The sequence below is a fragment of the Collinsella aerofaciens genome (assembly GCF_015670745.1).
GTDB lineage: Bacteria > Actinomycetota > Coriobacteriia > Coriobacteriales > Coriobacteriaceae > Collinsella > Collinsella aerofaciens_T.
Map to the genome: position 1 here is coordinate 40,549 of NZ_JADPCH010000003.1, position 57,671 is coordinate 98,219.

49 protein-coding genes, 2 tRNA genes and 1 pseudogene are annotated in these 57,671 nt (G+C 56.9%); 41 read left to right on the forward strand and 11 right to left on the reverse strand.

What is annotated here, in order from left to right; all coding sequences use genetic code 11:
- The 14 genes and pseudogenes from I4W07_RS01960 to I4W07_RS02025 all read left to right on the forward strand — a co-directional run.
- A pseudogene (locus I4W07_RS01960) lies at positions 1-1,614 on the forward strand (Ig domain-containing protein); the annotation flags it as partial.
- A gap of 177 nt (positions 1,615-1,791) precedes the next feature.
- Positions 1,792-3,027 carry a hypothetical protein gene (locus I4W07_RS01965; protein ID WP_196025444.1) on the forward strand — a complete coding sequence of 412 codons (1,236 nt, stop codon included), beginning with the start codon at positions 1,792-1,794 and terminating at the stop codon, positions 3,025-3,027.
- Between the two features lie 73 nt (positions 3,028-3,100).
- The gene (locus tag I4W07_RS01970; protein WP_196025445.1) at positions 3,101-4,828 is read left to right on the forward strand and encodes a L,D-transpeptidase family protein; all 1,728 of its coding nucleotides are present in this window, start codon (positions 3,101-3,103) and stop codon (positions 4,826-4,828) included.
- A 184-nt stretch (positions 4,829-5,012) separates the two neighbouring features.
- Positions 5,013-8,177 carry a hypothetical protein gene (locus I4W07_RS01975; protein ID WP_196025446.1) on the forward strand — a complete coding sequence of 1,055 codons (3,165 nt, stop codon included), beginning with the start codon at positions 5,013-5,015 and terminating at the stop codon, positions 8,175-8,177.
- A 142-nt stretch (positions 8,178-8,319) separates the two neighbouring features.
- Positions 8,320-9,945, forward strand: a complete 1,626-nt coding sequence (locus I4W07_RS01980; protein ID WP_196025447.1) for a hypothetical protein — start codon at positions 8,320-8,322, stop codon at positions 9,943-9,945.
- A gap of 20 nt (positions 9,946-9,965) precedes the next feature.
- Positions 9,966-10,358 carry a GtrA family protein gene (locus I4W07_RS09345; RefSeq protein WP_118406019.1) on the forward strand — a complete coding sequence of 131 codons (393 nt, stop codon included), beginning with the start codon at positions 9,966-9,968 and terminating at the stop codon, positions 10,356-10,358.
- Positions 10,359-10,369: 11 nt separating this feature from the next.
- Positions 10,370-11,350: a glycosyltransferase family 2 protein gene (locus tag I4W07_RS01990; RefSeq protein ID WP_230317426.1), complete on the forward strand. Its 981-nt coding sequence runs from the start codon at positions 10,370-10,372 to the stop codon at positions 11,348-11,350.
- Positions 11,343-12,158, forward strand: coding sequence for a glycosyltransferase (locus I4W07_RS01995; RefSeq protein ID WP_196025448.1), 816 nt, complete (start codon positions 11,343-11,345; stop codon positions 12,156-12,158). The genes I4W07_RS01990 and I4W07_RS01995 overlap by 8 nt, the downstream gene beginning before the upstream one ends.
- A 16-nt stretch (positions 12,159-12,174) precedes the next feature.
- Positions 12,175-13,074 carry a glucose-1-phosphate thymidylyltransferase RfbA gene (rfbA, locus tag I4W07_RS02000; protein ID WP_196025449.1) on the forward strand — a complete coding sequence of 300 codons (900 nt, stop codon included), beginning with the start codon at positions 12,175-12,177 and terminating at the stop codon, positions 13,072-13,074.
- Positions 13,075-13,092: 18 nt separating this feature from the next.
- Positions 13,093-14,115, forward strand: a complete 1,023-nt coding sequence (rfbB, locus tag I4W07_RS02005) for a dTDP-glucose 4,6-dehydratase (RefSeq protein WP_196025450.1) — start codon at positions 13,093-13,095, stop codon at positions 14,113-14,115.
- Positions 14,116-14,129: 14 nt separating this feature from the next.
- Entirely contained in the window at positions 14,130-15,578 is a 1,449-nt protein-coding gene (locus I4W07_RS02010) for a sugar nucleotide-binding protein (RefSeq protein WP_196025451.1), read from the forward strand.
- A 111-nt stretch (positions 15,579-15,689) separates the two neighbouring features.
- Positions 15,690-17,570: a glycosyltransferase gene (locus tag I4W07_RS02015; protein ID WP_196025452.1), complete on the forward strand. Its 1,881-nt coding sequence runs from the start codon at positions 15,690-15,692 to the stop codon at positions 17,568-17,570.
- 99 nt (positions 17,571-17,669) lie between these two features.
- Positions 17,670-18,857 (forward strand): LicD family protein, encoded by a 1,188-nt coding sequence (locus I4W07_RS02020; RefSeq protein ID WP_196025453.1) that lies wholly within the window; start codon positions 17,670-17,672, stop codon positions 18,855-18,857.
- Positions 18,858-18,889: 32 nt separating this feature from the next.
- Positions 18,890-20,731: a glycosyltransferase gene (locus tag I4W07_RS02025; protein ID WP_196025454.1), complete on the forward strand. Its 1,842-nt coding sequence runs from the start codon at positions 18,890-18,892 to the stop codon at positions 20,729-20,731.
- A gap of 31 nt (positions 20,732-20,762) precedes the next feature.
- On the opposite strand, the gene I4W07_RS02030 is transcribed toward I4W07_RS02025, so the two are convergent.
- Entirely contained in the window at positions 20,763-21,692 is a 930-nt protein-coding gene (locus I4W07_RS02030; RefSeq protein WP_196025455.1) for a glycosyltransferase family 2 protein, read from the reverse strand.
- 161 nt (positions 21,693-21,853) lie between these two features.
- Here I4W07_RS02030 and I4W07_RS02035 point away from each other — a divergent pair, with 161 nt between their 5' ends.
- The 3 genes from I4W07_RS02035 (at position 21,854) to I4W07_RS02045 (ending at position 23,609) form a co-directional block, all read left to right on the forward strand.
- Complete coding sequence (locus I4W07_RS02035; protein ID WP_271739730.1) at positions 21,854-22,699, forward strand: ABC transporter permease; 846 nt, start codon at positions 21,854-21,856, stop codon at positions 22,697-22,699.
- Between the two features lie 12 nt (positions 22,700-22,711).
- The gene (locus I4W07_RS02040; RefSeq protein WP_117776189.1) at positions 22,712-23,479 is read left to right on the forward strand and encodes an ABC transporter ATP-binding protein; all 768 of its coding nucleotides are present in this window, start codon (positions 22,712-22,714) and stop codon (positions 23,477-23,479) included.
- 53 nt (positions 23,480-23,532) lie between these two features.
- Positions 23,533-23,609, forward strand: a tRNA-Arg gene (locus tag I4W07_RS02045).
- A gap of 155 nt (positions 23,610-23,764) precedes the next feature.
- Here I4W07_RS02045 and glf read toward each other — a convergent pair.
- The 9 genes from glf to aroF all read right to left on the reverse strand — a co-directional run bounded on the left by glf (position 23,765) and on the right by aroF (position 33,531).
- The gene (gene glf, locus I4W07_RS02050; protein WP_196025456.1) at positions 23,765-24,889 is read right to left on the reverse strand and encodes a UDP-galactopyranose mutase; all 1,125 of its coding nucleotides are present in this window, start codon (positions 24,887-24,889) and stop codon (positions 23,765-23,767) included.
- Positions 24,890-24,967: 78 nt separating this feature from the next.
- Positions 24,968-25,405 (reverse strand): type II 3-dehydroquinate dehydratase, encoded by a 438-nt coding sequence (aroQ, locus tag I4W07_RS02055; RefSeq protein ID WP_196025457.1) that lies wholly within the window; start codon positions 25,403-25,405, stop codon positions 24,968-24,970.
- Between the two features lie 64 nt (positions 25,406-25,469).
- Positions 25,470-26,720 carry a shikimate kinase gene (locus I4W07_RS02060; RefSeq protein ID WP_196025458.1) on the reverse strand — a complete coding sequence of 417 codons (1,251 nt, stop codon included), beginning with the start codon at positions 26,718-26,720 and terminating at the stop codon, positions 25,470-25,472.
- Entirely contained in the window at positions 26,721-27,866 is a 1,146-nt protein-coding gene (gene pheA / locus I4W07_RS02065) for a prephenate dehydratase (RefSeq protein WP_196025459.1), read from the reverse strand.
- 169 nt (positions 27,867-28,035) lie between these two features.
- Positions 28,036-29,133: a chorismate synthase gene (aroC, locus tag I4W07_RS02070; protein WP_196025460.1), complete on the reverse strand. Its 1,098-nt coding sequence runs from the start codon at positions 29,131-29,133 to the stop codon at positions 28,036-28,038.
- Position 29,134: 1 nt separating this feature from the next.
- Positions 29,135-30,454, reverse strand: a complete 1,320-nt coding sequence (gene aroA / locus I4W07_RS02075; protein WP_196025461.1) for a 3-phosphoshikimate 1-carboxyvinyltransferase — start codon at positions 30,452-30,454, stop codon at positions 29,135-29,137.
- Positions 30,448-31,554 carry a 3-dehydroquinate synthase gene (gene aroB / locus I4W07_RS02080; RefSeq protein WP_196025462.1) on the reverse strand — a complete coding sequence of 369 codons (1,107 nt, stop codon included), beginning with the start codon at positions 31,552-31,554 and terminating at the stop codon, positions 30,448-30,450. The genes aroA and aroB overlap by 7 nt, the downstream gene beginning before the upstream one ends.
- 36 nt (positions 31,555-31,590) lie before the next feature.
- Positions 31,591-32,505: a prephenate dehydrogenase gene (locus tag I4W07_RS02085; protein ID WP_196025463.1), complete on the reverse strand. Its 915-nt coding sequence runs from the start codon at positions 32,503-32,505 to the stop codon at positions 31,591-31,593.
- A 3-nt stretch (positions 32,506-32,508) separates the two neighbouring features.
- Positions 32,509-33,531 (reverse strand): 3-deoxy-7-phosphoheptulonate synthase, encoded by a 1,023-nt coding sequence (aroF, locus tag I4W07_RS02090; RefSeq protein WP_195503099.1) that lies wholly within the window; start codon positions 33,529-33,531, stop codon positions 32,509-32,511.
- Between the two features lie 203 nt (positions 33,532-33,734).
- Here aroF and I4W07_RS02095 point away from each other — a divergent pair.
- From I4W07_RS02095 to rsfS, 19 genes are all read left to right on the forward strand, one after another.
- Positions 33,735-33,811, forward strand: a tRNA-Arg gene (locus I4W07_RS02095).
- A gap of 75 nt (positions 33,812-33,886) precedes the next feature.
- Positions 33,887-36,610: an HAD-IC family P-type ATPase gene (locus tag I4W07_RS02100; RefSeq protein WP_196025464.1), complete on the forward strand. Its 2,724-nt coding sequence runs from the start codon at positions 33,887-33,889 to the stop codon at positions 36,608-36,610.
- Between the two features lie 103 nt (positions 36,611-36,713).
- Positions 36,714-37,856: a zinc ribbon domain-containing protein gene (locus tag I4W07_RS02105; RefSeq protein WP_196025465.1), complete on the forward strand. Its 1,143-nt coding sequence runs from the start codon at positions 36,714-36,716 to the stop codon at positions 37,854-37,856.
- A gap of 107 nt (positions 37,857-37,963) precedes the next feature.
- Positions 37,964-38,506 (forward strand): peptidylprolyl isomerase, encoded by a 543-nt coding sequence (locus I4W07_RS02110; RefSeq protein ID WP_006236059.1) that lies wholly within the window; start codon positions 37,964-37,966, stop codon positions 38,504-38,506.
- Positions 38,507-38,517: 11 nt separating this feature from the next.
- Positions 38,518-39,822 carry a tetratricopeptide repeat protein gene (locus tag I4W07_RS02115; protein WP_230317428.1) on the forward strand — a complete coding sequence of 435 codons (1,305 nt, stop codon included), beginning with the start codon at positions 38,518-38,520 and terminating at the stop codon, positions 39,820-39,822.
- A 127-nt stretch (positions 39,823-39,949) separates the two neighbouring features.
- On the forward strand, positions 39,950-40,981 hold the full coding sequence (gene mreB / locus I4W07_RS02120; RefSeq protein ID WP_006236061.1) for a rod shape-determining protein: 1,032 nt from the start codon (positions 39,950-39,952) through the stop codon (positions 40,979-40,981).
- Between the two features lie 78 nt (positions 40,982-41,059).
- On the forward strand, positions 41,060-42,001 hold the full coding sequence (mreC, locus tag I4W07_RS02125; protein ID WP_117770377.1) for a rod shape-determining protein MreC: 942 nt from the start codon (positions 41,060-41,062) through the stop codon (positions 41,999-42,001).
- A gap of 11 nt (positions 42,002-42,012) precedes the next feature.
- Positions 42,013-42,579 (forward strand): rod shape-determining protein MreD, encoded by a 567-nt coding sequence (locus I4W07_RS02130; protein WP_138112715.1) that lies wholly within the window; start codon positions 42,013-42,015, stop codon positions 42,577-42,579.
- A gap of 13 nt (positions 42,580-42,592) precedes the next feature.
- Positions 42,593-44,662 carry a penicillin-binding protein 2 gene (mrdA, locus tag I4W07_RS02135; protein ID WP_196025466.1) on the forward strand — a complete coding sequence of 690 codons (2,070 nt, stop codon included), beginning with the start codon at positions 42,593-42,595 and terminating at the stop codon, positions 44,660-44,662.
- A gap of 9 nt (positions 44,663-44,671) precedes the next feature.
- On the forward strand, positions 44,672-45,898 hold the full coding sequence (locus tag I4W07_RS02140) for an FtsW/RodA/SpoVE family cell cycle protein (RefSeq protein WP_022094759.1): 1,227 nt from the start codon (positions 44,672-44,674) through the stop codon (positions 45,896-45,898).
- Positions 45,899-45,916: 18 nt separating this feature from the next.
- Positions 45,917-46,846 carry a YcjF family protein gene (locus I4W07_RS02145; RefSeq protein WP_006236071.1) on the forward strand — a complete coding sequence of 310 codons (930 nt, stop codon included), beginning with the start codon at positions 45,917-45,919 and terminating at the stop codon, positions 46,844-46,846.
- Between the two features lie 10 nt (positions 46,847-46,856).
- Positions 46,857-48,734 carry a TIGR03960 family B12-binding radical SAM protein gene (locus I4W07_RS02150; RefSeq protein WP_196025467.1) on the forward strand — a complete coding sequence of 626 codons (1,878 nt, stop codon included), beginning with the start codon at positions 46,857-46,859 and terminating at the stop codon, positions 48,732-48,734.
- Entirely contained in the window at positions 48,731-49,543 is an 813-nt protein-coding gene (locus tag I4W07_RS02155; protein ID WP_196025468.1) for a TIGR03936 family radical SAM-associated protein, read from the forward strand. Before I4W07_RS02150 ends, I4W07_RS02155 begins: the two co-directional genes overlap by 4 nt.
- 67 nt (positions 49,544-49,610) lie before the next feature.
- Positions 49,611-49,985 carry a 50S ribosomal protein L21 gene (gene rplU / locus I4W07_RS02160; RefSeq protein WP_035138585.1) on the forward strand — a complete coding sequence of 125 codons (375 nt, stop codon included), beginning with the start codon at positions 49,611-49,613 and terminating at the stop codon, positions 49,983-49,985.
- Between the two features lie 33 nt (positions 49,986-50,018).
- Positions 50,019-50,276, forward strand: a complete 258-nt coding sequence (gene rpmA / locus I4W07_RS02165) for a 50S ribosomal protein L27 (RefSeq protein ID WP_006236075.1) — start codon at positions 50,019-50,021, stop codon at positions 50,274-50,276.
- 85 nt (positions 50,277-50,361) lie between these two features.
- Complete coding sequence (gene obgE, locus I4W07_RS02170) at positions 50,362-51,828, forward strand: GTPase ObgE (protein ID WP_196025469.1); 1,467 nt, start codon at positions 50,362-50,364, stop codon at positions 51,826-51,828.
- A gap of 3 nt (positions 51,829-51,831) precedes the next feature.
- Positions 51,832-52,509 carry a nicotinate-nucleotide adenylyltransferase gene (gene nadD / locus I4W07_RS02175; RefSeq protein WP_055285119.1) on the forward strand — a complete coding sequence of 226 codons (678 nt, stop codon included), beginning with the start codon at positions 51,832-51,834 and terminating at the stop codon, positions 52,507-52,509.
- A gap of 87 nt (positions 52,510-52,596) precedes the next feature.
- On the forward strand, positions 52,597-53,130 hold the full coding sequence (gene yqeK / locus I4W07_RS02180; protein ID WP_196025487.1) for a bis(5'-nucleosyl)-tetraphosphatase (symmetrical) YqeK: 534 nt from the start codon (positions 52,597-52,599) through the stop codon (positions 53,128-53,130).
- A 27-nt stretch (positions 53,131-53,157) separates the two neighbouring features.
- Positions 53,158-53,613 carry a ribosome silencing factor gene (gene rsfS / locus I4W07_RS02185; RefSeq protein WP_035138582.1) on the forward strand — a complete coding sequence of 152 codons (456 nt, stop codon included), beginning with the start codon at positions 53,158-53,160 and terminating at the stop codon, positions 53,611-53,613.
- Between the two features lie 95 nt (positions 53,614-53,708).
- Here the strand turns inward: rsfS and dinB are convergent, their stop codons facing one another.
- Positions 53,709-54,962 carry a DNA polymerase IV gene (gene dinB / locus I4W07_RS02190; RefSeq protein WP_196025470.1) on the reverse strand — a complete coding sequence of 418 codons (1,254 nt, stop codon included), beginning with the start codon at positions 54,960-54,962 and terminating at the stop codon, positions 53,709-53,711.
- A gap of 201 nt (positions 54,963-55,163) precedes the next feature.
- Between dinB and rpsP the strand changes: the two genes are divergently transcribed.
- Genes rpsP through lepB form a run of 5 tightly spaced genes read left to right on the forward strand, consistent with a single transcriptional unit; the run spans position 55,164 to position 57,654 of the window.
- A complete protein-coding gene (gene rpsP, locus I4W07_RS02195; protein ID WP_022094749.1) occupies positions 55,164-55,505 on the forward strand; it encodes a 30S ribosomal protein S16 in 342 nt (113 codons plus the stop codon).
- 42 nt (positions 55,506-55,547) lie between these two features.
- Complete coding sequence (locus I4W07_RS02200) at positions 55,548-55,793, forward strand: KH domain-containing protein (protein WP_171021534.1); 246 nt, start codon at positions 55,548-55,550, stop codon at positions 55,791-55,793.
- A 34-nt stretch (positions 55,794-55,827) separates the two neighbouring features.
- Complete coding sequence (gene rimM, locus I4W07_RS02205; RefSeq protein WP_233546451.1) at positions 55,828-56,319, forward strand: ribosome maturation factor RimM; 492 nt, start codon at positions 55,828-55,830, stop codon at positions 56,317-56,319.
- A gap of 10 nt (positions 56,320-56,329) precedes the next feature.
- Positions 56,330-57,088, forward strand: coding sequence for a tRNA (guanosine(37)-N1)-methyltransferase TrmD (trmD, locus tag I4W07_RS02210; protein WP_196025471.1), 759 nt, complete (start codon positions 56,330-56,332; stop codon positions 57,086-57,088).
- A gap of 2 nt (positions 57,089-57,090) precedes the next feature.
- Positions 57,091-57,654, forward strand: coding sequence for a signal peptidase I (gene lepB / locus I4W07_RS02215; RefSeq protein ID WP_055309866.1), 564 nt, complete (start codon positions 57,091-57,093; stop codon positions 57,652-57,654).
- The last annotated feature ends 17 nt before the right edge of the window (positions 57,655-57,671 follow it).

A 57,671-nucleotide genomic window follows, 5' to 3' on the forward strand; every position in this document is an offset into this window, starting at 1 on the left:
AGTGGCATCGGCTGGCAGGGCTGGGACACCCCCTCGGCCTCCGAGGGCGGAACCACCGGCCAGGGGCGCGCCGTCGAGGCCGTGCGCCTGAGGCTCACGGGCTCCCTCGCGAAGGACTACGACGTCTACTACCGCGTCCACGCCTCCAACATCGGCTGGATGGCCTGGGCCAAGGACGGCGGGGAGGCCGGCACCACGGGCTTCGGCAGGAGCGTCGAGGCCGTCCAGGTCAGGCTCGTCAAGAAGGGCGACGCCGCCCCCTCGTCCGACGGCGCCAACGTCGACTACGCCTTCAAGAAGAAGCCCATGTCCCTGACCTACCGCGCCCACGTCTCCAACGTGGGCTGGCAGGGGGCCGTGTCCGACGGCGCGACCGCCGGCACCACCGGCCGCGGCCTCGCCCTCGAGGACCTCAAGCTCTCGCTCGACAGCTCCGACTACTCGGACGGCTCTTCCGTTCAGATCGACGCCCACGTCTCGGGCATCGGCTGGCAGGGCTGGGACACCCCCTCGGCCTCCGAGGGCGGAACCACCGGCCAGGGGCGCGCCGTCGAGGCCGTGCGCCTGAGGCTCACGGGCTCCCTCGCGAAGGACTACGACGTCTACTACCGCGTCCACGCCTCCAACATCGGCTGGATGGCCTGGGCCAAGGACGGCGAGGAGGCCGGCACCACCGGTATGTCGTGTTCCCTCGAAGCTATTCAGATTAAGCTCATTAAGAAGGGCGCCTCCCATCCTGATACATCGGGGTATTCCCATCTTGAATTACCTACGGTGACGTATTCCTCTCAGGTGAAAGGTACTTGGCAGAATTCTGTCCCCGCTGGAGAGGTGTCCGGTACAACCGGTCAGGGAATTCCCATCACCGGGTTTTCAGCTAAAACTACTTCATCTGTTGCCGGCGGGATTAATTATCAACTGCATCTTTCGAATGTGGGCTGGACGTCTGGTAAGTCAAACGGAGTGCAGCTTTCGTCTACCGCTGAATCCAATTCGGTTGAGGCTATTAAAATTTCTCTTTCTGGTGACTTGGCAACCTATTTTGATGTTTGGTACAGGGTCCATGTCGATAACGTCGGCTGGCTTGGTTGGACTAAAAATGGCTCCGTTGCCGGTAGTACTGGCTATGGGGCCCATGTCCAAGCTATCCAAGTTCGACTTACGAGGAAGGGCGCCAATGCCCCCGGGAGCACCGTTTCGCCGTGTTTGCTTGGGGAACCAACCGCGTTTGCAAATCCCATGCAGAAGAAAATTGTAGATCTTGCCCGACAGGTGCCGTCTCCTGGCCCTGGTTTGTGCTCTGAGTGGATTGCAGACATTTATGAGCGTGCCGGATTTAGGAATGTCCATACAGATGCCTGCGATTACTACTGGGATTACTGTAAATATACCGATTATTCTCATTTGAAAGTCGGAATGGTCATTGCCGTTCCTTCGCATACGCATACACGCATGGGCAGCATTTACGGTCACGTTTGTCTCTACATCGGTAATAACCAGGTTATGGATAATGTCGGTCTGATCAGGACGCTCGATATGGCGTACTGGTTGAATTATTATTCCACCTCATATAAGCCAAAATGGGGTTGGTATGACAACGTGCCGCTTGCATAGTTGATCGAAGGTCATGTCTTCACACAGGTTCTGGCAGATACTCTGATTAAAACGAACGGATCGTTTTGCAACGGTCCGTTCGTTTCTATTTGAGTGCCATTCGCGTTTTCGGTATTTAAGCAATTGCCGAAACGATAAATAATGATGCTAAAGATGGTCGATTGATGGGGGAGTCGAATGAAAAAGACGCAACGACTGCTAGCAACGGCAATGACGCCATTACTGATCCTTCAGTGTCTTCTGACGCCCCTTTCCGCCTGGGCTGATTCTTTACCTGTGCAACCGGAATCCACTGATTATATCGATAGTTCTGCCAGCAGCTTGGAAGACGAGAGCTTTGTCTTAAATGACGAACAGCAGGGGGTTGAAGTCGAGCAGCCGACTGTGTCAGACAACGATTCTCCCTCATCCGTTTCTAGCGAGCCTGCCTCCAATGCAACTGATTCGGCGAAACCCGAAAATGATGCATCCACTGTGTTTGGCTCTGTTTCATACCAGACTCATGTACAGGATATTGGCTGGCAAGCTCTCGTTTCAAATGGAATGACGGCGGGCACTACAGGCCGTGCTAAGCGCGTCGAAGCCCTCAAGATTAATTTGCTTTCACAGGATGGCACCCCGCTGGGGAATGATAGCATTTCGGTCCAATCTCACATTTCCGGGATCGGCTGGGAGTCTCAGCCGGTGGGTAACGGGCAGACATCTGGAACAGTTGGACAGTCGCGAGCCATCGAGGCGATCAAGCTATCTTTGTCGGGCGGTCTTTCTGATTCGTATGACATTTGGTATCGCGTTCATTCTGCAAATGTTGGTTGGCTTGGCTGGGCCTCAAATGGTGAGCCTGCTGGAACGCAGGGCTATGCTTGTCAGATCGAAGCTATTCAGATTAAGGTGCTTCCAAAAAATGCTCAAGATGCGCCAACGCGAGGCGATGCCTTTAGGGATTATTCTCAGGAACCGCCTACCGTTTCCTATCGATCTCATGTCTCTAATGTTGGATGGATGGGCGCTGTCGCGGACGGAAAGACATCGGGGGTTATTGACTCAAGAAATGCAATTGAGGCGCTGTCGCTTAGCGTTAATTGGTATGGCCGCGGAGGCTCCATTTCCTCTCGCGCACATGTGTCTGGTGTCGGTTGGCAAAGCTGGTCTTCAGGTGCTGTTGGCACGACCGGGCAGTCTCGGTCCATTGAGGCCGTTCAGTTTAAGCTGAACGGCGAGATATCTGCAACTTATGGCATTTGGTACCGTGTGTATGCTTCCAAATTGGGCGGATGGCTGGGCTGGACGTCTAACGGGTCTCCTGCGGGCTCGGTGGGGAAGGGTGCCGCCATTCAGGGTGTTCAGATTTTATTGGTCGAAAAAAAGCGGCTCTGCTCCCGGCGATACGTTGAACCATTTCATTGGAGCTAAGGATGTTCTAAGCGGGAGCTCGCTTGGTCTTAACGGTAAAAGCCTGGGCTCCGTACAAGGCAAATCAATCCTATTGGGCTCCGAGAACGGCTCTGAACCTTTAACCTCGCTCTCCATTTCGTTTGATAATCAAGAGATTTTAGGCTCAATTGACTATTCCGGCTTTTTTGAATTTGGCGGATGGAGCGGTGCTGTTTCTGACGGTGCTGCGCTTAACTCTAAAAACGATGGGCGTGTTCTAAAGGCGGTGAGATTGGCTCTTACTGGAGATTTGTCTAATGCCTATGACATTTGGTATCGCTGCTTTGACTCCAAAAAAGGATGGCTTGGTTGGGCATGCAATGGCGCGGATGCAGGGGCAACGATATCGGGTTCATTCCTTAAGACTGTCGAAGTAAGGATTGTCAGTAAAGGCGGCGGCGCTCCCGGAATAACGGACGGAGCATTTGTTTCCGATACTTCCGCCGATTGCGCTCACGTTGTATATCAGGCTCATTCGGCTAACCGTGGGTGGTCTCCTTCTGTATTTGATGGGCAGGTAACCGGTACAACGGGACAATCGCTTTCTCTTCAAGCTTTGAATGTGTCGTTGTCCGGTGTGGATGACGATTCTCAAATTGAGGCAAGAGCACATGTTGCCAATATTGGTTGGCAGGAATGGCGATCTTCCGGTTATATTGGGACCGTTGGACAAGGATTGGCCATTCAGGCTCTTGAGCTGCGCTTAAATGGTTCCCTCGCGAATCAGTATGACATTTACTATCGAGTTCATTCGGCGGGCTATGGTTGGTTGGGTTGGGCAAAAAACGGCGATTCCGCTGGAACTACCGATCTTAATATCCAGATAGAAGCTGTCCAAATTGAACTTGTTGCGAAAGGCGGGGATCCAGGCGCGTCGTCTGCGCCCGCGTTTATCACGGCACCAGCCCTAACGCTCCAGGCGCATGTCGCCACGCTTGGTTGGATGAATCCGGTTGGCAACGGCGATGTTGCGGGCACGACCGGTAGGGCACTTGCGATTGAGGCTCTGAAGCTAAATGTCTCCAGTAGCGTATCGGGCGGTATAGAGTACTCCGCCCATGTGCAGGATGTCGGTTGGCAAAGCTGGACTTCCAACGGGGATATCGCTGGAACGGTAAGCCGCGCAAAGCGTATCGAGGCTATTAAGATTAGGCTGACCGGTGGCTTATCGAACTACTTTGATGTCTGGTATCGGGCATATTGCCAAGACTTTGGATGGCTCGATTGGACTTCTAATGGGCAACCTGCGGGCACATCCAAGATTGGATATAGGATCGAGTCGGTTCAAGTGACGATTGTGCCTAAGGGTGCTGGAGCTCCCGGTTCAACTGGGCGTCCGTATACCGATCAGCCTTTGCTGCCTGCCGACATGATGGCCATGCTTAATCGGGCTAATAGATATTCGAGCAATACAAACTGGCTCATTATGGTTGACAGGCAAGCATGCCGCCTTGGAGTTTTTCGTGGACAGCGCGGGTCGTGGAGTTATGCTCAATACTGGACTTGCTCTGCCGGCGCCCCTAGTACTCCAACGCCTACGGGTGAGTATACCGTCACCGGCAAGGGCTACTCGTTTGGACATGGGTATACTTGCTACTACTATACGCAGTTTTACGGGGACTACCTGTTCCATTCAATACCGTATTACCAGGGAACTTTTAATCCCATGGACAGCCGGATGGGAATGCATATTTCACAAGGCTGCGTGCGTTTGCCCATCGATCGCGCTAAATGGATTTGGGATAACGTGCCTCTTGCTACCAAGGTGGTAATCTACTAGTTATTCCTGTAAACGCCGAGAGTTTGTTAGGGGGCCCTTTCCTGTTGCCGTTGACTTGGCAACGGAAAGGGCCCTTGCCTTTGGATAGGGCTTCTATTTCTCCGTTCACCTAATTGGTGGCCTTAATGAAGCTAACTCATTATAGTAGGGTTATTGACGGCTGTCTATCTAGGAGGCGATTCTCTTGAAAAGGCAATTTAGAGCATTTGTTGTTCTGATTTCCTGCTTCATGTCGATGCTGCTTTTGAGCCCTTTGGCTTGTTGGGCGGATCAAAATATTGGTGCCAACGAATATGAATCCGTTCCAGAGACACAATCCGACTCCTCGGATCAAACTGCTGCTGCAGCCGATGAAACGGCGCCTTCGATTGATGTTGCCGTGGAGCCCAAAGAGGCGGCCCCGGACGTCAGCTATAAATCTCACATTTCAGGCATTGGCTGGGAGTCGACGTTTACATCGAATGGTTCGACCTCTGGCACAACGGGCCAGTCTCGTAGGCTTGAGGCGCTCAGGGTTACTCTCCCTAATTCAGAAGACCTTGGTATCGAATACCGCTCTCATGTTCAAAATGAAGGCTGGCAGGATTGGGTTTCTAATGGAGCCGTCTCCGGCACAACGGGAAAGGGCCTTCAGATTGAAGCCGTCGAGCTCAAGCTGACGGGTGAAAGAGCAACTTCTTATGACCTGTATTATCGCGTTCATGCTTCTAATTTCGGTTGGCTTGGATGGGCCTCAAATGGGTCGACTGCGGGAACCACCGGTTGGTCTTATGCCGTTGAAGCAATACAGATCGTCATTGTAAAGAAGGGCGAAGCGGCGCCCGGCGATACTGCTGGAGCCTATGTCCCGTATGTCTTTAATTGCTCTCTTTCTCAGGTTGGGGAGACGACTAAAGTAACCCTGAATATTCCGCAGGTCGAGGATATAAAACGACTCGGTATTGCCGATTCGGTAAAGGTGTCTGGCTTCATGTCGTATGGAGGGAAGGTTACCCGATCTGTTTCCAGCACGATTGCATTCGGAGACCTGGGCTCTAGCTCCAGTGAAATTGACTTTAGCGATTATGGTCCGTTTGACGTTACGTTGCAGTATTTGAAGAACGGAAACATCGTTCATGAGGACCATCAGTCAATTGGCATTTCTGCGAGCGAGTACAACCTTGCCCCTTTGAGTGCTTCTTTCCCCGTTGTTCTCTATTCGCTATCTTTCTGGGATATCAGCACCTCTTCTGCTGGAACGACCATTCCGTCGATCGTAATGCTCGATCGTCCAGGTGCCTATAACTGGAACTCGCTTCCATCCGGGATGTATGGTCTTCCGTATCTGACTCATGAGGAAAATGCTTCTAGTTCGAGCTATCAGGCGTTCGCGGATTATGTCGCTGCTCTCTATAAAATCAACCCCAAGGCAAAGTTCAATCTGTATATCAATGACATCACCTGTTCGTTGATTCATAGGATGATTTACGCCAATAAGATTCCCACTGGCCAATACTCCATTCGGCTGTTGTCGGATGGATCTGCCACGTATGTTTTTACCAACGAGGCTTTCGATGTTAAGGATCCAGATTCTAAGCAAGCGGAGCTGATTGCTTTATGGAACGCTGCTAAGAATAAGGAATACGAAACCGGTGAAGTCTCAATGTCGTATAGCGATTATCACGATCACTGGGATTCTATGTATGCCGTGCTGAGTATTGAGCCCGGCACTCAGTGGTGGATGACTCGAACGAATCTGTTTACGAGCGGTGACGATAATGCCTTTGCGAATAAGATCGCATCCGATCCTAACGTTAAGAAGATGAACGTTTCGAGCATGCTTACGAGCCTGCAGAATAGGGGAGAGTACACGGTCCAAGCGTTTAAGGCTCTGTACAACTTTAACGATGGTTATTTTGATGCGGCTACTCAGCAGGGCAAAAAGGTAATGATGCTGCTTGGAACGTATGTTACTTACGAGCAGAATTTTGACGACTATGCCAACTTGACCGAGGTTATCTATGGCGATGACTATTTGTATTATTACAAGGGGCATCCAAACACGCCGACGGGCATGTATCCCCAAAAGCAGGAACAGCTTGACCGTCTGAGCATTACCGATGTCGATTCTTCCGTTGCTGCAGAGCTGATTCTCTTCTTTAATCCGGAGATCGGTCTGTCTGGATATGGGTCTAGTACGTATAACTCGGCCAGCGCCGATGCTGCTGGTGGACTTTGGAATTCAACGAAGGCCGAGGCCTTGAAGCCGGGTGCCGTTATCGATTATTCGATTATGGATTGGTTTGCTTCTCCGGTTACCGAAGACACGGATGCTGCAATCAGATCCCTTTGCAAGCAGGGTGACTCTTGCTATCTCGTAGAATTTTCGGATTCCATCCTTGCTTCGGCAAATTACGACTTTGCTATTTATTCGCACAATAGCGGCGCTCTGACTTATTTCAAGAAGGACGAGTCGGGCTACGACGTCGTCAAGGTGTCACGAGGCTCGCTTGATGTTTTGGCAACTTCGCATGTTTCGAATGACGGTTGGCAGTCGGCTTCCAAGGGCGGAAATGTTTCTGGCACCGTTGGTCAGTCCAAAGCTGTCGAGGCTATAACTCTCAATCTGCAGAATGCTCCCTACGATGGCAGCTTGGAGTACAGGACGCATGTTTCCGATTACGGTTGGCAAGACTATGTGAAAGAGGGAGAAGTCTCCGGTACTACTGGTCAGAGCAAGTCTGTCCAGGCTATCCAAATTCGACTTACTGGTGAGATGGCCAATCGTTATGACGTTTACTATCGCGCTCATGTTCAGGACAAGGGGTGGCTTGGCTGGGCCTGCAATGATCAAGTTGCCGGAACGACTGGGTTTGGCTTGAGGCTCGAGGCATACCAGGTCGTTTTGGTTGAAAAGGGTTCGCCTGCACCAGGGGATACGAGTCAGCCCTCTATTCAGAAAACTTTTTCAATAAAGGCTCATGTTTCAAACCTTGGTTGGCAGGAACCTGTTTATGAGGGCATGACGGCGGGCACAACTGGTCGAAATCTTGCTGTTGAGGCGTTGGCTATTAGCAAGCCCGAACTCGGGTATTCCGGTAACATCGAATATCGAGCTCATGTTCAGAATATCGGCTGGCAAAAGTGGGTCAAGAACGGCAAGCTGGCCGGCACCACGGGTAAGTCTCTTTCTATTGAAGCTGTAGAAATTAAGCTTACGGGTGATCTCGCCAAGCATTATGACGTTGTCTATAGGGCGCATGTGCAGGGTAAGGGTTGGCTCGATTGGGTTAAATCGGGCGAGTGCGCAGGTACAACTGGAGAGGCCCTACATATGGAAGCGATTGAGGTTAAGTTGGTTGATAAATAGTAAGTGATGCAAGTCTATCATCTATCCGCTATTGCAGTAATTCAGTGGTTTAGTCCAACTGTATTAGTTTAATCTTGAAGGAGTTTATGATTTTTCGTAAACTCCTTTAGTTTAGCTACTAATTAATTATAGGGACTCGTTTATGAATTCATGTGCAAAACGATGCAAGTTTTATGGCGTTTTATTTGCTGTAATATTTGTGGCTGCGTTATTAGTCGCAATTTATTATTGCAATTTGAAAACAGGGTTTCATGTTGACGAGCTGTGGACTTTCGGTCTCTCGAATAGTTTTTATTTTCCACATATTTTTTGGGAAAACAATATGGATGCCAACTGGATGGATCCTACGTTCATTCAGTCTTATTTGACAGTTGATACAGGGCATGTGTTTCGGTTTGATTCGGTTTTATATAATCTGAGTAATGACGCACATCCTCCTCTCTATTTTTTCATTATTCATACCGTTTGCTCACTGTTTCCGAATGAATTTAGCAAATGGTTTGGCTTGGTTCCTAATCTATGTTTCTATTCACTCAGCTTAGTATTTTTATTTAAGCTTTCTTACAAAGTGTTTCAGAGTAAGCCAGTCGCCCTAATTTTAATGGCTCTTTGGGCTTTCTGTCCCATAGCGTTAAATCTAGTGACCTACATTCGAATGTATCTGTTATTGGTGACACTTGCCCTAGCATTTCTTGATGCGTTATTCGATATGTTTAATGCTTCCTTCGCCAATCGATCGGTTTATTTCCGCCTATTTGTTATTTCTTTATTGGGGTTTTTAACTCATTTCTATTTCTATATTTATCTCTTTTTTGTTTCCTGTTTTTTTACTATTTATTTTTGGGCAAGAAAAGGGTGGAGGTTCTCCTTTAAATATGGAGTCACGATTGTCTTATCGGTTTGTCTGTCATTTATCATATTTCCTCCAGCATTAAGCAACATGTTTGGGAATCACTATGTCGAATCGGCCTCATCGCAATCAGGGGTAATGGTATTACTTAGACGAATTTGGCAATTTCTAGGGTCGTCGTCCGTTGATTTGTTCTTCGGATCAAGGCTTCTTTTGATTGCCTGCTTCTGTTTGTCAATTGCCCTTTGTTTCTACTTGCTATGGAATAAAAAAATTAATCGTGAGCATCCTGAGTCGATTTATATAGTTTTATTATTTAATTCATCCCTTGTTTTTTACGTCACAGCTTGCTATGTATCTCCTTTTACTTCGTCAAGATACATATGCTTGGCATATCCAGGATTACTGTTATTTGGATTTGGAATGTTCTTGTATCTATTTAGATATTTGCAAATTCGCTATAGAAATAATACTGATTTCAATTTTCGGGGCACTATTTTAGTTTCTGTTGTATTTGTTTGCGCAATTATTGCTGCAGATTCTGTTTTCTTTTCTTCCAATGCTTTGTATTTATATCCGAAATCTGCTGACAATGAAGCCGCAGTAGAGAAGTACGCGGGTTCAACGGGGCTCTTTGTCTCTTATGATTACTATCAGCTCACTGCGAAGCTACTAGAAGTTGCCAAATTGTCTCGCATTCATGCGCTGATTCCTGATCAGAAAGCTATTAGCAGTTTTTGCGATAGAAATTATATTGATTCTGATGATCTGGTTGTTTACATGAATAATCACGACTGCGAAGAAGAGGTTCTTTCTCAACTGAAAGATGAACTAGGATATAGTGGTTTTAAAAAACTGCCCGGATATACTCAAATCGATGATGGAACCTCTTGTTTTGTTTATGTCCTTTATAGATAACAGTAGGAAAAGGGTCTTTAATGAAACGAGATTCGGTGATTCAATTTCTGAAGTTTTCGATTGTTGGACTTTCAAATACAATCGTTTCTTACTTAGTTTACGCGGCACTCCTTTTTATTGGAGTGAACTATATTGTCGCCAATATAGTTTCATATTTTGCTGGTGTCATCAATTCCTTCTATTGGAACAATAAATATGTTTTTGATAATGAGAGATCGGATTTGAGTTCACTTATTTCAAGTTTTTCCAAGCTACTTGCTTCGAGTGCTTTTACTGGATTGATTATCAACAACATCCTTTTGTACTTTTGGGTTAGTGTGCTTGGAATTTCTTCTATTCTTGGTCCACTGCTTAACTTGTTTGTAACTTATCCTCTTAATTATATTTTAAGTAAGTATTGGGCATTTAAGTGATAGGTGCTTGCATGACAAAGATGGACATATTGCCGATTCTCTATCTCGTGGTTCCTTGTTATAACGAGGAGAGCGTTTTGCGGGAAACCTCTAAAAGGCTTTTTGAGAAGTTTTCCACTTTAATAAAATTGTCTCAGATTAATGCGAACAGTAAGGTTTTGTTAGTTGACGATGGGTCATCCGATAAGACTTGGGAGATCATCGAAAGTCTTCATCAGTCTAATTCCTTATTCTGTGGACTTAAGCTCTCTAGGAATTGTGGCCATCAGAAGGCTTTACTTTCTGGGTTACACAAGGCAGCGGAGTTTGCTGATTTAATAGCATCGATGGACGCTGATCTACAAGATGATATCAATGCGCTTGATGAAATGGTTTCAAGAGCTCGCGAAGGATATGAAGTTGTATATGGTGTACGAAATGATCGTTCTAGCGATTCCTTTCTAAAACGTTTTACCGCACAGTCTTTTTATCGCTTACAGTCTTCGTTGGGTGTCGATGCTGTTTATAACCATGCTGACTATAGATTGATGTCCAAGCGTGCTGTTCTTGCATTGTCTCAATTCCGTGAGGTTAATCTATTTCTTCGTGGTTTGGTTCCTTTAGTTGGTTTCAAATCTTGCTGCGTGTATTATTCGCGAGGGAAACGGTTTGCCGGCGAATCTAAATATACGCTCGGTAAAATGCTGTCATTTGCTTTTGAAGGTATAACGTCTTTTAGTACTAAACCGATTAGGATAATTACTCTCACCGGTTTAATCATTTCTATTTTTAGTTTATTTGCACTTGTATATCTTTTAATTGGTCATTTTATTGGCGATGTACAAGTTGGCTGGACAAGCATTATTATGTCAATTTGGTGTCTTGGCGGACTTCAACTTTTGGCTTTGGGTGTCATCGGCGAGTACGTTGGAAAGACTTATATGGAGACGAAGCATCGTCCTCGCTATTTTATTGAGGAATTTTTGTCCGATAAGGAGGACAAGGATGCCTAAAGTTAGTGTGTTGATGCCTTGTTTTAATGGTGCTAAGTACATTTTGAAGGCAATTGATTCGGTGTTAAGCCAGTCTTTCCGCGATTTCGAATTATTAATTTTCGATGATCAGTCAACTGATGGAACATTTGAGATTGTTTCCAAGCTAACGGATTCTCGAATTAAGGTATTTAGAAACGCCAGTAATCTCGGCCTTGTTGGAAACTGGAATAATGCCATTGAGAAATCTTCTGGCGAGTATATTCATTTCCTCTTTCAGGATGATATTTTGTTACCCGGGGCTCTTGAGTCTGAGGTTGCAGCACTGGATGCTAATCCAAAGTGCTCCCTCTGCTTCAGCGCTTCATGTGTTATTGACTCGAATGGTGCCATTACAATGAAGAGGAGACCTTTTAAGCGGAATATGGTTTTAAAAGGCTCTGATTTTGCCCGCAAGACATTTCGAACTCATAATATCTATGGAGAGCCTTCTAATGTCATGTTTCGTAGAGATTGCTGGCAAAAGATTGGACCCTTTAATGATTCTTTGTGTTACTCCCCTGATTGGGAGTATTGGATTCGTCTATCACTTAATAGTGATGTCTGCTATCTAGACTCAATTTATTCCTATTTTAGAGTGTGCAACGAATCTACTACGAACTCACTTTTTAAGGATAAAAAAGAGCAATTGAAACGCGATGAGTTTGATTTTGTGCGAGCAATCTGTTCACTCGATGGTATCAATATATCGTCGGTTGATTTAACCGCTCGTAAATTGTCGCTCTCAATCAGGAACATTGCTAAACGGATTTATTTTTCCGTTCACTGACTTTGGAAGTGATTGAATGAAAGGCATCATCCTCGCCGGCGGGTCCGGCACGCGCCTGTACCCGCTCACGCTCGTGACCTCCAAGCAGCTGCTGCCGGTCTACGACAAGCCCATGATCTACTACCCGCTCAGCACACTCATGCTGGCGGGCATCCGCGACATCCTGGTCATCTCCACGCCGACGGACCTCCCCAACTTCGAGCGCCTGCTCGGGGACGGCTCGTGCTACGGCGTGAACCTCTCCTACGCCGAGCAGCCGAGCCCCGACGGCCTGGCGCAGGCCTTCACCATCGGCGAGGAGTTCATCGCCGGCGAGCCGTGCGCGCTGGTGCTCGGCGACAACATCTTCTACGGCAACGGCCTGTCGCGCCACCTGACGCGCGCCGTCCAGAACGCCGAGTCGGGCCGCGCCACGGTCTTCGGCTACCACGTGGACGACCCCGAGCGCTTCGGCGTCGTGGAGTTCGACGGCGAGGGCAGGGCCGTCTCCATCGAGGAGAAGCCCGCCGAGCCCAAGAGCTCCTACGCCGTCACCGGCCTGTACTTCTACCCGGGCGACGTGGCCGCCAAGGCCCATAGGGTCGAGCCCTCGGCCCGCGGCGAGCTGGAGATCACCGACCTCAACCGGATGTACCTGGAGGAGGGGACGCTGTCCGTCGTGACCCTCGGCCGCGGCTACGCCTGGCTGGACACCGGCACCATGGAGAGCCTGCACGAGGCCGCCGAGTTCGTCCGCGCCGTGGAGCACTCCCAGGACCTGCCCGTGTCCGTCCCCGAGGAGATCGCCTGGGAGAACGGCTGGATCGCCACCGAGGGGCTCAAGCAGGCCGCCGAGGCCTACGGCAAGTCGGTCTACGGCCAGCACCTGAAGAAGGTCGCCGCCGGCGAGATCGTCAACAGCCCGCGCGAGTACTAGGAACAAGGAGATTCGAACATGGCAGAGGAGACCTTCTCCCCCAAGAACATCATCGTCACGGGCGGCTGCGGCTTCATCGGCAGCAACTTCGTGCACTACGTGGTCAACAACCACCCGGACGTCCACGTGACCGTCCTGGACAAGCTGACCTACGCCGGCAACCCCGAGAACATCGCCGGCCTGCCCTCCGACCGCGTGGAGCTCGTCGTGGGCGACATCTGCGACGCCGAGCTGCTGGACCGCATCGTCCCGGGCCACGACGCCATCGTGCACTACGCCGCCGAGAGCCACAACGACAACTCCATCGCGGACCCGGAGCCGTTCCTGCGCACCAACGTCGAGGGCACCTTCCGACTTCTGGAGGCCGTGAGGAAATACGGCGTCCGCTACCACCACGTCTCCACCGACGAGGTCTACGGCGACCTGGCGCTCGACGACCCGGCCAAGTTCACCGAGGAGACGCCCTACAAGCCGTCCTCTCCCTATAGCTCGACCAAGGCGTCCTCCGACATGCTGGTCCGCGCCTGGACCCGCACCTACGGCCTGCGCGCCACGATCTCCAACTGCTCCAACAACTACGGCCCCTACCAGCACGTGGAGAAGTTCATCCCCAGGCAGATCACCAACATCATCGACGGCGTGCGCCCCAAGCTCTACGGCCGCGGCGAGAACGTCCGAGACTGGATCCACACCGAGGACCACTCCTCGGCCGTCTGGGACATCCTCACCAAGGGCCGCACGGGGGAGACCTACCTCATCGGCGCCGACGGCGAGAGGAACAACATCACGGTCCTGCGCATGATCCTCGAGGCCATGGGCCGCGACCCCGAGGACTTCGACTGGGTCGCCGACCGCCCCGGCCACGACCGCCGCTACGCCATCGACAGCACGAAGCTCCAGCGCGAGCTCGGCTGGAGGCCGGCCCACACCGACTTCGCCGAGGGCCTGAAGCAGACGATCGACTGGTACGTCGAGAACGAGTCCTGGTGGCGCCCGGCCAAGGAGGCCACCGAGGCGCGCTACCGCGCACAGGGCCAGTAGGAGGGGAGAGACAGATGGCAGACATCGCATTCGAGAAGGACCTGACCGTCGCCGAGACCGGCATCGGGGGCCTCAAGGTCGTCGACCTCGCCGTCCACGGCGACTCGCGCGGCTGGTTCAAGGAGAACTGGCAGCGCGCCAAGATGTGCGCCCTGGGCATCCCGGACCTAAAGGTCGTCCAGAACAACGTCTCCTACAACGAGAAGAGGGGCGTCACCCGCGGCATCCACGCCGAGCCCTGGGACAAGTTCATCTCCGTGGCCCGCGGCTCGGTCTTCGGCGCCTGGGTCGACCTGCGCGAGGGCAGCGCCACCTACGGCAAGGTCTACACGACCGTGCTGGACCCCTCCAAGGCCATCTACGTCCCGCGCGGCGTGGGCAACTCCTTCCAGGCCCTGGAGGACGGCACCGCCTACACCTACCTGGTGGACGCCCACTGGTCGCTGGAGCTCAAGAGGACCTACACCTTCGTTAACCTCGCCGACCCCGAGCTCGCCATCCAGTGGCCCATCCCGCTGGAGGAGGCCACCGTCTCCGAGGCCGACCTCAACCACCCGATGCTCAGGGACGTCGTCCCCATGGCGCCCAAGAGGACGCTCGTCACCGGCTGCAACGGCCAGCTGGGCCGCGCGGTGCGCGCGCTCGCCGGGGAGCGCGGCGTGGCCAAGGACTTCGACTTCTGTGACATCGACACCTTCGACATGTCCGACCCGGACGCCTACTCCAAGTACGACTGGTCGCTCTACGGCACCGTGATCAACTGCGGCGCCTACACGGCCGTGGATAGGGCGGAGACCCCCGAGGGCCGCGCGACCGCCTGGAAGGCCAACGCGACCGGCCCGGCCCTGCTCGCCCGCACATGCTCTGATCACGGGATCACCCTCGTCCACGTGTCCTCCGACTACGTCTTCGACGGCACGGCCGAGGTCCATACCGAGGTCGAGCCCCTCAGCCCGCTTTCCGTCTACGGCCAGACCAAGGCCGCCGGCGACATCGCCGTGGCCGGGTGCCCGCGCCACTACATCATGCGCTCCAGCTGGGTCATCGGCGAGGGCCACAACTTCGTCAAGACCATGAAGGGGCTGTCCGACCGCGTCGCCGACCCCGACGACAAACTCACGCAGGTCACGGTCGTCGACGACCAGCTGGGCCGCCTGACCTTCACGCGCGACATGGCCGCCGCCATCTTCCACGTGCTGGGGACGCACGCCCCCTACGGCACCTATAACTGCACCGGCTCCGGTGCGGTCAAGTCCTGGGCGGACATCGCCCGCGCCGTCTTCGAGGCAGCCAACGGCAACGGGGAGAAGGTCGTGCCGGTCAGCACTGCCGACTACTACGCCGGCGCCGTCGGCCCCATCGCCCCGCGCCCGGTCCACTCTGCGCTCGACCTTTCCAGGCTCGAGTCGGTCGGGTTCCACATGCCCGACTGGGAGGAAGAGCTAAAACTTCATTTTGATTAGATGCCTTTAGTACATTGTTTGCATTCTTAAAATCAGTGAGAATGCAAACAATGCCATGGGCATTTATGCCATTTTGCCAAGTTGCACCAGGAATTTTTTGGATGGTTTTCAATGCATTTTAAACTTGCAAATTTGATTTTTAACGGATCTGATGCGATGTTGCAGTATCCATTGCTTTGCTATAGGGCAACGGAGGGTCTTGTTATTCCAACTTCGAATGGCGCTATTGAAATCATGAAATCGACCAATGTTGATTTCACAACATATTTTAATGCGCTATCCATTTATAAGTGGCGAAAATACACTACTGCAAAGGCGTTTTATCTTCATATCGAGTATTGCGGCTCCGCCTTAACGCTTCAGCAGACGTATGCAAATAATTATTCTTGGATTCCTTCTACAATTGATGGCTCTGCGGTTAGTTTGCAACGATCCGATGAATGGAGTACGGCTGAAATCGAACTCTCCCTTTGTGAGGGAGAGATTCTGCACGCTTTTAATATCAGTACTGAAGGCCCTGTTAATATTCGGAATGCGTATTATTATTGCGATTGTGAAGAACTGGATATTCATCCAGTTGAGCTAGCGCTTGCAACTACTACGTTTAAAAAAGAAGACTATATTGTCCGTAACGTATCTCTTTTACAAAAGAACATTATTGATTCTGATGAAGAGATTGCTGATCATTTCCACGTACACATTATTGATAATGGCCGTTCGCTGAATAGTGCAAACCTGGATTCATCGCGTGTTACTGTTCATCCAAATCCTAATGTCGGCGGGTCTGGTGGTTTTGCTCGGGGGATGATTGAGTCACTTGAGCAGAATCCTAAAGCGACTCATGTTCTCCTGATGGACGATGATGTCGAGGTTCTTCCCGAGAGTTTTATCCGCACTTTCAACCTGCTCTCTCTTCTCAAAGAAGAATATGCTGAGGCCTTTTTATCGGGTGCCATGATGAGCTTGGAAGAGCCCAATTTGCGTACCGAGGATTTAGGGTTCTTTACTGCTAAGGGAACTTTTTCTCCCCTTAAGCCTGCAGGCTATATGACCTCACTTCATGATGTCGTTGAGACCGAGATATATAAGGCCCCGACTGGCCTTTATGAGGACACTGCCCAACAGTATGCTGGCTGGTGGTATTGCGTTATACCTACCGCAACGATTGAACGTGAGGGGTTGCCCTTGCCCTTATTTGTTCGTTCTGATGATGCTGAGTATGCGCTTCGTTGCAAACCCAAGTTCATGTCCATGAATGGTATTTGCGTTTGGCATAATTCCTTTAAGTTTAAGTATAGTGCTGCCGTGGAGCGTTATCAGGTAAGCCGAAATACGCTAATCAGTCAGGCGACAACTGGCGCTGCGCCTCTCTCTGATTTTCTTTATGAGATTCGTCGTGAAGTTGAGCTCGACTTGAAGAAATTTAATTACGATGAAGCTGCTCTTGCCGTAAAAGGTCTTGAAGATTTTTTGAGAGGTCCGGAGTGGATTTCTCATCCTGTCGCTGAATCCCGTTTTATGGCGGCAAATCGTGAAAGGGAACAATTGATTCCCATCGAGCAGCTCATCCCTCAGGCACAAGAATTGGGTGTCGACTTGACGCAACTGACTTTTGGCAATTTGAGCCTTGGGGGCGACAGGTCTAGGCTGCAGGCATTTAAGGATTATCTGACCATTAATGGCCACCGTTTTGTTAACGACTCCGCTAAACGTAACGGTAGGGTTGCTGTTATTGATGCTGCGGGATGGGTTTATCCCGCAGGTAAAATCAGGGATGTTGACACGCTTATTGTGGTAGATATGCCTAATAAAAAGGGTGCCATTAGACATATGGATAAGAAGCGATTCAAAGAGGTTTGGAGTCGTTTTCGTAAAGCCGAGAAGGAATTCAAGCGAAACAAAGATAAGATTTATACCGAATACGCTTCGTATAGAGATGTCTTTACTTCGATCGATTTCTGGAAACAGTATTTGAAAGAGGCGTCGGAGTAGTCTTCATGTGAGTGGGTTTCAAGGTGGGACCCACTCATTCTTTTGTATCATATGAGTAATTGTGCTTCGTTCATTGTTTGTTGTTGCGAAGGTTAAGCCATGTCCTTGCTTTCTACTATTAAAAAGATCCTCCCTGGCTCATCCCGATCGTTGCATGCTATGCATGAGGATATGGACCGTCGTTTTGACGAGGTTTTCGCCCGTATTGAGCAGGCCGATAACGGTATCAATATGAATATCAATTACAAATTCGATACTCGGCTATTTCCAGAAATTGAATTGCTCAAGCAACGCCAACAAAGTCTGTCAGAACAAATGAGGCTTCGCTTTGAATTGTTAGCGCGACGTGCGTACCCCGATCTCACCCCTTTTGAGCTCCGTTGCAAAATCTTTGATGCATTGCCCGACGCCGAGGGTGATATTCGATTGATGCAGCAGGCAAACGCGGCGTTGATGAGTAAGCTAGACGCGATTTGTGCTGCCAATAATATTCAATACTGGCTTTCTTATGGTTCTCTTGTTGGCACCTTGTCTCGATCGGGTTTTAGTCCTTGGGACGACGATATTGATATCTGCATGCTTAGGTCCGATGTGGATAAGCTCACTGCCGCTTTAAAAGACGACCCTGAATATCAAATCACTCTTGTATATGACTGGTTTGTAAAGTGCCGTCAAGTTCGCTTCTGTTCAACTAATTCGCTTATACCTTGTTTTGTGGACATTTCGATTTACGACCGTGCGGCCGAGAATTCCAAGCGCGCGAACGATCGACTTAGGCAACTCAGAATTGAGCTTATGGATTTCTTTGACAAAAATGAACATGAGTTTAGTTTTTGGAAAGATAATCCTTGGATGTTTCATCCCGACAGTGGTCTTAGCGTGCAGTGCGGGGATGTTGACTTGGAAGCTCAGAGAACAGTTGTTTCTTCTGCGGAGATTGATCTTGTCCAGAGCGTATTCGATTCGTTTAACGAAAAGGCTTATGCACTTGGTTTGTTGACCGATGAGCCTCATGGCGATTTTGCATACGCGATCGATAACGTTTTTGATGCCCCTAAGCGAAAAATAATTTGGGATCGCAACGATATTCTTCCCGTAAGAAAGCATCCGTTTGGCGGTTTCTCTTTTTCGGTTCCTGCGAAAGCGGAAAAGGTCGCTGACGCCTGTTATCCTGGATGGCCTTACATGCCTATGGACATCTGCGGGCATGATCATTTTGCAAAGGATGTTTTGTCTGATCCTGATGTTCGCTCCGCGATGGCAAAGTTTGTCGTCGAATGTAATTAGTAGTTACAACGGCTTTGATTAAGGTATTTGAAATGCAGTTTAAACTTGCGAATGTTGTACTTAAAGTTGAAAAGCATGCAAAGGATTTTCCCGAACTCTACTATCGCGTGCTCTCTGGTGATGCTTCGTATGATGACGACATTCATTCACTTCATATCAATGGAAACGTTGACTTTTTGACGTATGTGAATGGCTTATCTGCTGGCAAATGGCATCAATATGCGTCTGTTGGCGGCGTCGTCTTGCATATGGCTTTATTTGGCAGGGGCCGGGTTGTCGTTCATGGAGTGAGATCTTGCGAACTGAATCCCGTCGAGCTTAAATCTTATCCTTTTGATGGCGATAAAGTTGATCCTTGCGTTCTCGATATCGATATCGATACAACCGGCTACGACTTGATCGGTTTTAGGATTGAGAGTGATGAGAGCTATTCCGTAGACCTCTTGAACGCCTCTTATCTGACTGATGTTCCTGAGGACTCAATTAACCAGATCAATCTTGCTCTTTCTACTACTACATTTAAGAATGAGCAGTACATTCTTCCGAATATTGAACTCGTTAAAGCAGGCATCTCCAAAGAGGACGGTCCGATTCGCGACCACTTCCACATGTTTGTCGTCGACAATGGCCAGACGCTCGATTCTGCATTACTTTCCGATGAGCTAGTCACTGTTCTCCCGAATCCCAACACGGGGGGTTCGGGAGGTTTTGCGCGCGGAATGATGGCGGCCACTGAAATTCCTGATCAGTTCACCCATATCATCTTGATGGATGACGATGTCTCTATCATGCCCGAGAGTTTGATTCGTACGTACAATCTCCTCTCTCTCGCTAAGGGCAAATATAAGGATGCCTTTATTAACGGCGCCATGCTCTCAATGGAGGACCCTACTCGTCAGTTTGAGGATGTCTCGTATGTGGCGACTACCGGTGCTTATCGTCGCGTAAAAGATGATCTGAATGTCGGCAAGCTGGCTGACATCCTCGAAAATGAACGCACAAATGTTGAAGTTGATCAGGCCTATGGAGCTTGGTGGTATAGCTGTATTCCGGTGAAAGCTATCGAAAAGAACGGCCTTCCCATGCCTTTCTTTATCCGCTGCGACGACGTTGAGTTTGGCATACGCAATAAGCCTGTCTATATGACCATGAATTGTATTTGCGTGTGGCATGCAAGCTTTGAGGGCCGTTTCCGCGCTTCGGTAGATTGTTACCAGTACTTCCGGAACTTCTTTGCCATGATTGCTCTCGATGATTGTGCTGATGAGAAGATGTTTGTCCTTCGTATTCAGCGAGGGGTACGTCAGAACTTGCGCGATATGGATTATCAGGCTGCTGAGTTTATCCTTGACGGCTTTGAGGACTATCTGCGCGGCCCTGAGTATCTCCAGAAGCTTGATGGCGCCGCGACGATGATCGGCAAGGGTAAGTTAAACGAAAAGCTGATTCCTGTTTCCGAAATGGATCCAGAGCTTCTTCGCAAGGCTGGGGTTACGGAACAAGTGCTCGCTAATGTTAATCTGGAATTCCATCCTTCGAAATTAATGAAGTACTGGAGATCTATTCCTTACGACAAGCACTATCTTCCCGATGCACTGTTGCGCGGAAAGTCCGGCTATGTGGTCAAGAACGGCAGCTGTACGCTTGAGGGCAACTCGACGCGTTGCATGACGTTGGTCTTTCTGGATCCGACTCGCGAGAAGGGGTCGGTCCGTACGATGGATCGGGCGCGGTTCAAGAGTATTCGCCGCCGAGAGCACGAACTGATGACGCGATATCGTAAAGAAGGCAAGAGCGTCAGGGGGGCGTGGAAAGATGCCATGCCGTACATGACTTCGCGAGAGTTCTGGGAACAGTATTTAGGTCTGAAATAAGAAGAGGTCCGGATTAAGTCCGGACCTCTTCTTATTTTGAATAGGTTTTATAGGCTTGTAGCTCCCATTGTTTTCTTTCGACCTTCGCAACCGAGTCGAGGATTAGTCCCGTTGCTAGGCTCAACCCACACAGGAACATGAATGAGGCCGCAAGTATGGCCGTGGGGAAGCGGGGGACTAAGCCGGTTTGGAAGTACTCCGCAACAATTGGAATTCCGAGGGCAAGGCCTATGATGGCGAAGATGAGCGCTATAAGGGTAAAGAACTTGAGCGGACGATAGTCTTTAAAGAGCGTTCCAATCATTGCGATGACCTTGATGCCGTCGCTAACGGTGTTGAGCTTGGACTCGGAGCCTGCGGGCCGATCGCGATACTCCACCGGCACGTCTTTAATTCGCCAGCGGTGATCGACAGCGTGGATGGAGAGCTCGGTCTCAATCTGGAAGCCCTCGCTCAAAACGGGGAAGGTCTTGACGAAGGGTCTGCTCATGGCTCGGTAGCCGGTCATCACGTCGTCAAAGCTGTAGCCGTAAATCCACTTGATCATGGCGCGAACAAGATTGTTGCCAAAGCCGTGGAAGGCCCTCTTGTTCTCTTCGGCATAGGTGCCGTTTGACAGGCGATCGCCAACGGTCATATCGGCTTCGCCGTTAAGGATGGGCTCGCAAAGCGCCTTTGCCGCCTCGGCGGGGTAAGTGTCGTCTCCATCAACCATTAGATAGCATTCGGCGTCGACATCACGGAACATTTGGCGGCACACGTTGCCTTTGCCCTGTCTGGGCTCGTGGCGCACCGTGGCACCGTGCTGCTTGGCGATTTGCGAAGTGCCATCAGACGAGTTGTTGTCATATACAAAGACGGTTGCACCGGGTAACTCTCGATGAAAATCGTCGACAACTTTGCCAATCGTCAGCGCTTCGTTGTAGCAGGGGATTATGACGGCGGTATTCGAATAGTCCATGTAGGACCTCCTTTAATGAATCAACGGGTCGAAAGTATACCTATCGTCTGCCCCTTTGATTAGATATGGGTTAGTTCTCCAGATTTGTTGCGGTGAGTTATCGTCAACGTGGGAGGGCTATACTTTCCACTGTTATGTTTTACGAGACAAGGAGATGGTCCGTGGCTGACAACGTAGAGAGTCAGAAAGCGGTGGCTAAACCGGCCTCTCACGCTAAAAATGATTTTGAAAAGGACAAGTTCATTCTTAAGCAGCTTGTCACCAAAGATTTTAAGATTAAATATCGTCGCAGTGTTCTGGGTGTGGCATGGTCCGTGCTTAACCCGCTGCTGATGATGATTGTTATGTCGATCGTGTTTTCGACAATCTTCGCGCAAGGTCGCAATGGTTCTATTACGCCCGAAATGTATCCGCTTTACTTGATCGTCGGTAACGTGACGTTCTCTGTCATGTCCGAGTCGACGAACCAAGCGCTTATGTCCATCATTTGGGCTTCCTCTCTGCTTAAGAAGGTTAAGGTGCACCGTTGGGTCTTTCCGGTGCAGAAGGTGCTGTTCTCGCTCGTTAACTTCGCCTTCTCTTTGGTTGCCGTCGCCTTGGTTATGCTTTGGTTCCACGTGCTTCCCACCTGGCATTTAATTCTGCTGCCGGTTTGCTTGCTCCTGCTCATGTGTTTCTGCATGGGCTTGGGCATGATGCTGTCTGCGCTGGCGGTTTTTTTCCGCGATGTTATGCACCTGTGGACCGTTGTTATCACGGCCTGGATGTATCTGACGCCGATTTTCTGGACAACCGACTTCATTAGCAAAATGGCACATTGGATCCAGGTTCTTGTGGTTGTGAATCCCATGTACAACTACCTCCAGTTTATGCGTGATATCTTCCTGTTTAATACCGTGCCTTCTGCGCTTACCTTTGGGCTGTGTGTTGTTTGGGCTATTCTTGCTCTTGCTATTGGTTACGCCGTCTTTCACAAGACCGAGCACAAGTTTATCCTCTACATCTAAGGAGTGCTGCTCATGACTGAATCTGCTATTGATTACAGCAAGCAGCCCCTTGCTGTTGAGGTCAAAGACGTCACCATGATCTTTAACATGGCGTCCGAGTCGCTTACGAACCTCAAAGAGTATTTTATTAAGCTCGCGAAGCATGAGCTGTTCTTTGAGGAATTCCGTGCGCTTAAGCACATTTCATTTGATGTGCATCGTGGCGAGGTCGTTGGCCTTGTTGGTACTAACGGTTCCGGCAAGTCTACGATGCTCAAGATCATCGCTGGCGTTTTGGAGCCCAGCGAAGGTGAGGTTAAGGTTCACGGCAATATTGCGCCGCTGATTGAGCTTGGTGCTGGCTTTGACCCGGAGCTTACGGCTCGTGAGAACATCTATCTGAACGGTGCGCTGCTTGGCTATACCAAGGAGTTTATCGACGCTAGTTTTGACGAGATTATTGAGTTCGCCGAGCTTAAAGACTTCGTTGACATGCCCTTGAAGAACTTCTCGTCGGGTATGGTCGCGCGTATCGCCTTTGCTATCGCTACGATTACCGAGCCCGATATTCTCATCGTCGATGAGACGCTTTCTGTTGGCGATGTCTTTTTCCAGCAGAAATGCGAGCGCCGTATTCAGCACTTTATTGAGAGTGGCGACGTCACGGTCTTGTTCGTTTCTCACTCCATGGAGCAGGTTGAGCGTATTTGCCAGCGTGCTGTGTGGATCGAGAAGGGTGATCTGCGCATGGATGGTCCCGTGGACGAGGTCTGCAAGGCGTACCACGACCAGTTCAAGTAGGTTATAATTTATTGGCCGTGTGAACTTGTACCCGCTTGGACGCCCGGCTTTATGCTCCATTAGCTCAGTTGGATAGAGCAGGGGACTTCTAATCCCAAGGTCGACGGTTCGAATCCGCCATGGAGCACCAGAGAGTTTTTGAAGACCCGGTATAATGCCGGGTCTTTGCTTTTTAGGACGCGTGCGCGTGCAGTGCTCCCTCAACAATAAGTCCGGTGTAGCATCGCTGCACCGGGCTTATTGCTTCTTGCGAATTTGGTTGTCGGTCTCGAGTCGTTGAGCTCCCTACGCCTCTGTCGGCTCCACGCCCAGCTCGTTGCGGACGAGCTCGAAGGCGGCGGCGATGGCCTTGTCCATGTCGTAGTACTTGTAGCCGCCCAGGCGACCGGCGAAGACCACGTCGCCCTCCTGCGCCGCCAGCTCCTCGTACTGCTTGTAGAGGGCCTCGTTCTTGGCGTCGTTGATGGGGTAGTAGGGCTCGTCGCCGGGCTTCCAATCCGCCGGGTACTCGCGCGTGATGACGGTCTTGTCCTGCGTGCCGAACTCGAAGTGCTTGTGCTCGATGATACGCGTAAAGGGAATCTCGCGCTCGGTGTAGTTGACCACGGCCACGCCCTGGTGGTCGGCCTCGTCGAGCGTCTCAGTCTCGAAGCGCAGGCTGCGGTACTCGAGCGTGCCCAGCTTGAAGTCGTAGAACGCGTCGATGGGGCCGCAGTAGATCGTCTTGGCGGCGATATCAGGCTCGGCGGCGATGAGCTCCTTGTACTCCACGCCGCAGCGCACCTCGACGCCCTCGAGCATGTTGGCGACCATCTTGGTGTAGCCGCCCATGGGGATGCCCTGGTAGCGGTCGTTGAAGTAGTTGTTATCGTAGGTGAAGCGGCAGGGGAGGCGCTTGATTATGCTCGCGGGCAGGTCGCGGCAGTCGCGGCCCCACTGCTTCTCGGTGTAGCCCTTCACGAGCGTCTCGAAGATGTCGCGGCCGACGAGCGACAGCGCCTGCTCCTCGAGGTTTGCCGGCTCTCCGATGCTCTCGGCGGCAACCTGCTCGGCGATCTTTGCCTTGGCGTCCGCCGGCGTGACGACGCCCGGCCACATCTTGGCGAAGGTGTTCATGTTGAAGGGCATGTTGTACATGTTGCCGTGGAAGTTGGCGACCGGCGAGTTGACGTAGTTGTTGAACTCGGCGAAGCGGTTGACGTAGTCCCAGACGTCCTTCATGGAGGTGTGGAAGATATGCGCACCGTAGCGGTGGACCTGGATGCCCTCGACTTCCTCGGTATAGATGTTGCCGGCGATGTGATCGCGGCGATCGATGACTAGGACCGACTTGCCGGCGCGCTTGGCGGCATTGGCAAAGACGGCGCCCGAAAGGCCGGCACCGACGACAAGGTAATCGTACTGGGACATGGATATGCTCCTTTGTATGTCAATTGGACAGCTACTTAAGCTTTGGGACAAACAAACCTGATTATTTAGTCCCATGGATTAGTGTAGCAGATACTCTTTCAGCAGCTCCAGCGCGCGAGCGTAGCCCTGCAGGCCCTCGCCGATGATGGTGGCGAAGCAGGCCAGGCGGGCGTAGCTCACCTGGCGGAAGTCCTCGCGTGTTTCGACGGCGCTAATGTGGACCTCCACAGCCGGGATGGCGACGGCTTTGAGCGCGTCCAGAATCGCCACGCTCGTGTGCGTATAGGCAGCCGGGTTGATGACGATGCCGTCGACCTTGCCGTAGGCCTCCTGGATCTTGTCGACGATGCTGCCCTCGTGGTTAGACTGGAAAACCTCGACCTCGTCGAAGCCCTGTGCGGCGCCCGCTTCCTGGCAGATCTGCACTAAGCGGTCGTAGTTGTCGTTGCCATAGATGCCCGGCTCGCGAATGCCGAGCATGTTGAGGTTGGGGCCGTTGATGACGAGTGCTTTCATGGTTGCTTCCTTTGCGGTTGAAAAACCACCACAAAGATGCCTGTCCCCTTTGTGGTGGTTTTGGTTAGAGAGCGGGTGGGAGGGTCTCGAGGACGGCGCGGGCGGTGTTGGCGGCGCAGTCACGCGAGTCGATGATGCAGCCGGCCCAGGCGCAGTAGCGCGGCATGCGCTGCTCGGCGAGCTTGTCGATGCCATCGCGGGCGGTGATGGGGCGGCCCTTGTGGGCGAGTTCGTCGAGCTTGCGGTTGAGCATCACAATCTGGCTGTTCTGGTGCAGCAGCGGATAGTTCTCGTCACGCGTGACCACGCCGCCGCCGGTGGAGAGCACCAGGCCGCTGCGCTTGGAGATGTCGGACAGCGCCGCCGTCTCCTGCTCGCGGAAGGCCGCCTCGCCGCGCTCGACGATAAAGTCGGCACAGGGCATGCCGAGGCGTTCCTCGAGGGCGCGGTCCAGGTCGATGTGCTCGCGACCCGTGAGCAGGGCAATCTGCTCACCCACGCGGGTCTTGCCCGAGCCCGGCATGCCGATCAGCGCGATGTTCTGCTCGCGGCGTGACAAACGCTCCGCTACATCCAAGATGCGCTCGCGCGGGGTGACCTGGCCGGTATAGCGCTCGACGGCCTGTGCCGCTTGGGCCACGAGCATTAGCAGGCCGCCGATGCAGGGGATGCCGCGGCGCTCGGCCTCGAGCATGAGTCCCGTGCGGGCGGGGTTGTAGACAATGTCGATAACGCCTTCGAGCGCATCGAGCCCTTCGAGCGTGCAAGGCGCGTCGGGGCAATGGGGGAACATGCCGGCGGGCGTGCAGTTGACGAGTAGGGCGGCGTCGAACTGCTGCGCGATGTTGCCGTAGTTGACCTCGCTCGTGCGGCCCACGGGCACCACGGTGGCGCCAAGGTCGCCGAGCACCATGCTTGCCGTGGTGCCGGCACCACCGGTAGCGCCAAGCACGAGGACCTTCTTGCCGGTAACCTCAACCCCCAGCTCCTCGACCAGGCACTGAAAACCAAAGTAGTCGGTGTTGTCGCCGCGCAGGCGCCCGTCGGGCAGGCGCGTGATGGTGTTGACGTTGCCCATGCGCTCGGCGAGCGGGCTCAGCTCGTCCAGGTAGTTCATGACGGCGCGTTTGTAGGGGATGGTCACGTTGGTGCCTTCCCACTCGTTGCCGGTCATAAAGGCCGCGAGGTCCTCGGGCTCGCGCTCAAATCGCACGTACTCGAGCCCAGCGAGCTCTTTGTAGATGGTCGGGGTGTAGCTGTGGCCCAGCACGCGGCCCAGTACGCCGTAGGGGCGGGTTGCGGCGGTATCGGTCATCTAGAGCACCTCCGTGTAGCTGCCAAAGTAGGTGAAGCTCTCACACACGTCGTCGATCGAATCGAGCAGGTCGTCGAGGGCCTTGCTGCCAAAGGGACAGTCCAGGTCAAAGTAGAACATAAACTCAAAGTCGCGACCGGGGATGGGGCGGCTCTCGAGCTTGATGAGGTTGATGTTGAGTGCGTAGAAGCGCTCGAGCACGCGATAGAGGGCGCCCGGCTCGTTGGCCGTGGTGATCATGAGCGAGGTACGGTTGGCACCGGGATAGACGCGTGGCTCGCGGCTGATGACGACAAAGCGCGTGTAGTTGTTGTCCGAGTCCTGGATGTTGGACTCCAGCACCTCCAGGCCATAGAGTGCCGCGCAGCTGCGCGATGCGATGGCGGCAACATCGGTGCGGTCGGAATTGGCGACCATCTCGGCCGACATGGCGGTGTTGGGGTACTTGGTGGCGTGCAGGTCGTGGGACTCGATAAAGCCCGCACACTGGGCAATGGCTTGGCCGTGGCTGTAGACCTCGCGCACGTCGGCGAGCTTGGTGCCGGGCTTGACGAGCATGTTGTGGTCGATCTTGAGGCGAAGCGAGCGCACGATGTGGAAGTCGAACTGGGCGAGCAGGTCGTAGACGGCGTTGACCGAGCCGGCGGTGGAGTTCTCGATGGGCAGCACGCCAAACTCGCAGAAGCCGTCGCGCACAGCGCGCATAACGCCTTCGAAGGTCTCGAAAAACGCGATGTCGGGCACGTCGAAGAGTTTGCACGCGGCGATCTGGCTATAGGCACCTTCCACGCCCTGGCAGGCGACGGTTGCCGTCTGAGGGAAGGGCGTGTCAAAGGCTGCAGCCGTGGCGTGGGCCTTTTGCGAGACGGTGATGCCCTTGAGCTCGTTGATGTAGCGCTGCTGCTCGGCCTTGCTCATGCTCATAAGGAGGCGGAACAGGGTGATGGTCTGCGCCTCGTAGCGCTCGGGCGCGCGGCTGGCGAGGTTGTTGAGTTTTGAGCGCTCGCGGGCGGGGTCAAAGACGGCCTTGCCCATCTCGATCTTGGATTTGGCGACTTCGGTGGCAATATCCATGCGCTCGACAAAGCTGTTGAGCAGCGTGGTGTCGATGCCATCGATGGCCTGGCGGATGTCAGCAAGGTCCATAGGGACCCCTTTCGTGAATGGTTGCCTGGGGTAGTTAATTTGGGACGGGGCTTTTTTAGCTACCCTTTGACTGTCGACGAATCGATGGGTGCCAGGGCAAATATTAACTGGCATATGGGGGTAGCTAAAATAGCCCCGTCCCAAATTAACTACCCTTGGGGTGGGTGGACTAAAGCTGTCCGGCGTCCTCTAGGAGGGCGTCCCAAATCGCGAGGGCAGCTGCTGCTTCGGCTACGGGGACGGCTCGGGTGACGATACAGGGATCGTGACGGCCGTGGACCGAGAGCCCGGCATTTTCCATGGCGTCCATGTCCACGGTCTGCTGCTCGCGGCCAATGGAGGGCGTCGGCTTTACGGCCATACGCCACATGACGGGCGCGCCGGTCGAAATACCGCCCAGGATGCCGCCGGCGTTGTTGGATTCGACCTCGATCTTTCCGGTCTCGGCGTCGATGCGATACGGATCGTTGTTCTCGCTGCCGCGCATGGCGGCCACGGCAAAACCCATGCCAAACTCCACGCCCTTTACGGCGGGAATGCCAAACGCGATTTGCGCGATGCGGTTCTCGATACCGTCGAACATGGGGTCGCCGATGCCCGCGGGAAGCCCGTAAATGCCGCACTCCACGATGCCGCCGATGCTGTCGAGTTCGTCGCGCGCGGCTAGGATCTCCTCGCGCATGCGGCCGGCTGCGGCGGCGTCAATGCACGGCAGATCGTTCGTAAGGATCGCCTTGCGGTCGGCCTCGCGATAGACCATATCGTCCATCGGCAGGTCGGAGATGCCGCCGATCTGCGCGACGTGCGCCATGACCTGAATGCCGCGGGCCTCGAGTGCCTGCAGCGCAATGCCGCCGGCGATGCACAGGGGTGCCGTTAGGCGGCCGGAGAAATGCCCGCCACCAGCGACATCGTGCATGTTGTGATACTTCACACGCGCCGGGTAATCGGCATGTCCCGGACGGGGCTTGCGGCGCAGCTCGGAGTAATCCTTGGAGCGCGTGTTGGTGTTCTCGATAATCGCGGCAATGGGCGCGCCGGTGGTATGTCCATCGACAACACCGGCGATGATGTGGGCGGCGTCGGCCTCGCGGCGTTTGGTCGCGGTCTCGTCGCGGCCGGGGGCGCGACGGTCGAGGAAGGCCTGCAGCTTCTCCTGGTCCACAGCGATGCCCGCCGGGATGCCATCGAGCGAGCAGCCGATAGCGGGGGAGTGCGATTGGCCGAAGATGCTTAAGTGCAATACGTTGCCAAAGGTCGAGGACATGCTATTCCTCCTCGAGTGTGACCTTGCCGCCCAACAGGCGGTAGTGGTCGAAGAAATCGGGATAGGACTTGTTGACGGCCTCGGCGCCGTGGATCACGACCTCGCCGGTGGCACGGCTCGCAGCGATGGCGGCCATCATGGCGATGCGGTGGTCGTTGTGCGAATCGACCTCGCCGCCGGTGAAGGCATCGACACCCTTGATGATGAGGTCGTCACCGGCGATGCGCACCTGTGCGCCCAGCGCGGTGAGCTCGCGGGTGGTGGTGACCAGACGGTCAGATTCCTTGATGCGCAGGCGCGCACAGTCACGGATGAACGTGCGGCCCTGAGCCAGCGAGGCCACGGCCGAGATAACGGGTACCAGGTCGGGAATGTCGTGGGCGCTCATCTCAAAGCCGGCGAGCTTGTCGGACTGCACGGTGGCGGCGTTGGTGGAGCGCACGATGCGGGCGCCAAAGCGCGAAAGCGCGGCAAGCACGTTGCGGTCGCCCTGCGCGGAGCTCAGCGACACGCCCTCCACGGTGATGGGGTCGGTGCCGATGGCGCCAGCGCACAACCAAAAGGCGGCGTTGGACCAGTCGCCCTCGACGGCCACGCTGCCGGGCGTGCGGTACGAGCCACTGCTCACGCGGAAGTTCGTGACCTCGGGCTGACCGTCCTTGGCGGGAATGCGCTCGACGTTGACCTCAACGCCAAAGGCCTTCATGGCCTGGATCGATAGGTTGATGTAGGGGCGGCTCTCAATGAGGCCGGTCACCTGCACACATGAGGGCTGGGCGAGCAACGGGGCCGCCAGCAGCAGGCCCGAGATATACTGCGAGCTCACGTTGCCCGGCAGCACAAAGGTGCCCGGGCGCATGCGGCCGCTTGTCTTGAGCGGAAAACCGCCCAGACCCTGCAGGTCGCAGCCGGCGGCGATGATCTCGTCCGAGAGCGGGGACAGCGGGCGGGCGCCCAAGCGTCCCTGACCCACAAAAGTTGCTTCTGCGCCCAGCGCGCAGGCGACGGGCAACATAAAGCGGAGCGTGGAGCCGCTTTCGCCGCAGTCAAGCGTTCCGCCGGCAAGTGCCTTGAGCAGGCCAAACTCAATGCTCTTCATAGTGGGGTGGACCTGGAAGCCGTCCTCGACGGTCTCGATGCGAGCACCCAGGGCCGTAAGGCAGCGCACCGTGGCCTCGATGTCGGCGCAGGTGGTGTTGCAGGTGACGCGCGTCTCGCCGTTGGCAAGCGCAGCGCAGATGATGAGGCGATGCGCCATCGACTTGGACGCGATCGCGGGAACGGTGCCCTTGAGCGGGGAGGGGGTGATGCGGGCTAGCATGCGGATGCGTCTCCCTTCTGGCCGAGGCCCTCGGCAATGAGTTCGTGGAAAGTGGAAAGCGGCGTGCGGTCGATGCAGCAGCGGCCAATGCCGTGCGGAATCACCAGGTCGATGGTGTCGCCCGCGCGCTTCTTGTCGTGGAGCGCCTCGGCAAAGACGGCATCGGCATCTAGGTCGCAGCGGGTCTTGAGGCCATGGCGGGCGCAGAGCTCCTCAATACGACCGGGCAGTGCAGCATCGCAAACGCCGTGCAGGGCCGCGGCGCGCGTGATAATGCCCATGCCGATCGACACGCAGTTGCCGTGTCCGAGCTCAAAGTGCTCGCAAGCCTCGACGGCGTGTCCGGCGCTGTGTCCAAAGTTGAGGAGCTTGCGCTGGTTGGTTTCGCGCTCGTCGGCGACGACCACGGCGCGCTTGATGTCGATATTGCGGGCGATGATGAGTGCTACGCGGGCCACATCGCGGTTGAGCAGCTCCAGCGTGAGCGGGGTCTTCTCCAGCTCGGCGAAAAGCTCCGGGTCGGCGATCACGGCGTGCTTGACGACCTCGCCGCAGCCGTCGGCGAACTGCTCGGGCGTGAGGGTGGCCAGGCACCCCACGTCGGCGATAACCACGCTCGGCTGCCAAAAGGCGCCGGCCAAGTTCTTGCCGGCAGCCAGGTCGATGGCGGTCTTGCCGCCCACCGACGAATCCACCATGGCGAGCAGGCTCGTCGGGATCTGCACAAACTTGCAGCCGCGCATGTAGGTCGCGGCCACAAAGCCCGCCACATCGCCCACGACGCCGCCCCCGAGTGCCACGATCACGTCGGAGCGCGAAAGCTCGTGCTCGGCCACAAACTCCAAAATGGCAACATAGGTTTCGGCGCGCTTATGGGCCTCGCCGGCCTCGAAGGTGCAGATGCTCACCTCGTAGCCTGATGCCTCCAGGCTCTGCTTAACGGGCATCTGGTAGAGCGGGCCTACGTTGGTGTCCGTCACGATGACGGCCTTGGTGCCGCCGGCAGTGGCGCGCACGAGCGGTCCCGCCTGCTCCAGCAAAAACGTGCCAACATGCACCTGGTAGGGGCGTGCGGTGTCGATATCGATGGTAATCGCCATAAGCTTCGGTCCTTTCGACCTGGCGTGATAGGTGGTCTAGTGGGAGGCCTCGTCGTCGAGTGCGCGCTTAATGCGGTCGCCCTCGGCAAGGAGATTCTCCAGATAGCGCTGGTCGCGGTTCTTGAGCGCACGGCTGTAGGCGCCAAGCGACTCGATCAGATGGTCGATCTCGAAGGCGAGCGCGTCGGCGTCGTCGATCATGAGCTCGGACCACATTTGCGGGTTGAGGTGCGCCACGCGGGTGAGATCGCGGTAGCTACCGGCCGAAAAGCCGTGGTGGACCTGGGCGGTGGGGCTTTTGACGTAGGCGTTGGATACCACGTGCGCAAGCTGGCTCGTGAAGGCGATGACGCGGTCGTGCTCGGCGGCGCTGGTCACGCTGAACTTGCCAAACCCTAAGGGACGCACCATCTCGCGCACCTGGCCCAAGAGCTCCAGCTTAAGGGCATCGTCTACCGCGGGCGGAACGAGCACGAGCGGTGCGTCCTGGAACAGGTCGGCGCGGGAGTGCGCATAGCCCGAGTACTGCATGCCCGCCATGGGGTGCGCGCCCACAAAGTAAAAGCCGTGCTCGCGGGCAAGCTCAAAGGCGCGCTCGCACACGATGCCCTTGACGCCCACCGTGTCGATCACCACGGGGCCCATGATGGCCTCGGTGTCGGTGGCGTCGGCGAGCGCCTGGGCGTGCGCCTCGAGCCACTCGATGCATGCCTCGGGATAGCAGGCAAGGACGATGATGTCGCATTCGCCGAGTGTCTTGTCGTTGAGCTCTCCGGCGACAGTGCCCATGCTGGCAGCCGTCATGACATCGTCATCGGGGTCCCAGGCCAGCACTCGGACGCCCGCCTGCGCATAGCCGCGGGCAAAACTGCCGCCGATGAGGCCAAGGCCGACGATGCCGGCACACTTGGGGCCGCCCTGGTTAACGCGCGCGTTTCTCGCCGTACCCATGGGCTACTCCATGGTCTCTTGGCAGACAACCTCGCGGATGGCTCGGATGCGGCGCATGGTGTCGTCGAACTGATCGGGGGTGAGGGCCTGGGCGCCGTCGGACCAGGCGCGGCTCGGCTCGTCGTGGACCTCGATCTCCAGGCCGTTGGCACCACAGGCGGTCGCGGCGAGCGCCATGGGCTCAACGTAGCGGGTGTAGCCGGTGGCGTGGCTGGGGTCGGCGACGACGGGCAGGTGCGACAGGTGGTGCAGCACCGGCACGGCGTTGAGGTCGAAGGTATTGCGGGTGCGGGTCTCGAAGGTGCGGATGCCGCGCTCGCACAGGATGACGTTGTCGTTGCCCTCGCTCATGATGTACTCGGCGGCCATGAGCAGCTCATCGATCGTGCCGGACATGCCGCGCTTAAGCAAGACCGGAGTCTTGGTCTTGCCGACCTCTTTGAGCAGAGGGAAGTTCTGGGCGTTGCGGGCGCCGATCTGCATGACGTCGATCTTCTTGTCCAGGAAGACCTGCACGTCGCGTGGGTCCATGATCTCGGTGACGATCGGCATGTCGAGCTCGGCAGACGCCTCGCACAGCAGGTCGAGGCCGGCAGGGCCCATGCCCTGGTAGGCGTAGGGGGAGGTGCGGGGCTTGTAGGCACCGCCGCGCAGCATCGTGGCGCCGGCGGCCTTTACGCGACGTGCGATGCGGATGAGGTTCTCGCCCTCGACGGAGCAGGGACCGGCGATGACCTGGAACTGGTCGCCGCCGATCTTGACGCCGTGGCCGCAGTCGATGACGGAGTCCTCGGGGTGGAACTTGCGGTTGGCGCGCTTGAACGGCTCGGAGACGCGCTGCACACGCTCGACGACATCCATGGACTCGAGCAGGAACGGGTCGATCTTGGTCGTATCGCCCACCAGGCCGATGATCGTCTCGTTCTCGCCGCGCGAGACATCGGTCTTCAGGCCCTTTTTCTCAATCCAGCTGACGATATGGCCGACGGCCTCGTCGCTGGCGCTCTGCTTTAAAATTGCAATCATGGTGTGCCTCTCACCTCGATGGATAATCCTTGCAAAAACGGCCCGCATCGCGAGCCGTGTATATATGGTGCATGAGAGTTTATACTATCTGACTCGCTTTTGCCTTCTAAAGCGGGCCGTTGCGCCGCGTCTCCCACGTAATTGCAAAGCTTTTTCTTTTATTTTGATAGCCCGTGGTGCACTTGGGTATAATGCCAAACGTTGCCCTATTAGCTCAGGGGATTAGAGCGTCTGCCTCCGGAGCAGAAGGCCGTTGGTTCGAATCCAACATGGGGCACCATCGAACGTAAGACCGTCCGAACCTCGCATGGTCCGGGCGGTTTTCTTATACCGACGCGACGTGATGGGACGTGGTATGGCAGCAACGGATATCGAGCGCGGACTCTCAACCGCCGAGGTCGAGGAGCGCATCGCCGCCGGTAAGATCAACCGCAACATGGAGCTCAAGACCAAGTCGGTCAAAGAGCTCATCATCGAGAACCTCTGCACGCTGTTCAATTTGATCAACGTGATCTTGGCGTTCCTGGTCATTTTGACCGGTTCGTTTAAGAACCTGACGTTCCTGTTTGTGGTGTTCCTCAATACCGCTATTGGCGTCATTCAATCCATGCGGTCCGAGAAGATGGTCGATAAGCTCACGCTGCTGACCTCTAAGAAGGCCATCGCGGTGCGCGACGGTGCCGAGGTGGAGCTCGACTTGGACCAGATCGTGCTCGACGACATCATCCGCCTGGGGCGCGGCGACCAGATTCCCGCTGACGCCGTGGTGGTTTCCGGCGAAGCGCTCGTGAACGAGAGCCTGCTGACGGGCGAGAGCGACCTTATTAAGAAGCAGCCCGGTTCCGAGCTCATGAGCGGCAGTTTTATCGACTCGGGCCTGCTGCGCGCTCGCGTGATCCATGTCGGCGCCGACAACTACGTGGCTAAGATCAATAACGAGGCCAAATACGTCAAAAAGGTCAATTCCGAGATCATGAACGCGCTTAACGCCATCGTGCGCTTTGCGAGCATCATCATGATCCCGCTCGGTTTGGCGTTGTTTGCCTCGAGTGTGAGCGAGCTGTGGGATGCCGCGGGAACCCCGGGCGATAGCGCGCTTTCGTGGTGCTTCTCCGAGCTGTTGGCTGGTCATGTGCCTTCGTCGGCGCTGCTGTCCACGGTGGGTGCCCTGCTGGGCATGATCCCGCAAGGCCTGGTGCTGCTGACCTCGTCGGTGCTCGCCATCGCCACGGTGCGCCTGGCCCGCCGCAAGGTGCTGGCACAGCAGCTCTACTGCATCGAGACGCTCGCTCGCGTTGACGTGCTGTGCCTGGACAAGACGGGCACCATCACGTCGGGCCGTATGGAGGTCGAGGGCACGTATCCGCTGCCTGTTGAGGGTGTTGGCTTTGGCGTGGACTCGGACGAGGCGGCTGTTCCCGTCGATACCACAGTGCTCGATTTTGCGCTGGCTAACGTGGCACGTGCGACTTCGGCCGATGCCAACGAGACCTGCCAGGCGCTGCTCAACTATTACGCCGATCGCCCGGTCGAGGTGTCCGAGCCGCTGTCGGTCATTCCATTCTCGTCGTCTAAAAAATGGAGCGGCGCTTCTTTTGCGCAGGGCTCCTACGTAATGGGCGCCGCGCAATTTGTGCTCTCTGATCGTGCGTTTGCCCAGGTCGAGAACCGTGTCGCCGAGCTTGCCGATACCTGCCGCGTGCTCGTGGTGGCGCGCGTGGACGGCTTTACGCCCGATGGGGATATGGTGGGCGAGGCCGAGCCCGTGGGATTTGTGACCATCCGCGACGAGATTCGTACCTCGGCGGCCGAGACCATCGGCTACTTTAACGAGCAGGGCGTGACCCTCAACGTGATCAGCGGCGACGACCCACGTACGGTGTCGTCGATCGCGCGCGTGGTGGGCGTGCCGGGGGCGGACGCTTATGTGGACGCCACGACGCTCGATACGCCGGCCAAGCTCGATGCCGCAGTGGACCGCTACCATGTCTTTGGTCGTGTGACCCCGCAGCAGAAGCGCGAGCTCGTGCAGGCGCTCAAGCGCCGCGAGCACACCGTGGCCATGACGGGCGACGGCGTCAACGACGTGCTGGCGCTCAAGGAGGCCGACTGCTCCGTCGCCATGGCGGCCGGCTCCGATGCCGCGCGCAACGTGGCCGAGATCGTACTCGTCGACAACGATTTTGCCTCGATGCCCGCCGTGGTGGCCGAGGGCCGTCGCTCCATCAACAACCTGCAGCGTTCGGCCTCACTGTTCCTGACCAAGACGCTGTTCTCGATGGGCCTGGCGGCGCTGTGTATCGCGCTGCCGCCGTACCCCCTCGAGCCCATCCAGATGACGCTCATTAACTTCTTCTGCATCGGCGCGCCGGGCTTTGTGTTGGGCCTGGAGCCCAACAATGCTCGTGTGAAGGGTGCGTTTTTGAGCAACGTACTCAAGCGTGCACTGCCGGCGTCGATTGCGGTCATTTTGGCTGCGGCGCTCGATATCTTTGTGGCGCGCGTGTTTGGCTTTAGCCAGCTCACGCTGTCTACGATGTGCCTGCTTACGTCGTGCGCGGCGAGCGTCAGCCTAATCTGGCGCATCTCGCAGCCTCTCACGCCCTTACGTGTGGTGCTCTTTGTGTTTGTAGTCGCCGGCATCCTGGTGGGCGTTATCGGATTCCCGGAGCTGCTGTCTATTGCCAACCTGTCGATGGGCCAGATGGTTATCTTGGCTGTTATCGTGGTCTTTACCTGCTCGGTGTTCTTTAAGCTCGCCACGATGATGGATTCGCTCAAGCCGCGTCGTCGTCATGCCGCAACTGGTTTTGGCCGCGGTGTGCGCGTCCGCCTGGGTCGCGGTGGCGGCAAGGTGAGCTCGACGGGCTCGACGGCCGAACGTTTTGCCAAGCGCGTCGCCGCCGACATGGCGCAGCGCCGCGAAGATCGCACCGCTCGCGAGGCCGAGGCCCGCGCACTCGAGGGCGTGGCCCAGGCCCAGCCCAAGAAAAAGAAGAGTACCGGAGCTAAGCGCTCTCGTGTGACCAAGTCCGCCCAAGGCATCAAAGTCTCGATGCCAAGCAAAAAGAAGAAGTAGCTACGCGCCCTGGCGATGTTGAATTGGTGCCTTGTTCCTGTGGGGCCGTGGCGATGTTATGCTCTAACCTCGATTGTTTGAATTGCTTCGAAAAGAGGATGCCGTGATCTGCCCGCATTGCCTTAAGACTATCGAGGACGGCGCCTCGTTCTGCCCCTACTGCAACGCCTATGTGGGTCCGGGCGATGGTCCCGAGCACACCGAGTTCGTGTTCTGTGAGGGCTGCGGTGCCCGTCTTTCTCCGCATGATCGCACGTGCCCAAAATGCGGACGCCCTGCTCCGGGTATCCTCTCCGAGGACGCGGCCGCATCCGACCTGGCAGCGGGCCGCACGGCGGGCTTTCCGCGCCTAACGCAAGAGCAGATCGATACCGAGGTGCCTCATGCGCCCGCCTCGGCTGCCGCGGTTCTTTCGGACGCCGCCGATCCTAACGAGACCTGCGTGCTGCCGGCTTTCGATAAGGATTTCGGTATCCCCAAGGTCGATATTCCCACGCCCGTTTCCCTGCATGACGATGCTCAAAAACCCAAGCGCAAGGTGCATCCCGACGAGGACGCCTATCACAAGCACAAGCGTCATATCCCCAAGCCGCTCATCGTCATCGCGGTCCTTGCCGTCGTTTGCGGCGGTGCCTATTGGTTCGTGACGGCCGATCCCATGGGTGTCATGCCTGCCTTCTACGACCAGTTTGGCCAGGCTGCGCAGACGACCTTCCCCACGCGCCAAAAGGGCGAGGCGACTGAGGACGATACCAAGCAGGACGATTCTGCCGAGGTGGTCCAGGAAGAAACCGTGCTCACCGATGATCAGCTCTATACCAGACTCGACGGTCTGTATCAGACCATCGTGTCCTACGGTGATGAGGACCAGATCGGCGAGGTCATCGATTCCTTTAACAACGGCTATCTCCGAACGCCGCTGTCCACCCGCCAGGAGCTGTCGCAGAGTGCCTACGCCCTGCGCGACCAGATCAAAAAGACGCAAGATGAGCTTAACAACCTTAAGTATCAGGACGATACGGTCTATGCGGACGACATCGCCCACTTAAAGCAGCTTGCCGAGTGGATGTACGAGCGTGTCGACGTGATCTGCCAGAGCTGGGATATCTCGCTGGCCATTCCTGATGGTGAGTCGATGAGTTCCCACCAAAGCGAGATCCTGGCGCCCATCGCGCAGGGCGGCAACAGCGCGCTGAACCAGTACGACGCCAATGTGGGCTCCTGGAAGCCGCAGCAGCGTTCCTAAAATTAGTTCGCCATAGTCGGCATAACCTACGTGCGCAATTGATGTAAGCGCATGCTTATTGCTACAATTCGTACAAATATGCTTTAAACGCACGAGGAAGGAACCACATGTTTGGTTTTAAGAAAGAGCTCTACACGCCCGAGTATCAGCTTGCCGGCGACGAGTGCGCCGTTATCGAGACGTCGAAGGGTACCATCAAGGTCAAGTTTGACGGTGAGGGCGCTCCCATTCATGTCGCGAACTTCTGCGAGCTTTCCACGATGGGTTTCTATGATGGCCTTAAGTTCCATCGCTATGTGCCCGGCTTTGTCATTCAGGGCGGCGACCCCAATACCCGCGATATGTCCGGCGCCGACGTCGCTGCCGGTCTTGAGGGCCCTGACGGCATGCCCGGTACCGGTGGTCCCGGCTACTGCATCAAGGGCGAGTTTGCCACCAATCCGCGCAACAGCCATGTCGATGGTGCCCTTGCCATGGCACGCTCCATGGACCCCGATTCCGCGGGTTCGCAGTTCTACTTCTGCCTGGGTGCCCAGCATAACCTCGATTCCGGTTACACCGTCTTTGGTACCACGGTCGAGGGTCTCGATGTGATTTCGCAGCTGCGTGCCGGCGACGAGATCGTCCATGTCGAGATCGTTCACGAGTAAAGGGGACTTCCTTGAATAGCCAGCTGATCCAACAGGGCCGCGCCGCTTACCGCGCGGGTGATTTTTCCGCTGCAGCCCAGATGCTTGGGGCGGCAAAAACTCCCGATGAGATTATGGGCGAGGCCGATCACCTTCGTGGCAACGCCTTGATGCACCTGGGCATGTATGCCGAGGCCGCCGAGGCCTACGCCGCTGCCCTCAATGACGGCACCTACGGCAAGCGCGGCGCGCTGCTCACCAACCGCGGCAAGGCACTCGCCGCCGTGGGCGACTACACGACGGCCGCCCAGGCGTTCTCTGCTGCTACGCAGGATGCTTCCTATGCCACGCCGTTCAAGGCCTATCTGGGCCTGGGTAACGCGCTGTTCCAGTCGGGCGACTATGCCAACGCGGGTACTGCCTTCCGTCAGGCTGCCATCGACGGCGCCAATCCGGCTCCTGCCGCCGCACTGGGCGAGCTTGGTCGTTGCTTCATTAAGCTCGGCCGTCCGGCGGATGCCGTGGAGACCTACCGCACGGCTATCGACTTTGCCGGCCCCCGCGACGACACGCGTGCGCTCAACGCCGGCATGGGTCAGGCGCTTTCTGCCGCCGGCCGTCCCTCCGACGCACTCGACGCCTTTAACGCCGCTACTGCAGATGGCATCTACCAGCTCACCTCCGAGCAGGCCGATGAGCTTGCCCGCGTGCACGATTCGCTTGCCGCGATGTCTGCCCAGACGGCTATGGCCACGGCTCCGACGCCCGCGATGGACGCTCCTGCCGTCGATCCGCTCGATCCTACGGGCGCGACCGGTCAGTTTATGCCCGATCCCTCGGACACCGGCTTCTTTACGCTGTCCGAGTCCGAGATGGTCCAGCAGGACCGTCAGGATCGTAAGCAGGCCAAGGTCCGTCGTCGCCATCGCCACACGGGTCTCAAAGTCTTCATCGTGCTGCTTCTGCTCATTTTGATCGCCGCGGGCGGTCTGGGCTTTGCCTACACGCGCGGCTTTGGCTTCCCGTCTCAGGAGTCTGTCGTTTCCGATCTGTTCCAGGCTGCCGGGGACGGTGACACCGCAAAGGCCGAGTCTTGCCTGGCCTCGAGTCTGTCCGAGGACGCCAAGTCGATGATCATCTCTTCGATTCCGCAGGGCGCCACCGTGTCCGTCGAGGGCATGGATCAGTCCATGACCGAGACGACCGCTAAGGTGAAGGCATCGCTGTCCAAGGGCGGCGAGCAGGAGTACACCGTCAAATTCGTGCGCTCCGACAACCATATCGGCTGGGCCGTTTCCTCGCTCGATATGGATTTCTCGGCTGCTGACAACCAGTAGTGACCTTATGGGATTTAGCTTTGCCCGGCGCTTCACCGCAAGTGAGGTGCCGGGCTTGCGCTAGTATGATGAGCTAGTAGTTTTCCAGCAATCATCCAACACATCAGGAGTTGCGTTGTTTTCTTTGATGGATATGTTCTTCGGTAGCTATGCGGGCGATCTTGCCATCGACCTCGGCACCGCAAATACGCTTGTCTCCGTGCGCGGCAAGGGCATCGTCATTCGTGAGCCCTCCGTCGTCGCCATCGACAAGAACGACGAGCGCATCCTGGCGGTCGGTATCGAGGCAAAGCGCATGCTTGGCCGTACGCCCGGCAACATCGTGGCCGTTCGTCCCCTGAAGGACGGCGTCATCGCCGACTTCGATGTTACCGAAGCCATGCTTCGCTACTTTATCGACAAGGCTTCCGAGAAGCGCTATCCGTGGACCCCGCGTCCGCGCGTTGTCGTCTGCGTTCCCTCCGGCGTCACGTCGGTCGAGAAGCGTGCCGTCTTTGAGGCCACGATCCAGGCCGGCGCTCGCCAGGCCTATCTGATCGAAGAGCCTATGGCCGCCGCTATCGGCGCCGATCTGCCCGTCGAGGAACCCACCGGCTCCATGGTCATCGACATCGGTGGCGGTACCACCGAGGTTGCCGTTATCGCTATGGGTGGCATCGTCGTCTCGCAGTCCATCCGTATTGCCGGCGACGAGTTCGATCAGGCCATCCTCACGCACGTTCGTGATGCCTACAACTTGGCCATCGGCGAGCGTACGGCAGAGGACATCAAGATCAAGGTCGGCTCCGCCGTGCCGCTCAAGGACGAGCTCGACGTCGAGGTCAACGGCCGCGACGTGATCACCGGTCTGCCCAAGACCGTGCGCATCGAGAGCGAGGAGATTCGTCGCGCGCTCAACAAGCCGCTCGACGAGATGGCCAAGGCCGTCAAGGACGCACTCGACGCTACGCCTCCCGATCTTGCCTCGGACCTTATGTACTACGGTATTTTGCTGACTGGTGGCGGCGCGCTGCTGCGCGGTCTCGACGTGCGCCTGCGCGATGAGACCGGTGTTTCGGTCAACGTCAGCCCCACGGCGCTCGATAACGTCGTTAACGGCTGTGCCCGCGTGCTCGAGGCCAATGCGTTTGATGGCGGCTTCGTCCAGACCAATGCTTAATTTCCAAAAGGTGGATTCCATTTGGCACGATCTTCGGGTTTCTCCACAAATCTGAATACCAAGCGACAATCAACGGGTATGCGCCCGTTGATTGTTTTCAGCCTGATTTCGGTGTTGCTGCTCACGTTTTACATCCGCGAGGGCGAGGCAGGACCGATTCATGCCGTGCGTTCGGGCGTGACGACGATTACCTCGCCGGTGCGCTTTGTGGGCTCGGCTGTGGCGGCCCCCTTCAATGCGATCGGCAACGTGTTCTCTAACCTTACGGCGTCGCAGGACACGCTTGACGAGCTTAAGAAGCAAAACGAGGAGCTGACCTCTAAGGTTGCTGAGCTCTCCGAGGCTCAAAAGACCGCCGAGCGTCTGGAGGGGCTGGTCGGCCTGCAGTCGACCTACAACCTCAAATCGACCGCTGCTCGTATCGTTGGTGCCTCGGGCGATGCCTGGACCTCGACCGTAACCATCGACAAGGGCTCTGCCGACGGCCTTACCATCAACATGCCCGTGACGAGTTCTGCCGGTGTTATCGGTCAGATTATCGAGGTATCGGCCAAGACCTCTACCGTGCGCCTTATTGGCGACGAGAACTCGGGTGTGTCCGCCATGGTACAGGACACGCGCGCCCAGGGCATGCTGCAGGGTCAGGCTGACGGCACGCTGCGTCTTGAGTACGTGAGCGTCGACTCCGATGTTAAGGTTGGCGACATCATCGTGACCTCGGGCATTGGCGGTGTATTCCCCAAGGGTCTACCGCTCGGCACCGTCTCGTCGGTTGAGAAGTCGGCAAACGACGTGTACTACACCATTGTGGTGCGCGCTCAGACCACGGCCGAGAACAACGAGGAAGTGCTGGTCATCACCTCGCTGACCGACGAACAGTCGGCTTCGGATGAGGACGTGAGCACCGCTAATAGCACGCCGCAGGGAACGTCGCGCGACGCTGCGACCAAGACGAAGGACGAGAGTTCGGATGACAGTTCCGACGCGTCCGAGACGACCGATTCCGGCTCGAGCGAATAGGGGGCATGTCCATGGATCTACACGAGCAGGGGATGAGCTCCCGTACGTTTGTAATCGCCGCCATCGTGTGCGTGCTGCTGCAGGCAGGCCTGGCACCGCAGATCTCCATTGCGGGCGGTCGCGTCAACTTCATGATTATCCTGGTGTGCCTAAGCGTGTTCTCGGGCGACCCGACCCGTGCCGTCGTGTGCGGTTTTTGCAGCGGCTTGTTCTATGACCTGTCCGCTGCCGTGCCGGTGGGCATTATGTCGCTCCTGCTGACCGTGGGTTCTTTTGCCCTGGTGCACAGCGCCGTCGGTCAGACGGGCGGTACCCCAAGTGCGCGCGGCGTCACTGTGGGCGCCTTCGCGCTCGTCATTAATGTGATCTACAGCATCATCTTGCTGTTTATGGGTTTGGAGACGAGCTTTGTCGTGGCGATCTTCGGCCATGCGCTGCCGTCCTCGATCCTGACGGGTCTGGTTGCCATTCCGTTTTTGATGTCCGGCGTCGTGCCACAGTCCGGCTATGGATTCTCCGCACGTGGCGGACGCCAGACGGGTATGCGCTTTAAGCCCAAGACCCGCAAGCTCAAATAGGGGAGGCCCGTAGATGTCTTCCCAGTTGACGGTTATTATCGCCGGTATCGTGCTAGTTGTGGCCATCGTGGTCGCACTGGTCATCATGCGTCGCGGCGATTCCCGTTTTACCTACGATACGCAGCATGGAACGACCCCGCGCGCCACCGAGGGCGAGGGCAATACCGCGGTGACCGCCTTTAAGGGCCGCTTTTCCATCCTCACCACGGGTGTGGGCGCGATGTTTGCGGCGCTCGCCGTCAAGCTGTGGGGCATGCAGATGGTCTCGTCGGACTATTACGAGAAGCAGGCCAATAGTAATCAGACTCGCACCGTTACCACTCCTGCTGTGCGCGGCCGCATCCTCGACCGCAATGGCGTGGCGCTTGTCCAGAACCGTCCCTCACTTGCTGTCGTGGCCTACCGCGACCTTGCCGAGGATGAGGTCCTGGTTCGCCATCTTGCCAACGTGCTTGGAATGCCTTACGTGGCGGTCCTTCGCAATATTCAGGACAATACAGAGGGCGCTCAGAGCCTGCATACCATCGCGACGGACGTCCGTCGCTCCACGGTTGCCTATATTCAGGAGCATGCCGGCGAGTTCCCGGGCGTCAAGATTGCCGAGCGTACCGAGCGCCAGTATCCATATGGCGAGACGGCATGCCATATCTTGGGCTATACCGGCACCATTACCTCCGAGCAGCTCGAGGCTCAGAATAAGAAAACCTCTGGCGATGATGATGCTTCTGCTGGCAAGATTACGTACCAGTCGGGCGATATCGTGGGCCAGGCGGGCGTTGAGAGCTACTACGAAAACCTGCTGCAGGGTATTCGTGGCGAGCAGACCGTCAAGGTCGATGCCTCGGGCAATGTGACCGGTCAGGCCGGTGCCGTGCCCGCGAAGGCCGGCTCCGACATTAAGCTCACGCTCGACCTTAAGATCCAACAGGCCTGTGAGACGGCGCTGGCGAGCGCTATCGAGCTTGCCAAGACCACTGGTTACAGTAATGCCGGCAACGGCGCCGTGGTGTGTCTCGATCCCAACAATGGCGAGATCCTGGGCATGGCGAGCCGGCCCAAGTTCGATCCGTCTGTCTTTATCGGTGGTGTCTCAAATGACGTGTGGACCGAGCTCAATGATGACAAGGGTTCGCACCCGCTGCTCAACCGCGCCATTAGCGGACAGTACATGTCGGCCTCGACCATCAAGCCGCTCTCGGCACTGGCCGGTCTTGAGTTTGGAACCTACACTTCAACGCAGACAACCAACTGCACGGGCTATTGGACGGGCCTGGGCAAGGCTTGGGGCAAGCGCTGCTGGCTGACGTCTGGCCACGGCACCATGACGCTGCAGTCGGGTATCGCCAACTCGTGCGACCCCGTCTTCTATGACATGGGCAAGGCGTTCTTTTATGACGAGCAACATTCCGAGGGCCTGCAGGAGGTCTTTCGTCGCTGGGGCCTAGGCAAGACCTGCGGTATCGATCTGCCGAGTGAGGGCGCGGGCCGTATTCCCGATGCCGAGTGGAAAGAGTCGTACTTCACCGACGCATCTGCCGAGGACCGCAAGTGGAATGCCGGCGATATGACTAACATTGCTATCGGCCAGGGCGACATCCTGGTGACGCCCCTGCAGATGGCGTGCGCCTATATGGGTCTTGCCAACGGCGGCAAACAGTACGTGCCTCACGTGTTTTTGTCTGCCGTGTCGCGCGATGGCGACGGTGATGCCTATAAGTACAACGGCAAGGGCAAGAAGAAGCGCCTGGAGGCCAAGATCAACAGTGATTCGGATTTGGCTCTTGTTCGCAACGGCATGCATGACGTGATTTACACGGCATCGACGTCCCTGGCGGCTCACTTTGGCACCCTGACGCCGCAGGTATACGGCAAGTCGGGCACGGGCGAGAAAAGTGGCGAGGACGAATACGCGTGGTTCTGCGCCTATGCACCGGCCGATGATCCCAAGTATGTCATCGCTACCGTCCTGGAGCAGGGCGGCGGCGGCTCAGATACCGCGATGCATGTCGTGCGCGACGTGCTCGGCGTGATTTATGACGAGCCCGATACCTCTTCGGCCTCGGGCGATTCTTCGGTTCGATAGGAGGTTGCGATGGATTTTTCTCCGGCGGATCTGTTCCGTTCAACCAAGACCGGCTCTCGCAGCAGCCTGGACCGCGTCAACAAGCAACTTTCGGCCTCGCGCGGCACGTTTCGCCAAAAGGTGCATATCGGTGTGCTCGTGGCCACTGTGGCGCTCGTCGCCTACGGTGCCATCATCATCTGGTCGGCTTCGCAGTTTAAGGCCGATGCTTCGTTCTCACGCCATCTGCTGGGAATCGGCATCGGAGCGGTGCTGGCGGTGTTGGTCTGGCGTACCGACCTGCGCGGTATTTCCAATTTCTCGACGGCGTTGCTCGTCATCGACCTGATCGTGATCTTCTCGCCCAAGATTCCGGGCCTGTCCTATACGGGCGGTCTGGGCATGACGGGCTGGATCAAGATTCCCGGTATCGGTTTGACGTTCCAGCCGGTTGAGCTTGCCAAGCTCATCACCATCTTCTTTATTGCTACGCTTGGCTCGCAGTATAACGGTCGCATCGATACCGTTCGCGACTACGTCAAGCTCTGCGGCATGCTGTCCATTCCGTTTTTGGCCGTCGTTGCCATGGGCGACCTGGGCTCGGGCCTGGTTGTGTTGGTTTCGGGCGCCATCGTCATTTGTATGAGCGGCGCACGCCGCGAATGGGTGCTGTCGACCCTGGCCCTGCTCGTGGGCCTGGTGGCCCTCGTTCTGGCGCTCGATTCGGTTTTTGATTCGTTGCTCGGCCACGATGTGCTCATCAAGCAGTATCAGATGAACCGTCTGACGGTCTTTATCGACCCCGATAATGCCGATTCGGACGATGCCTACAACCTGCAGCAGTCGCTTATCGCCGTTGGCTCGGGCGGCTTCTTTGGTAAGGGTTTGGGCCATGCGACGCAGTCGGCCGGCGGCTTTCTGCCTGAGTTCCACACCGACTTCGTCTTCGCCTTCCTGTCCGAGACCTTTGGCTTTTGCGGTTCCTTTTTGCTCCTGTGCCTCTACGTGCTGCTGATCTTTTCGACGATTCGCGTCGCCTTTAAGTGTGAGTCGCTGTTTTTGCGTCTTTCGTGTGTGGGCATCGTTGGCATGTGGGCGTTTCAGACTTTCGAAAACATCGGCATGTGCATCGGCATGATGCCGATTACCGGTATTCCGCTACCGTTTATTAGCTTCGGTTCGTCTTCGATGATGATTCAGCTGCTGACGGTGGGTATCGTACAATCCATATGGCGGCATCGTTCGGGCGCCGCGTAACCGCTGGAGGGGTTTGCTATGAAAATTCCCGTAGATAAGCTGACCCGCGCTTTTAAGATGGGCGCGTCCGTTAAGAAGGATTCCGATACGCCGGTGCGCGTCTCGGTCTATCTGGATTCGTCCGCCTCGCGCTTTCTGGCCGAGACGGTGCGTGACGCCTTTGTGCCGCAGACGACCTCGGGCATTGTGCGCGTCGAGCGTCTCGGGGAGGAGCGAATTGCTCCAAAGACCGATACCGATGTGGTGCTGGTGCTCTCGTGTGGTTCCGACCGCTTGGAGAGTGCCGTGCAGGAGCTCGTGATCGCCGGCGCGCCCGTGTGCGTGCTTGCCGAGTCTGCTGTGGAGGTGCCGTTTATCGAGGAGTCCACGCCCATGCTCGGCGTGGTAGCGGCAACCGATAAGACGTATCTGCTCGAGACGCTTGCCCGCTGGATTCTCGATCGCACCGACAAGGAAACGGCTTTTGCGGCGAACTTTGCCTTCATGCGCATCGCGGCCGCCAATCGTATCATCACCTCGTGCGCGCTCACCAATATGGCGACCGGCGCGCTGGTGTTTTTGCCGGGCGCCGATTATCCCGTTATGGCGCTGGCGCAGGTGGGCATGCTCTTTGAGCTCGCTGCCGTCTTTGGACGCGGCATTAAGCCCGAGCGCGGCTACGAGGTCGCGGGCGTGCTTGCCGGCGGTCTTGTGATCCGCGCGGTCACCCGCGCGCTCGTCAAGCAGACGCCGCATATTGGGTTTGCCGTCAAGGCGCTCACTGCTGCCGCGGGCACCTATGGCATGGGCCGTGCGCTCGTTTCGCTCTACGAGCGCGATGTCGACTACAGCCGTGCCAACGAGGTGGTCACTGCCACGTTCTCCCGCGTTCGCGATCTGGTGACCACGGTCGCGGGCGCTACCCGTCCTATGGCGTCCTATCAGGACGCATCAGATCTCGCTGCTTAGGGGTTTTCCGTTGCGCGTTGCATACCAAGATTGTTTTCATTTAATTGAGCCGTTGCTCGCCAAGGTCGAGAAGCCGAGTCGCTATATCGATCACGAGTGGGGTACGCTTTCCAAGGCCGATGCCGACTACCGTTGCTGCCTGATCTATCCGGATGTGTACGAGGTCGGTCTGCCCAACCAGGGTATCGCCATCCTCTACAACATCCTTAACCAGGCTGAGGGCATCTCCTGCGAGCGTGGCTATGTGCCGTGGCCCGATATGGGTGACGCCATGCGCGAGGCGGGCATTCCGCTGCTCTCGCTCGAGGGAGCAGCGCCGGTCGCTTCGTTTGATATCGTCGGTCTGCATGTGCCGCACGAGATGGCGGTGACGAACTTTCTCGAGGCACTCGACCTCGCTGGTATTCCGCTGTTAGCGGCTGACCGCACCGAGGACGACCCCATTATCATCGCCGGCGGCCCCTCGGTGTACAACCCCGAGCCGTACGCGGCCTTCTTCGATGCCATCCTCATCGGTGAGGGCGAGGAATCGCTGCTCGAGACCTGCCAGCTGCATCGCCGCCTGCGTGACGAAGGGGTCCCGCGCGTGCAGATTGTCGAGCAGCTTGCATCCATTGCCGGCAACTACGTGCCGTCGCTCTATGAGGTTCGTCACGACGAGCCCTGCTCGCCGCATGGCTACACCGTGCCGCGTGAGGGCAAGGATGCGCCGACCGTGGTCTACAAGCGCGTCGTCGAGGATTTCGGCGCCACGAATCCGCTGTCGCAGTCGTGCGTGCCCTATGCACAGCTGGTTCACGACCGCCTGTCTATCGAGATCCTGCGCGGCTGCGCCCGCGGCTGTCGTTTTTGTCAGGCCGGTATGACGTATCGCCCGGTGCGCGAGCGCTCGGCCGACCAGATCGTCTCGTCGGTGATTCAGGGTCTGGAAAAGACCGGCTATGACGAGGTGTCGCTGACCTCGCTTTCGACCACCGATCACTCCTGCATCCGCGATGTACTCGGTCGCCTGAACCGCCGTCTGGAAGATACGGGCATTCGCGTGTCCATTCCCTCGCAGCGCCTGGATTCGTTTGGCGTGGATATGGCCGAGTCGGTCGCCGGCGAAAAGAAGGGCGGACTGACGTTCGCGCCCGAGGCCGGCAGCCAGCGCATGCGCGACATCATTAACAAGAACGTGACCGAAGAGGACCTGGACCGTGCGGCCAAGGCGGCCTTCGAGGCCGGCTGGAACCGCATGAAGCTCTACTTTATGATGGGCCTTCCCGGCGAGCGCGACGAGGACATCGTGGCCATCGCCAATCTGGCCGATCACGTGCTGGAGCTCGGTCGTTCCGTGGTGCCCAAGGCTCGTCGCGGCTCGATCTCGGTGTCCATCTCGGTTTCGGTCTTTATCCCCAAGGCTGCCACGCCGTTCCAGTGGTGCCCGCAGCTCGACTACGACGACGTCAAGCGTCGCCAGAAGCTGCTCATCACGAGCGTTCGCAACCGTGCCGTCCGCGTGCATTACCACGATGCCGAGACCTCGCTCATCGAGGCCGCGCTTTCCCGCGCCGGTCGTGACATGATGCCCGTCATCATTGATGCTTGGCGCTCGGGCTCTCGCTTTGACGCCTGGGTAGAGCATTTCTCGCTCGATAACTGGAAGGAAGCTGCTGCCAAAAACGGCATCGACCTCAATGAGCTCGTGCACCTGCCCTACGAGTTGGACTGGCGCCTGCCGTGGGAGCACGTGAGCCCCGGCTGCACGCGCGGCTTCCTCGAGCGCGAGTACCGTCGCTCGCTCGAGGGCGTCACGACTCCCGACTGTACCCGCACGTCGTGCACCGGCTGCGGGATCTGCCCCACGCTCCACGCCAAGAATGTATTGATGGGTGATCGCGCATGAGTGAACGCCTGACCGACAACCCCTCGCTCTTTAGGCTTCGTGTTCGTTATGGCAAGCGCGATCGCCTTAAGTACCTGGGCCATCTCGAAGTAATCCATACCATTGAGCGCATCGTGCGCCGTGCGGGACTTCCCTATGCCGTCACGCAGGGCTTCTCTCCGCACATGCGCGTGGGCTTCTCTTCGGCGCTGCCGGTGGGTACGTCGTCGACCTGCGAGTGGTATGACCTGTTTATGACCGAGTTCGTGGCGCTCGACGAGGCGTTTGGGCGCCTGGCTGCGGCGTCTCCGGCCGATCTGGCGCCCATCGAGGCGGCGTACATCGACGTGCGCACGCCGGCGTTGACGGCGCAGCTCACGCGCCTGTCGTATCGCATCGACCTGCACTTGGATCCCGAGACGCCCGTAAGCGCCGACGAGGTGCGTCGTGCGATCGACACGCTGCGCGCGGGCCACGGCATCGACTACGCGCGCGGCAAAAAGAGCAAGCGCTTGGATTTGGATCACACGCTCGTGGGCTATGAGCTCACGGCGGGGGAGCGCCCAGACCATTTGGTGCTCATGCTCGACACCCATGCCGACAACGAGGGCTCCATGCGTCCGGAAATTTTGCTTTCTGCTGCTGATGTTTTGTTGCAGGGCTTGACCCCGGGCGTGGATGCACCTATTGTTTCCACCGGTATGCAAGACCTCGTGACCATCTGCTCCTACGATGTCGAGCGTCAGAATCAAGCATGCGAGGACGACGAGGGCCGACTCGTCAGCCCCATACCTGTGCGAACTTGTGGATTTGCTCCACATACTCGTTGACGGGGGTATTTTCGCCTGCTACTATATTCGGCTGTTGCACTAACTGATGCATGAAGGGCAAGTAAACATGTACGCAATCGTTAACACGGGCGGCAAGCAGTACAAGGTCGCCACCGACGATGTCATCACCGTCGAGAAGATCGAGGGCAATGAGGGCGACAAGGTCACCCTGCCGGTTATCTTCCTCAACGATGGTAAGAAGATCGTCACCGATCCCGACAAGCTGGCCAAGGCCAAGGTTACCGCTCAGATCGTTGAGCAGTTCAAGGGCGAGAAGCAGCTGGTCTTCAAGTTCCACAAGCGCAAGCGCTATCGTCGTCTGAAGGGTCACCGTCAGCAGCTCACCAAGCTGAAGATCGTGAAGGTCCAGGCTACGTCCCGCGCCAAGAAGGCTGTCAAGGCAGAGGCCGAGGCTGTTGCCGAGGCTCCCGTCGCCGAGTAGATTACACTCGTAACGAAAGAGTAGGTATACACAATGGCACACAAAAAAGGACTCGGTTCCTCCCGTAATGGCCGTGACTCCCGCGGTCAGCGCCTTGGCACGAAGCGCTATGCCGGCCAGACGGTAACCACGGGCACGATTCTCGTCCGTCAGCACGGCACGCACATCCACCCGGGTGAGAACGTTGGCCGTGGTAAGGACGACACGCTGTTCGCGCTGGTCGACGGTACCGTTGAGTTCCACAAGGGTATCAAGCACAGGGTCAGCGTACGCCCGCTCGCGAACGCGTAATTCACCCTTCATAGAGCACATATGTGGGAGGCACTTGAGTTTTAGGATTCAAGGGTCTCCCTCTTTTTTGTAGGAGGCGATTCTGTTGTCACAGTTCACCGATATCAGCCGCATTAACGTGTGCGGCGGCGACGGCGGAGCCGGATGCATGTCGTTTAGGCGCGAGGCATTTGTCCCCAAGGGCGGCCCCGATGGCGGCGACGGCGGTCGTGGCGGCAATGTCGTCATCCAGGCCGATGCTCAGCTGTCTTCGCTGATCGATTACCGCTTTAAGCATCACTTCCGCGCCGAGCGCGGCACGCACGGGCAGGGTGCCCGTCGTAACGGTAAGAGCGGCGAGGACCTGATTCTCAAGGTCCCTATGGGTACCGTGGTGCGCGAGCTCGACCCCGAGACGCAGACCCCGATGTTCGAGATTGCCGACCTCGTTCACGATGGCGAGCGCGTTGTCGTGGCGCCCGGCGGTGCCGGTGGTCTGGGAAATACGCACTTTGTGACGTCGGTGCGCCGCGCGCCCGCGTTCGCTCAGCTGGGCGAGCCGGCCGAGGAGCACTGGATCGAGCTCGAGATGAAGCTTATGGCTGATGCCGCGCTCGTGGGCTTTCCCTCGGTGGGTAAGTCATCGCTCATTGCGCGCATGAGTGCCGCCCGCCCCAAGATCGCTGACTACCCGTTTACCACGCTCGTGCCGAACCTCGGCATGGTGCGTGCCGGCGAATATTCTTACGTCGTTGCCGACGTCCCCGGTCTCATCGAGGGCGCGAGCGAGGGCAAGGGCCTGGGTCACCAGTTCCTGCGCCACATTGAGCGTACGGCTCTGATCATGCATGTCGTCGACATGACGGGTGGTTTTGAGGATCGCGATCCGGTCGAGGACTATCGCATCATCAACCGCGAGCTCGAGCAGTATGGCGCCGAGCTTTCGGAGCGTCCGCAGATTGTCGTTGCCAACAAGTGCGACGCGCCGGGCACGGCCGATAAGATTGCCGACCTCAAGCGTGCAGCGCTCGACGATGGCCATATGTTCTTTGCCGTGTCTGCCGTGACGGGCGCCGGCCTCAACACGCTGATGCTTGCCGTGGGTGAGCAGGTGACCAAGCTCCGCGCCGAGCTGGCGGTCTCCGATGAGCCGGTCGACCTGCACGACGATGAATGGGAGCGCCGTCGCCTGCAGCGAGAGAAGCGTTTCCGCATTGTCCAGGAAGAGCCCGGTGCCTTCCGCGTGGTCGGTCGTGCCATCGAGCGCATGGTCATTCAGACCGACTGGGAAAATGAGGAAGCCGTCATTTACCTGCAGCATAAGTTTGCGCGTATGGGTGTTGACGATGCGCTCGAGAAGGCCGGTTGCCGTGCGGGCGACGAGGTCCGCATTTGCCAGCGCGCCTTTGACTTTGAGGGCGCCGAGGACTTCTCGGAGTACGAGGAGCTCGAGGATGCTGGCGAGGACGTTGCCGTTGAAGCCATTGACGTGGCTGATGCTGCGGATGAGGGCGTCGAGGTTGTCGATGCGGCGGATGCCGCGGGCGATGCCGAGACCTCGGAGGGCGAGTAGGCCATGTCGCTGCGCGGTGGAATCGGTCTGCCCGAGCTTCCTCTAGAGGACGGGCAGGAGTTTAGGCTCGGCATTATGGGTGGCACCTTTGATCCCATCCATTACGGGCACCTGGTGACTGCCGAGCAGGCGCGCGAGTCGCTCGACTTGGACGCTGTGCTCTTTATGCCGGCGGGCTCTCCTGCTTTTAAGCTTGACAAGCCGGTGACGCCTGCCGAGGACCGTTATGCCATGACGGTCCTCGCCACCGCCGCGAACCCGGCTTTTTTGGCGAGCCGGTTCGAGATCGACCGCCCGGGCGTAACCTATACGGCCGATACGCTTCATGCCCTTCGCGACTTTTACCCGCCGCAGGTAAAGCTCTACTTTATTACGGGCGCCGACGCGATTATCGATATTGTGACCTGGCATGATGCCGAACGAATCGCTGAGCTTGCTACCTTTATTGCGGCGACACGACCGGGCTTTGATATCGATACGGCGCGTGCCCGAATCAAAGAGTCGGGGCTGCCGTTCGACGTGCGCTATATTCAGATTCCAGCGTTGGCGATCAGCTCGACGAACATTCGTAAGCGAGTTGCCCGCGGTATGAGCGTGCGCTATCTTACGAGCGAGTCCGTGCTCGGCTACATTCGCAAACGCAGGCTATATGCCGATTTGGGCCAAGAAGATTTTGAGTGATGGGGGTCTACGTTGTCGGTAGAGGATCAGTTTGAGGGCGATGAGCGCGCGCTGCTCAAGCGCATTCAAGAGCTGCTCGATGTTCGCATGAAGGATAAGCGCAAGCGCTATGTGCATTCGCTGGGTGTTGCCGAGACCGCACTTCATCTGGCCGAGGTCTACGGCGTTGACCGCTTTGATGCCGCTGCCGCCGGCCTGATCCATGACTGGGACAAAGTGCTCTCCGACGACGAGCTGGTCACGCGCGCTCTGCACTACGGCATTAAGATTGCCGGCTCTCCTTCCGCCGCGACGCCGCTTTTGCATGGCCCTGTTGCCGCCTATGAGCTTCCGCAGCTTTTCCCCGAGTTGTCGTTGGCCGTTTTCCAGGCTGTCGACCGTCACACCGTGGGTGCCTGCGACATGACGCCGCTCGATATGGTGGTCTTTGTGGCCGATGCCATCGAGCCCAACCGCCACGGCGACTATGCCCATGCGTTGCGTAAGATGGTGGGGGAGTCGACGCTCGACGAGTTGTTCTTCTCCTGTTTTGCGCAGGGTTTGGTCTATGTGATTCAGTCCGGGCGCTATCTTTATCCCACGGCTATTTCGATTTACAACCATTACGCCCAGCTGCGCTAGCTCGGGCTGTCTAGAAAGAGGTATTCCATGGCCGACGAGACCATGACCGACGAGCAGATTCTTGAAGGTGTGGAGCACAAGAGCTTCGTCGCCACGTCCGACCGCACTGCCGCCTCGCTGTCTGCGAGCGGTGTCGCCGCCGAGGATGTCGCCCGCGCCGCCGCGCAGGCCGCCTACGACAAGAAGGGCGAGGACGTTCAGGTGCTCGACCTGACCGAGCTTTCCGACGTATGCGACTACTTTGTGCTTGCCACCGGTACCAACAACCGCCAGGTCGATTCTATCGTCGACGAGATCGAGGAGAAGGTCGCCGAGGCTTGCGGCGAGCACCCGTTCTCCATCGAGGGTCGCGAGCAGAAGACCTGGATGCTCATGGACTACGGTTCGGTTGTCGTCCACGTCTTCACTCCCGAAGCCCGCGACTTCTACCGCCTCGAGAAACTCTGGGGAGACGCCCCCCAGCTCCCCCTCAACCTCCTCTAGTAGCTCATTTGAGACGGGGTTAGCTACCCTCACGCATATCGCCGGGCAGTTGCGGTTTTCCGCACCTGCCCGGCTTTCTTTTTGCCCAAAGGCGGTTAATCGTTGAAGCGGGATTGGCGGCCGAAGGATAGGGCGGTGTCGCCGAACTTGTCTCGGACGGCGTCGATGGCGACGGAGAGGTCGCGGCGGTCGCTGGATTGGGCTCCGCGGTCATCGATCTCGCAGAACAGGTCGGTCTGGATGCCGCCTTGGTGGTCGAAGTCGCTCATGCCGATGCCCGCTAAGCGAACATGCATGCCTTCCTGCCAGATGTTGTCGAGCAGTTCGAGTGCAACCGCCACGAAGATGTTCTCATCGTCGGTCGGATGAGGCAGCCGGCGCTGTGCCGTACGCCCGTTGCCATACGAATACTTAAGCTTGAGCGTTACCGTGGCACCCGTCAGCCCCTGACGGCGCAGGCGGCGTCCCACTGACTCTCCCAACAGCGCAATTGCCGCCTCAATATCCCCACGCTCAGTCAGATCTTTAGCAAAGGTGCGTTCATTGCTGACCGACTTGACCTCTCGCTCTTCATCGAGGCTCGTGACTTCGGAGATTTCGAGTCCCAGCGCACGCTGGCGCATGCGTTCGCCGTTGACGCCAAAAATAGAGGCCAGTGTGGACTCAGGCGCGCGCGAAAGCTCGCCGAGGGTGTAGATGCGCATGCGGCGCAGTCGCTCCTCGGCCGAGCGCCCGATGCCACTCATGGCAGATACCGGCAGCGCGGCCAAAAAGCGCTGCTCGGTTCCGGGGCGCACGATGGTCAGCCCAAACGGCTTATCCCGCTCGCTTGCGATTTTTGCGACCGTCTTGTTGCAGCCCACGCCAATGGAGCAGGTCACTCCCAGCCCTGCCACGCGGTCGCTTATACGCCGCGCAACCAGCAGCGGGTCTTCGGGCGCAAAGCGACCCGGTGTGATATCGATAAAGGCTTCGTCGATGGATACGCGCTCGACGCGCGGGGTCTCGTCGGCGAGAATCGCCATGACCTGCGCGCTCACCTCGCGGTAGCGATCAAAGTGCCCGTGCGTCCAAATGGCTTGCGGGCACAAGCGCCGCGCTTCGGCCGAGGCCATGGCAGAGTGCACGCCAAAGCGACGTGCCTCATACGAACACGTGGACACGACGCCACGCGAATCGGCGTCTCCGCCCACGATGAGCGGCTTGCCGCGCCATTCGGGATGATCGAGCATCTCCACGCTCGCAAAAAACGCATCGAGGTCCATCAGGCCCACCGCCGGACCCGTCCAGGGAGGCGGCGTGACGCCCGTGGCATCCTCATAACCGTATGTATGTTCGCGTCTTTCCATGTCATGAGTATACCGCGCAGCTCATGTGGGGTGCGTGTATGTGCTTGCAAATCCCGAATTCTTGTCTAAGATATGGATTTGCCCTCGACTACACCGAAGAAGTTGGTCTCACGGACTTCACCTGCCCGCGTCGATGGCGTATTATGTTCAACTGTTTGTTTGTAGTTGCAGCCTAAAGCTGCTTGGTTGGAGGAGTTTCCTTTGGCAGTCAAGATTCGCCTTGCTCGTCACGGCGCTAAGAAGCGTCCGTACTACCGTGTCGTCGTCGCCGATTCCCGCGCCCCGCGTGACGGTCGTATCATCGAGGAGGTTGGCCGCTACAACCCGATGACCGCCCCCAAGACCATCAACCTCGACCTCGAGAAGATCGCCGACTGGCAGTCCAAGGGCGCTCAGCTCACCGACGCCGTCGCCGCTCTGGTCAAGGCCGCCAACGAGGGCGAGAAGACCGAGACCGTCGTCAAGAAGTCCAAGAAGCAGCTCGCCAAAGAGGCCGAGGCCGCTAAGGCTGCCGCTGAGGCCGCTGAGGGCGCCGAGGAGTAAATCGTGCCTGAGGTTGACGCTGCACAGCTCGAGGGTGAGGCAATGCTCTCAGATCGCATCGCCGATCTCGTCGAATATCTCGTTGTTCAGATCGTCGACGACCCGGATTCCGTGAGCCTTGAGGTCATCGATGGTGACGACGCCTCTACGATTGAGGTTTCGGTCGCCGAGGATGACGTCGCTAAGGTCATCGGCCGTCGTGGCCGTACCATCAAGGCCATTCGCACGCTCGCCCGTGCACTGGCCGCTCGCCTCGACACTGCTGTCGAGGTAGAGGTTCTGGGCTAGGACCTTGAGGTCCCAGTACAAAAACATCGCCCGTGTGGTCAAGCCGCACGGAAGGAAGGGGGAGGTCCTCGCGCAGCCGCTGCGGGGGCTTCCTTCTGTATTAGAGCCGGGTATGCGCGTCGCCCTGACGCCGCCGGCGCTCAAGCGCGACCGCTTTTGCACGGTCGTGTCCGTCACCGATACGGGCGATGGCGATCTGGTCTCGTTTGAGGGCATTGACGACTTGACGGCCGCCGAGGGTATCACGGGATGCTACGTGCTGGCAAATCGTGACGATTTTGAGCTCGATTCGCTCGACGCTGCCTATACCGACCTGATGGGTCGCGAGGTGGTCGACGAGCGCTTCGGTTCGCTCGGCACGATTGTCGAGATCATGTCGACGCCCGCTAACGATGTTTGGGTTGTCGAGGGTGATCGGTACGGCGAGGTACTGATTCCCGTGATCGAGCAGGTCGTGCTCGATCTTCCCGATGCAGGAACAATTTCCGTCCACGTGATGGACGGCCTGATCGATATGGACAAGTAGGGAGGACAACATGCTGATTGAGACCCTTTCGGTCTTTCCCGAGATGTTTGAGCCCGTCATGTCCACATCGATTTTGGGCCGCGCCCGCAAGGCCGGCCTTTTTGATTTTAAGGCGTATAACCTGCGCGACTGGACGCACGACCGCCATCGTACCGTCGATGACGAGCCGTACGGCGGCGGGCAGGGCATGCTCATGAAGGTCGAGCCTATCGCAGAGGCCATCGAGGCCATTAGCGCAGAGGGTCCCAAGCCCACGGTTGTGTTCTTCACCCCCTGTGGCGAGCCCTTTACGCAGCATGTGGCCGAGCGCCTGCTCAAAAGTGAGTGCCTGCTGTTTGTGTGCAGTCGCTACGAGGGCGTCGACGAGCGCGCGTATGCGTATGCCGATGAGCGTCTGTCGATCGGCGACTACGTGCTTACGGGCGGCGAGCTTCCCGCTATGGTCGTTGCCGATGCCGTCGTACGCCTGATTCCCGGCGCCCTGGGCGACGAGATGAGCAACGTGGACGAGTCGTTCTCGACCGCCGAGGATGGAGGCCTGCTCGAGTACGCGCAGTACACCCGTCCTGCCGAGTTCAACGGCGAGGGCGTGCCTCCGGTGCTTGTGAGCGGCGATCATGCTAAGGTCGATGCGTGGCGTCGTAAGAACGCCATCGAGCGCACCTGTCGTTGGCGTCCCGATCTGATTGAGACGGCGCGGCTCACGCCCGAGGAGCGCGCTTACGCGCAGGAGATTCTGGACGCTTCGTATTCGCAGAGCGAGGAGTGAGGATGGTTCCATCGCAGCATTCCGTGCTAAAGGGTGCGTTTGAGTGGATCGTGGTCGTCGCGATCGCACTGGTCGCTACCTTCTTGATTCGCTCGTTTGTGGTCGAACCCTTTGTGGTACCCACCGGTTCCATGGAGTCCACGATCGAGATTGGCGACCAGATCCTGGCACAAAAGGTGAGCCTCGAGCTCGGTCAGCCCGTCAAGCAGGGCGATATCGTGGTGTTTCACAACCCCGATGGCACCTCCGAGCATGATGTTCTTGTCAAGCGTGTTATTGCCACGGCCGGGCAGACGGTCGACCTGCAGGATGGCAAGGTGGTCGTTGACGGCCAAGCGCTCGACGAGGACTATACGACGGGCATGAGCTGGCCACTTTCGGTCCAAGCGCCCGGCGCTCAGGTAAGCTATCCCTACACCGTTCCCGACGGGTGCGTGTGGGTGATGGGCGACAACCGCGAGAACTCTGCTGACTCCCGCTACTTTGGCCCGGTCGACCGCTCCGAATTGATCGCCGTGGCGCTCGTGCGTTACTGGCCGCTCAACCGTCTGGGCGCTATCGACTAAAAACCGCTATAGTACAG

What these genes read in the sequence shown, in the direction of transcription:
- I4W07_RS01965 (WP_196025444.1), top strand. Translation starts at nt 1,792, where the DNA reads ATGAAAAAGACGCAACGACTGCTAGCAACGGCAATGACGCCATTACTG.
- I4W07_RS01980 (WP_196025447.1), top strand. Translation starts at nt 8,320, where the DNA reads ATGAATTCATGTGCAAAACGATGCAAGTTTTATGGCGTTTTATTTGCT.
- I4W07_RS09345 (WP_118406019.1), top strand. Translation starts at nt 9,966, where the DNA reads ATGAAACGAGATTCGGTGATTCAATTTCTGAAGTTTTCGATTGTTGGA.
- I4W07_RS01990 (WP_230317426.1), top strand. Translation starts at nt 10,370, where the DNA reads ATGACAAAGATGGACATATTGCCGATTCTCTATCTCGTGGTTCCTTGT.
- I4W07_RS01995 (WP_196025448.1), top strand. Translation starts at nt 11,343, where the DNA reads ATGCCTAAAGTTAGTGTGTTGATGCCTTGTTTTAATGGTGCTAAGTAC.
- rfbA (WP_196025449.1), top strand. Translation starts at nt 12,175, where the DNA reads ATGAAAGGCATCATCCTCGCCGGCGGGTCCGGCACGCGCCTGTACCCG.
- rfbB (WP_196025450.1), top strand. Translation starts at nt 13,093, where the DNA reads ATGGCAGAGGAGACCTTCTCCCCCAAGAACATCATCGTCACGGGCGGC.
- I4W07_RS02010 (WP_196025451.1), top strand. Translation starts at nt 14,130, where the DNA reads ATGGCAGACATCGCATTCGAGAAGGACCTGACCGTCGCCGAGACCGGC.
- I4W07_RS02015 (WP_196025452.1), top strand. Translation starts at nt 15,690, where the DNA reads ATGCATTTTAAACTTGCAAATTTGATTTTTAACGGATCTGATGCGATG.
- I4W07_RS02020 (WP_196025453.1), top strand. Translation starts at nt 17,670, where the DNA reads ATGTCCTTGCTTTCTACTATTAAAAAGATCCTCCCTGGCTCATCCCGA.
- I4W07_RS02025 (WP_196025454.1), top strand. Translation starts at nt 18,890, where the DNA reads ATGCAGTTTAAACTTGCGAATGTTGTACTTAAAGTTGAAAAGCATGCA.
- I4W07_RS02030 (WP_196025455.1), bottom strand. Translation starts at nt 21,692, where the DNA reads ATGGACTATTCGAATACCGCCGTCATAATCCCCTGCTACAACGAAGCG.
- I4W07_RS02040 (WP_117776189.1), top strand. Translation starts at nt 22,712, where the DNA reads ATGACTGAATCTGCTATTGATTACAGCAAGCAGCCCCTTGCTGTTGAG.
- glf (WP_196025456.1), bottom strand. Translation starts at nt 24,889, where the DNA reads ATGTCCCAGTACGATTACCTTGTCGTCGGTGCCGGCCTTTCGGGCGCC.
- aroQ (WP_196025457.1), bottom strand. Translation starts at nt 25,405, where the DNA reads ATGAAAGCACTCGTCATCAACGGCCCCAACCTCAACATGCTCGGCATT.
- I4W07_RS02060 (WP_196025458.1), bottom strand. Translation starts at nt 26,720, where the DNA reads ATGACCGATACCGCCGCAACCCGCCCCTACGGCGTACTGGGCCGCGTG.
- pheA (WP_196025459.1), bottom strand. Translation starts at nt 27,866, where the DNA reads ATGGACCTTGCTGACATCCGCCAGGCCATCGATGGCATCGACACCACG.
- aroC (WP_196025460.1), bottom strand. Translation starts at nt 29,133, where the DNA reads ATGTCCTCGACCTTTGGCAACGTATTGCACTTAAGCATCTTCGGCCAA.
- aroA (WP_196025461.1), bottom strand. Translation starts at nt 30,454, where the DNA reads ATGCTAGCCCGCATCACCCCCTCCCCGCTCAAGGGCACCGTTCCCGCG.
- aroB (WP_196025462.1), bottom strand. Translation starts at nt 31,554, where the DNA reads ATGGCGATTACCATCGATATCGACACCGCACGCCCCTACCAGGTGCAT.
- I4W07_RS02085 (WP_196025463.1), bottom strand. Translation starts at nt 32,505, where the DNA reads ATGGGTACGGCGAGAAACGCGCGCGTTAACCAGGGCGGCCCCAAGTGT.
- aroF (WP_195503099.1), bottom strand. Translation starts at nt 33,531, where the DNA reads ATGATTGCAATTTTAAAGCAGAGCGCCAGCGACGAGGCCGTCGGCCAT.
- I4W07_RS02100 (WP_196025464.1), top strand. Translation starts at nt 33,887, where the DNA reads ATGGCAGCAACGGATATCGAGCGCGGACTCTCAACCGCCGAGGTCGAG.
- I4W07_RS02110 (WP_006236059.1), top strand. Translation starts at nt 37,964, where the DNA reads ATGTTTGGTTTTAAGAAAGAGCTCTACACGCCCGAGTATCAGCTTGCC.
- mreB (WP_006236061.1), top strand. Translation starts at nt 39,950, where the DNA reads ATGGATATGTTCTTCGGTAGCTATGCGGGCGATCTTGCCATCGACCTC.
- mreC (WP_117770377.1), top strand. Translation starts at nt 41,060, where the DNA reads ATGCGCCCGTTGATTGTTTTCAGCCTGATTTCGGTGTTGCTGCTCACG.
- I4W07_RS02130 (WP_138112715.1), top strand. Translation starts at nt 42,013, where the DNA reads ATGGATCTACACGAGCAGGGGATGAGCTCCCGTACGTTTGTAATCGCC.
- mrdA (WP_196025466.1), top strand. Translation starts at nt 42,593, where the DNA reads ATGTCTTCCCAGTTGACGGTTATTATCGCCGGTATCGTGCTAGTTGTG.
- I4W07_RS02140 (WP_022094759.1), top strand. Translation starts at nt 44,672, where the DNA reads ATGGATTTTTCTCCGGCGGATCTGTTCCGTTCAACCAAGACCGGCTCT.
- I4W07_RS02145 (WP_006236071.1), top strand. Translation starts at nt 45,917, where the DNA reads ATGAAAATTCCCGTAGATAAGCTGACCCGCGCTTTTAAGATGGGCGCG.
- I4W07_RS02155 (WP_196025468.1), top strand. Translation starts at nt 48,731, where the DNA reads ATGAGTGAACGCCTGACCGACAACCCCTCGCTCTTTAGGCTTCGTGTT.
- rplU (WP_035138585.1), top strand. Translation starts at nt 49,611, where the DNA reads ATGTACGCAATCGTTAACACGGGCGGCAAGCAGTACAAGGTCGCCACC.
- rpmA (WP_006236075.1), top strand. Translation starts at nt 50,019, where the DNA reads ATGGCACACAAAAAAGGACTCGGTTCCTCCCGTAATGGCCGTGACTCC.
- nadD (WP_055285119.1), top strand. Translation starts at nt 51,832, where the DNA reads ATGTCGCTGCGCGGTGGAATCGGTCTGCCCGAGCTTCCTCTAGAGGAC.
- yqeK (WP_196025487.1), top strand. Translation starts at nt 52,597, where the DNA reads ATGAAGGATAAGCGCAAGCGCTATGTGCATTCGCTGGGTGTTGCCGAG.
- rsfS (WP_035138582.1), top strand. Translation starts at nt 53,158, where the DNA reads ATGGCCGACGAGACCATGACCGACGAGCAGATTCTTGAAGGTGTGGAG.
- dinB (WP_196025470.1), bottom strand. Translation starts at nt 54,962, where the DNA reads ATGGAAAGACGCGAACATACATACGGTTATGAGGATGCCACGGGCGTC.
- I4W07_RS02200 (WP_171021534.1), top strand. Translation starts at nt 55,548, where the DNA reads ATGCTCTCAGATCGCATCGCCGATCTCGTCGAATATCTCGTTGTTCAG.
- trmD (WP_196025471.1), top strand. Translation starts at nt 56,330, where the DNA reads ATGCTGATTGAGACCCTTTCGGTCTTTCCCGAGATGTTTGAGCCCGTC.
- lepB (WP_055309866.1), top strand. Translation starts at nt 57,091, where the DNA reads ATGGTTCCATCGCAGCATTCCGTGCTAAAGGGTGCGTTTGAGTGGATC.